55 protein-coding genes (1 of these 55 cut by a window edge) are annotated in these 56,674 nt (G+C 67.8%); 35 read left to right on the top strand and 20 right to left on the bottom strand.

What is annotated here, in order from left to right; all coding sequences use genetic code 11:
- The 9 genes from mycP (ACFY1E_RS22725) to ACFY1E_RS22685 all read left to right on the top strand — a co-directional run.
- Positions 1-630 carry the end of a type VII secretion-associated serine protease mycosin gene (gene mycP / locus ACFY1E_RS22725; RefSeq protein WP_389078783.1) on the top strand. 672 nt of this gene lie to the left of the window's left edge, so only the last 630 of its 1,302 coding nucleotides appear in the window; its start codon lies beyond the left edge, outside the window; the stop codon is at positions 628-630.
- A 92-nt stretch (positions 631-722) separates the two neighbouring features.
- Positions 723-1,091 carry a hypothetical protein gene (locus ACFY1E_RS22720; protein WP_389078781.1) on the top strand — a complete coding sequence of 123 codons (369 nt, stop codon included), beginning with the start codon at positions 723-725 and terminating at the stop codon, positions 1,089-1,091.
- A 37-nt stretch (positions 1,092-1,128) separates the two neighbouring features.
- On the top strand, positions 1,129-2,661 hold the full coding sequence (locus ACFY1E_RS22715; RefSeq protein WP_389078778.1) for a hypothetical protein: 1,533 nt from the start codon (positions 1,129-1,131) through the stop codon (positions 2,659-2,661).
- Between the two features lie 72 nt (positions 2,662-2,733).
- Positions 2,734-4,095, top strand: a complete 1,362-nt coding sequence (gene mycP / locus ACFY1E_RS22710) for a type VII secretion-associated serine protease mycosin (protein WP_389078776.1) — start codon at positions 2,734-2,736, stop codon at positions 4,093-4,095.
- 816 nt (positions 4,096-4,911) lie between these two features.
- Entirely contained in the window at positions 4,912-5,232 is a 321-nt protein-coding gene (locus tag ACFY1E_RS22705) for a hypothetical protein (protein WP_389078773.1), read from the top strand.
- Entirely contained in the window at positions 5,232-6,494 is a 1,263-nt protein-coding gene (locus tag ACFY1E_RS22700; RefSeq protein WP_389078771.1) for a hypothetical protein, read from the top strand. Before ACFY1E_RS22705 ends, ACFY1E_RS22700 begins: the two co-directional genes overlap by 1 nt.
- 23 nt (positions 6,495-6,517) lie before the next feature.
- Positions 6,518-7,228 (top strand): hypothetical protein, encoded by a 711-nt coding sequence (locus ACFY1E_RS22695; RefSeq protein ID WP_389078768.1) that lies wholly within the window; start codon positions 6,518-6,520, stop codon positions 7,226-7,228.
- Positions 7,229-7,243: 15 nt separating this feature from the next.
- Positions 7,244-7,870, top strand: a complete 627-nt coding sequence (locus ACFY1E_RS22690; protein ID WP_389078765.1) for a hypothetical protein — start codon at positions 7,244-7,246, stop codon at positions 7,868-7,870.
- The gene (locus ACFY1E_RS22685; protein WP_389078764.1) at positions 7,867-8,418 is read left to right on the top strand and encodes a hypothetical protein; all 552 of its coding nucleotides are present in this window, start codon (positions 7,867-7,869) and stop codon (positions 8,416-8,418) included. Before ACFY1E_RS22690 ends, ACFY1E_RS22685 begins: the two co-directional genes overlap by 4 nt.
- A gap of 66 nt (positions 8,419-8,484) precedes the next feature.
- On the opposite strand, the gene ACFY1E_RS22680 is transcribed toward ACFY1E_RS22685, so the two are convergent.
- Positions 8,485-8,892: an ATP-binding protein gene (locus tag ACFY1E_RS22680; RefSeq protein ID WP_389078761.1), complete on the bottom strand. Its 408-nt coding sequence runs from the start codon at positions 8,890-8,892 to the stop codon at positions 8,485-8,487.
- A 234-nt stretch (positions 8,893-9,126) separates the two neighbouring features.
- Here ACFY1E_RS22680 and ACFY1E_RS22675 point away from each other — a divergent pair, with 234 nt between their 5' ends.
- Both ACFY1E_RS22675 and ACFY1E_RS22670 read left to right on the top strand, forming a co-directional pair.
- Entirely contained in the window at positions 9,127-9,978 is an 852-nt protein-coding gene (locus ACFY1E_RS22675) for a helix-turn-helix domain-containing protein (protein ID WP_389078759.1), read from the top strand.
- 8 nt (positions 9,979-9,986) lie between these two features.
- On the top strand, positions 9,987-10,196 hold the full coding sequence (locus ACFY1E_RS22670; RefSeq protein WP_389079281.1) for a DUF397 domain-containing protein: 210 nt from the start codon (positions 9,987-9,989) through the stop codon (positions 10,194-10,196).
- A 51-nt stretch (positions 10,197-10,247) separates the two neighbouring features.
- Here ACFY1E_RS22670 and ACFY1E_RS22665 read toward each other — a convergent pair whose 3' ends face one another.
- Positions 10,248-10,778 (bottom strand): SUKH-4 family immunity protein, encoded by a 531-nt coding sequence (locus tag ACFY1E_RS22665; RefSeq protein WP_389078757.1) that lies wholly within the window; start codon positions 10,776-10,778, stop codon positions 10,248-10,250.
- Positions 10,779-11,486: 708 nt separating this feature from the next.
- Between ACFY1E_RS22665 and ACFY1E_RS22660 the strand changes: the two genes are divergently transcribed.
- From ACFY1E_RS22660 to ACFY1E_RS22615, 10 genes are all read left to right on the top strand, one after another.
- Entirely contained in the window at positions 11,487-12,191 is a 705-nt protein-coding gene (locus ACFY1E_RS22660) for a hypothetical protein (protein ID WP_389078755.1), read from the top strand.
- Entirely contained in the window at positions 12,188-13,390 is a 1,203-nt protein-coding gene (locus ACFY1E_RS22655) for a S8 family serine peptidase (RefSeq protein ID WP_389078751.1), read from the top strand. The genes ACFY1E_RS22660 and ACFY1E_RS22655 overlap by 4 nt, the downstream gene beginning before the upstream one ends.
- A 340-nt stretch (positions 13,391-13,730) precedes the next feature.
- On the top strand, positions 13,731-14,045 hold the full coding sequence (locus ACFY1E_RS22650; RefSeq protein ID WP_389078749.1) for a hypothetical protein: 315 nt from the start codon (positions 13,731-13,733) through the stop codon (positions 14,043-14,045).
- Entirely contained in the window at positions 14,042-15,067 is a 1,026-nt protein-coding gene (locus tag ACFY1E_RS22645) for a WXG100 family type VII secretion target (RefSeq protein ID WP_389078746.1), read from the top strand. Before ACFY1E_RS22650 ends, ACFY1E_RS22645 begins: the two co-directional genes overlap by 4 nt.
- Positions 15,068-15,146: 79 nt before the next feature.
- On the top strand, positions 15,147-15,851 hold the full coding sequence (locus ACFY1E_RS22640; RefSeq protein WP_389078744.1) for a hypothetical protein: 705 nt from the start codon (positions 15,147-15,149) through the stop codon (positions 15,849-15,851).
- A gap of 336 nt (positions 15,852-16,187) precedes the next feature.
- Positions 16,188-16,607, top strand: coding sequence for a WXG100 family type VII secretion target (locus ACFY1E_RS22635; RefSeq protein WP_389078741.1), 420 nt, complete (start codon positions 16,188-16,190; stop codon positions 16,605-16,607).
- A 149-nt stretch (positions 16,608-16,756) separates the two neighbouring features.
- On the top strand, positions 16,757-18,358 hold the full coding sequence (locus ACFY1E_RS22630) for a peptidoglycan-binding protein (RefSeq protein ID WP_389078739.1): 1,602 nt from the start codon (positions 16,757-16,759) through the stop codon (positions 18,356-18,358).
- 9 nt (positions 18,359-18,367) lie between these two features.
- On the top strand, positions 18,368-18,841 hold the full coding sequence (locus ACFY1E_RS22625; RefSeq protein WP_389078736.1) for a protease inhibitor I42 family protein: 474 nt from the start codon (positions 18,368-18,370) through the stop codon (positions 18,839-18,841).
- Positions 18,838-19,251, top strand: coding sequence for a hypothetical protein (locus tag ACFY1E_RS22620; protein ID WP_389078733.1), 414 nt, complete (start codon positions 18,838-18,840; stop codon positions 19,249-19,251). The genes ACFY1E_RS22625 and ACFY1E_RS22620 overlap by 4 nt, the downstream gene beginning before the upstream one ends.
- Before the next feature lie 270 nt (positions 19,252-19,521).
- The gene (locus ACFY1E_RS22615) at positions 19,522-20,283 is read left to right on the top strand and encodes a hypothetical protein (RefSeq protein WP_389078731.1); all 762 of its coding nucleotides are present in this window, start codon (positions 19,522-19,524) and stop codon (positions 20,281-20,283) included.
- A 77-nt stretch (positions 20,284-20,360) separates the two neighbouring features.
- On the opposite strand, the gene ACFY1E_RS22610 is transcribed toward ACFY1E_RS22615, so the two are convergent.
- From ACFY1E_RS22610 to ACFY1E_RS22590, 5 genes are all read right to left on the bottom strand, one after another.
- The gene (locus ACFY1E_RS22610; RefSeq protein WP_389078728.1) at positions 20,361-20,621 is read right to left on the bottom strand and encodes a hypothetical protein; all 261 of its coding nucleotides are present in this window, start codon (positions 20,619-20,621) and stop codon (positions 20,361-20,363) included.
- On the bottom strand, positions 20,618-21,745 hold the full coding sequence (locus ACFY1E_RS22605) for a hypothetical protein (RefSeq protein ID WP_389078726.1): 1,128 nt from the start codon (positions 21,743-21,745) through the stop codon (positions 20,618-20,620). Before ACFY1E_RS22605 ends, ACFY1E_RS22610 begins: the two co-directional genes overlap by 4 nt.
- 21 nt (positions 21,746-21,766) lie before the next feature.
- On the bottom strand, positions 21,767-22,243 hold the full coding sequence (locus ACFY1E_RS22600) for a hypothetical protein (RefSeq protein WP_389078723.1): 477 nt from the start codon (positions 22,241-22,243) through the stop codon (positions 21,767-21,769).
- A 130-nt stretch (positions 22,244-22,373) separates the two neighbouring features.
- Positions 22,374-22,961, bottom strand: a complete 588-nt coding sequence (locus ACFY1E_RS22595) for a hypothetical protein (RefSeq protein ID WP_389078721.1) — start codon at positions 22,959-22,961, stop codon at positions 22,374-22,376.
- A gap of 30 nt (positions 22,962-22,991) precedes the next feature.
- Positions 22,992-23,510, bottom strand: coding sequence for a hypothetical protein (locus tag ACFY1E_RS22590; RefSeq protein WP_389078718.1), 519 nt, complete (start codon positions 23,508-23,510; stop codon positions 22,992-22,994).
- Positions 23,511-23,696: 186 nt separating this feature from the next.
- Here ACFY1E_RS22590 and ACFY1E_RS22585 point away from each other — a divergent pair, with 186 nt between their 5' ends.
- Genes ACFY1E_RS22585 through ACFY1E_RS22575 form a run of 3 tightly spaced genes read left to right on the top strand, consistent with a single transcriptional unit; the run spans position 23,697 to position 25,622 of the window.
- Positions 23,697-24,023 carry a hypothetical protein gene (locus ACFY1E_RS22585; protein WP_389078715.1) on the top strand — a complete coding sequence of 109 codons (327 nt, stop codon included), beginning with the start codon at positions 23,697-23,699 and terminating at the stop codon, positions 24,021-24,023.
- Between the two features lie 20 nt (positions 24,024-24,043).
- Entirely contained in the window at positions 24,044-25,174 is a 1,131-nt protein-coding gene (locus ACFY1E_RS22580; RefSeq protein WP_389078712.1) for a PE-PGRS family protein, read from the top strand.
- A 58-nt stretch (positions 25,175-25,232) separates the two neighbouring features.
- A complete protein-coding gene (locus tag ACFY1E_RS22575) occupies positions 25,233-25,622 on the top strand; it encodes a hypothetical protein (RefSeq protein ID WP_389078710.1) in 390 nt (129 codons plus the stop codon).
- 108 nt (positions 25,623-25,730) lie between these two features.
- On the opposite strand, the gene ACFY1E_RS22570 is transcribed toward ACFY1E_RS22575, so the two are convergent.
- The 8 genes from ACFY1E_RS22570 to ACFY1E_RS22535 all read right to left on the bottom strand — a co-directional run bounded on the left by ACFY1E_RS22570 (position 25,731) and on the right by ACFY1E_RS22535 (position 37,168).
- The gene (locus tag ACFY1E_RS22570) at positions 25,731-26,342 is read right to left on the bottom strand and encodes a hypothetical protein (RefSeq protein WP_389078707.1); all 612 of its coding nucleotides are present in this window, start codon (positions 26,340-26,342) and stop codon (positions 25,731-25,733) included.
- A 34-nt stretch (positions 26,343-26,376) separates the two neighbouring features.
- Positions 26,377-27,084: a hypothetical protein gene (locus tag ACFY1E_RS22565; RefSeq protein ID WP_389078705.1), complete on the bottom strand. Its 708-nt coding sequence runs from the start codon at positions 27,082-27,084 to the stop codon at positions 26,377-26,379.
- 107 nt (positions 27,085-27,191) lie between these two features.
- On the bottom strand, positions 27,192-29,084 hold the full coding sequence (locus tag ACFY1E_RS22560) for an ATP-binding protein (protein ID WP_389078702.1): 1,893 nt from the start codon (positions 29,082-29,084) through the stop codon (positions 27,192-27,194).
- A gap of 40 nt (positions 29,085-29,124) precedes the next feature.
- Positions 29,125-29,451, bottom strand: coding sequence for a hypothetical protein (locus ACFY1E_RS22555; protein ID WP_389078700.1), 327 nt, complete (start codon positions 29,449-29,451; stop codon positions 29,125-29,127).
- Positions 29,452-29,498: 47 nt separating this feature from the next.
- Positions 29,499-30,314, bottom strand: coding sequence for an immunity 49 family protein (locus tag ACFY1E_RS22550; protein WP_389078697.1), 816 nt, complete (start codon positions 30,312-30,314; stop codon positions 29,499-29,501).
- A 112-nt stretch (positions 30,315-30,426) separates the two neighbouring features.
- Complete coding sequence (locus tag ACFY1E_RS22545; protein WP_389078695.1) at positions 30,427-31,185, bottom strand: immunity 49 family protein; 759 nt, start codon at positions 31,183-31,185, stop codon at positions 30,427-30,429.
- Between the two features lie 98 nt (positions 31,186-31,283).
- Positions 31,284-36,797, bottom strand: coding sequence for a toxin glutamine deamidase domain-containing protein (locus ACFY1E_RS22540; protein WP_389078692.1), 5,514 nt, complete (start codon positions 36,795-36,797; stop codon positions 31,284-31,286).
- A gap of 233 nt (positions 36,798-37,030) precedes the next feature.
- Positions 37,031-37,168, bottom strand: a complete 138-nt coding sequence (locus ACFY1E_RS22535) for a hypothetical protein (protein ID WP_389078690.1) — start codon at positions 37,166-37,168, stop codon at positions 37,031-37,033.
- A gap of 79 nt (positions 37,169-37,247) precedes the next feature.
- On the opposite strand from ACFY1E_RS22535, the gene ACFY1E_RS22530 reads away from it, so the two are divergent.
- A complete protein-coding gene (locus ACFY1E_RS22530) occupies positions 37,248-37,682 on the top strand; it encodes a hypothetical protein (RefSeq protein WP_389078688.1) in 435 nt (144 codons plus the stop codon).
- Between the two features lie 64 nt (positions 37,683-37,746).
- Here ACFY1E_RS22530 and ACFY1E_RS22525 read toward each other — a convergent pair whose 3' ends face one another.
- From ACFY1E_RS22525 to eccCa, 3 genes are all read right to left on the bottom strand, one after another.
- Positions 37,747-38,040: a DUF397 domain-containing protein gene (locus tag ACFY1E_RS22525; protein ID WP_389078686.1), complete on the bottom strand. Its 294-nt coding sequence runs from the start codon at positions 38,038-38,040 to the stop codon at positions 37,747-37,749.
- Positions 38,041-38,117: 77 nt separating this feature from the next.
- Entirely contained in the window at positions 38,118-38,504 is a 387-nt protein-coding gene (locus ACFY1E_RS22520) for a hypothetical protein (RefSeq protein WP_389078684.1), read from the bottom strand.
- Positions 38,505-38,653: 149 nt separating this feature from the next.
- Positions 38,654-42,598, bottom strand: a complete 3,945-nt coding sequence (eccCa, locus tag ACFY1E_RS22515) for a type VII secretion protein EccCa (protein WP_389078682.1) — start codon at positions 42,596-42,598, stop codon at positions 38,654-38,656.
- A 269-nt stretch (positions 42,599-42,867) separates the two neighbouring features.
- On the opposite strand from eccCa, the gene eccD reads away from it, so the two are divergent.
- The 7 genes from eccD (at position 42,868) to ACFY1E_RS22480 (ending at position 51,593) form a co-directional block, all read left to right on the top strand.
- On the top strand, positions 42,868-44,331 hold the full coding sequence (gene eccD / locus ACFY1E_RS22510) for a type VII secretion integral membrane protein EccD (RefSeq protein WP_389078680.1): 1,464 nt from the start codon (positions 42,868-42,870) through the stop codon (positions 44,329-44,331).
- A 126-nt stretch (positions 44,332-44,457) separates the two neighbouring features.
- On the top strand, positions 44,458-45,972 hold the full coding sequence (locus tag ACFY1E_RS22505) for a PQQ-binding-like beta-propeller repeat protein (protein WP_389078677.1): 1,515 nt from the start codon (positions 44,458-44,460) through the stop codon (positions 45,970-45,972).
- 185 nt (positions 45,973-46,157) lie between these two features.
- Positions 46,158-46,445, top strand: coding sequence for a 30S ribosomal protein S15 (rpsO, locus tag ACFY1E_RS22500; protein WP_030945091.1), 288 nt, complete (start codon positions 46,158-46,160; stop codon positions 46,443-46,445).
- A 314-nt stretch (positions 46,446-46,759) separates the two neighbouring features.
- The gene (locus ACFY1E_RS22495; protein ID WP_389078674.1) at positions 46,760-48,979 is read left to right on the top strand and encodes a polyribonucleotide nucleotidyltransferase; all 2,220 of its coding nucleotides are present in this window, start codon (positions 46,760-46,762) and stop codon (positions 48,977-48,979) included.
- Complete coding sequence (locus tag ACFY1E_RS22490; RefSeq protein WP_389078672.1) at positions 48,976-50,355, top strand: M16 family metallopeptidase; 1,380 nt, start codon at positions 48,976-48,978, stop codon at positions 50,353-50,355. Before ACFY1E_RS22495 ends, ACFY1E_RS22490 begins: the two co-directional genes overlap by 4 nt.
- 25 nt (positions 50,356-50,380) lie before the next feature.
- Positions 50,381-51,133, top strand: a complete 753-nt coding sequence (dapB, locus tag ACFY1E_RS22485; protein ID WP_389078669.1) for a 4-hydroxy-tetrahydrodipicolinate reductase — start codon at positions 50,381-50,383, stop codon at positions 51,131-51,133.
- Between the two features lie 7 nt (positions 51,134-51,140).
- Positions 51,141-51,593, top strand: a complete 453-nt coding sequence (locus ACFY1E_RS22480; RefSeq protein WP_389078667.1) for a hypothetical protein — start codon at positions 51,141-51,143, stop codon at positions 51,591-51,593.
- Positions 51,594-51,675: 82 nt separating this feature from the next.
- On the opposite strand, the gene ACFY1E_RS22475 is transcribed toward ACFY1E_RS22480, so the two are convergent.
- Together ACFY1E_RS22475 and ACFY1E_RS22470 are read right to left on the bottom strand one after the other, a co-directional pair.
- Positions 51,676-52,227, bottom strand: a complete 552-nt coding sequence (locus ACFY1E_RS22475) for a PH domain-containing protein (protein WP_389078665.1) — start codon at positions 52,225-52,227, stop codon at positions 51,676-51,678.
- Positions 52,228-52,316: 89 nt separating this feature from the next.
- Positions 52,317-52,553: a hypothetical protein gene (locus tag ACFY1E_RS22470; RefSeq protein ID WP_389078662.1), complete on the bottom strand. Its 237-nt coding sequence runs from the start codon at positions 52,551-52,553 to the stop codon at positions 52,317-52,319.
- 175 nt (positions 52,554-52,728) lie between these two features.
- Between ACFY1E_RS22470 and thyX the strand changes: the two genes are divergently transcribed.
- From thyX to ACFY1E_RS22455, 3 genes are all read left to right on the top strand, one after another.
- On the top strand, positions 52,729-53,469 hold the full coding sequence (gene thyX, locus ACFY1E_RS22465) for an FAD-dependent thymidylate synthase (protein ID WP_389078660.1): 741 nt from the start codon (positions 52,729-52,731) through the stop codon (positions 53,467-53,469).
- Between the two features lie 210 nt (positions 53,470-53,679).
- Positions 53,680-54,579 carry a 4-hydroxy-tetrahydrodipicolinate synthase gene (dapA, locus tag ACFY1E_RS22460; protein WP_389078657.1) on the top strand — a complete coding sequence of 300 codons (900 nt, stop codon included), beginning with the start codon at positions 53,680-53,682 and terminating at the stop codon, positions 54,577-54,579.
- A 144-nt stretch (positions 54,580-54,723) separates the two neighbouring features.
- Complete coding sequence (locus tag ACFY1E_RS22455; protein ID WP_389078655.1) at positions 54,724-56,409, top strand: ribonuclease J; 1,686 nt, start codon at positions 54,724-54,726, stop codon at positions 56,407-56,409.
- The last annotated feature ends 265 nt before the right edge of the window (positions 56,410-56,674 follow it).

Here is a 56,674-nt window from a genome sequence, read left to right as displayed (position 1 = left end):
TCGGGGGCCCTGGTCGTGGCGGCCGCCGGGAACGACGGAGCCGACGGCAAGTCCGCGAACACGTACCCGGCCGCGTACCCGGGAGTCCTGGCTGTCGCAGCCTCCGACCGCAACGACGAACGCGCCTACTTCTCACAGGCAGGCGACTTCGTTGACGTCGCGGCACCGGGCGTCGACATGGTCTCGACGGTCCCCAAGAAGGGCCAGTGCACGGCCGACGGCACAAGCTTCGCGGCGCCGTACGTCGCGGGCGTCGCGGCTCTGCTGAAGCAGAAGCACCCGGGCTGGACGGCGGACCAGATCGCCACCCGAATCGAGGAAACGGCCCAACGCCCGGGCCGCGGCCCCAACCGCTACATCGGCTGGGGCGTGATCGACCCGGTAGCGGCCCTGACGGACACCTCAAAACCGGCCTCGACGCCAACACCTGACCCGGCGGTGAAGGCCGGCTCCGGCGGGGTCGTCCCCATGGCGGTCACCATGGGCGAGAGCGAGGCGGAACGGGAACGCCGGACGGCCATCTATGTGGTGGGGGCGGGACTCGCGGCGGTGCTGGTGGTTGCGGGGAGTGGGGTGGCTGTGCGGGACTGGCGTAGCAGGCGGGTAGGAAGAGCTGGGCGGGTCGGGTAGGCGGCTCACCGGCCGAATCGGCCGATGTGGGCGATGACTTGGGCACCGAAAGGTGCTGACAACTTGAAGTACAGGGGAGAGGACAACGGGGTATGAGTGACGGGATGCGGGTTGATCTGAGCGCGCTGGATGAAGTCATCCGCAGGCTCTGGAGGTTGCTGGACGACATGGAGAAGGCCAGCACGACGTCGAAGTACGCCACGGAAATCCCGGTAAACGCCTTCGGTCAGGTTTCGGAGGACTCTTGCAAGTTCCATGAAGCCGCCGAGCTACACGGGGCTCATAGGGACATGAAGACCAAGATCGAGGGGATCATCGAGAAGCTCCACGGGTTGATCGACGACTTCAGCACGAAGACCTCGAAGGTCCGGGACAAGTACAACGACGAGGAGCACGAGATCAAACACAGCATGGGGGGCGGCTCGGGTGGCTCTGCCAAGGGCCAGTTGGCTTCTAGCTAGTCGAGTTCCGGAACAGCACTGACGAGGGGAGTAGGTCATGGGCGGTGTAGATGACAGCCGGCAGTTGAGGAAAAGCCAGGACGAGGCAAAGAAGGTAGAACAGCGGAACGAGCATGACCGTCTCGTTGAGTCCGATACGGTCAAACGCCATGGCAAGGCCATCGATCGCAAGGCCTTCAAGACGCAGTTCATGGAGTACTCGGTCAACGGCCTGCGCAAGATGATCCTGGACTCCGATCCTGGGACTATCTCGACGGTTGGAGATCACTGGAAGAGCGTCCATCAAATCCTTTCCGGCGGCGACGGCGACGGAAAGACCGGTGCTGTGGACACACAATCCGTCCCTGGCAGTATCGCCGGGGACCTTGAAAAAGCCGTCGATGACGTCCTGCAACATTGGGACGGCCAGGCGGCCGAAGCCTTTAAGCGCAGGGCTAGCGATATCGGCGTCCAGCTTCGGAATGGGGCTGCGTACGCCAACTTCACGGCGGAGCAACTTTTTGCGGTCAGTGCGGACCTCGAGCAGGCCAAGACCGAGATGAGGGGTATCCACGAGCCGTCCTCGCTCGAGAGCGGCTGGAGCAAAATGACTGATGGCGGCGATTACGATGATACCCAGGCGAAGAAGGACCTGGCTGCGGGTGTCAGTGCCAAAACTGTTGCCGAGGCGAACAAGGATAATCTGTCTCTGGGGATGGAGCGAAAGCTTCAGGCCATAGGCGTGATGGAGACCCTGGCGACCAACTACAAGGTTTATACGCAGAACCTCGATAAAAACAAGTGGATTAACGAAAGAGAGCATATCAGTCCGCCGGATAATAACGTGTCAATGCCTCCTCCAATCCCAGCGCCGAGTGCTGCGGCTGGGAGCCCGAGCGCTGGTCGAGTGGCCAACAAGCCGTGGAGCGCAGGTTCCACCTCGAGCATCAAGCCAGCCCCCGCAGCGCCCCGTGACCCGGGTATCACGGGCGGTTCGCAGCTTCCCACGGCCACGTCGGAGCTTCCGGCGGCCAGGACGAATGTGGACAGCATCTCTCCTGGCCTCTCTGGGACTGGTTCCGGCACAGGTGTTGGCGAAGCTGGCGTCGGTGGTGGCGGTGGCCTCGGTATCGGTGGAGCGCGGAGCGCAGGTCTCGGGGTGCCGGGCGGAGCTGCTGGCCTTGCGGAGGGTTCTGCTGGCGGCCTCGGCGCCCTAGCTGGTCGCGGCGGTTTGGCTGGCGCAGCAGCAGGCCGTGGTGCCGGAGGTCGGGCCGGCATGGGCGGGATGGGCGGCGGAGGCCTCGGTGCAGCTGGCCGAGGTGGTGCCAGCGCCGGCGGCCGTGGGGCCCTTGCGAGGACCCGTGGTGGTGTGGTCGGTTCAGCCAAGGGAGTCGGCAAGGGCGATGGTGGCGGTGCAGGCTTGCACGGCAGCCGGGGTGGAACGCAGGCCGGCGCAGCTGGGGCAGGTGGCAAGGACCGCCGCAAGAAGGAGAACAGCCAGGGCGACCGCCCCGACTACTTGGTCGAGGACGAAGAGACCTGGATCTCGGAAGATGACCGCAACCGGAACGTACCGCGGACGATCGAGTAAGCATGTGAGCGGGCGGGACGAAAATTCTTCGTCTGCCCATATATAGAGGCTGGCGCCCCCAGCCTCAGCTGAGTGAGGAGCAAGGAATTGGGTTTCAAGCGAGTCTGGTCCACGACAGGTGTTGTGGCATTGACAGGAGCCTTGCTCCTCACCTCGGCTCCCATTGCGTCAGCGGATTACATTCGAGACAAGCAATGGGCAATTGACGTCATCGACTTCAAGAAAGTCTGGTCAGAGTCGCAGGGGCAAGGTGTCACTGTCGCAGTCGTAGATAGCGGTGTGGACGGTAGTCACCCCGACCTGACAGGGCAGGTGTTGAAGGGCAAGGATTTCACGGGAGGTGGAAACGCCCAAGACGATAATGACGGTCATGGTACCGGCATGGCGAGTCTCATCGCTGGCCATGGACACGGAGCGAACAATTCTGCAGGCGTGATCGGGTTGGCGCCGAAGGCCAGGATTTTGCCGATTAAAGCTGGAAATGGCAATGCGGGGGAGCAGTGGCCATCTGGTGTACGCTATGCAGTCGATCACGGGGCATCGGTAATTAATCTGTCACTTGTTGATTCCTCTGCGGGTCCCGGTTCGGAGGCTGCGAAGGCTATCAAGTATGCCCAGCAGCGCGATGTTGTAGTCGTGGCCGGCACAGGAAATGACGGGAACGCTGGTATCGACTATCCAGCGAAGCTTCCTGGTGTGGTGGCTGTGGGTGCCGTCGACGAGTCACTTAAGATCTGGTCCAATTCTAATTTCGGTGAAGGTGTGACACTCGCGGCTCCGGGCGTGAGTATTGTGGCGGCGGATCCCAGCGAGACGAATGACTATTCCTCGGGGACTGGCACATCTGACGCAACTGCCTATGTGTCCGCAACCGCAGCCCTTATCCGCGCCAAGTATCCCGACCTCACCGCTGGCCAGGTCATCAACCGCCTGATTAAGTCAGCCACATTCCTCAATCATGACGTCAAGAAGGTACCCGACGAGGAATATGGCTACGGCATCATCCGACCGTACGCGGCTCTGACAAGGAATATTCCCAAGGGCCCCAAGCAAGGTCCGCTCGCCCAGGCATCACCGTCAACTTCCACGGAGTCCGGTGGTGCCTCCAAGGACTCCGGCAGCACGAGCCAGGCCAAGGACAAGAAGGACTCCTCGTCCGGCAGCATCCTCCTCATTGCCAGCATCGCAGGCGCAGTGGTCGTCATCGCAATCGTCTTCGCAGTAATCCGCAGCCGCCGAAACCGCGGCAGCGGCGGCGGCGGCAACGGTGGCGGAATGCCCCCGCAGGGCACGGGCTACCCGCCCCAGCCTCCGACGGGCTACCAGCAGCCGTACCCCAACACCCCTCCCAACCAGGGCTATCCCACCCCTCCGGGCCAGGCCCCGCAGCACCCAAACCCCTACGCTCAACAGCCCCCGCACCAGGGGCAGTAGGAGTCAACTCACCGTCCAGTGGTGGCGGGGATGATTGGTATCACAGTCCTCCGCGGCAATCACAACGGCGGCGCAGGGAGTCAGCCCGAGAAAAGATTGGAATGGAACCTCTTCAATGGGCGCCATCGTCCTTCTCATCGGCGTTATCGGTATCGGAGCCGTGATTGCCGCCGTCACCGTCTTCGCGATTTCCCGTAGCCGCCGCAAATCAGGTAACGCGGGGCCCATGAGCGGAACTTACCCACAGAACATGGGCTATTCGTCTCAGCAAGGGATGTACCCAACCGTTCAACAGCCCTACCCCACTGCGACACCCAACCAGAGGTACGGGTACCCCGCTCCTCCGGGACATTCGCAGCAGCACCCCAACCTCTATGCCCAACAGCCACCGCACCAGGGTCAGTAGAAGAGTCAGGTTCGCATGTGGGCGTGATATCGATTGATGCCTTCGTCCTGACGAGGTGCGCGAATGAGCGGCTGCGCACTTCATCGAGCGAGAACTGGCCCGTCTCATCGTTGCGATCACGACGATTAACACCTGGAACCGCTTCGTTGTGACGTGACACATGCCCCTGGGGCACTGCAAACCGGGTTGGTACAGCTGCGTCTCGGCGACGGCTTCCAGGTGTAGGCCCATGTCATACGCGGGCGACGGTCTCGTGGCGCTCATGTGGCGAATTTTTGAAGCGCTGAGGTGCCACCGGAACCCGGTACGGCACGCTTTGGCAGTGCATGTAAGGTGCTAGGAAGGCCTGGGTGATTAGTTGAGTTCTCTGGGCACAATGCGTCCAGAGCCGAGCGGGGAGAAAGCGGCCTATGGGGGACCACTTTAAGACAGACATCGGGCAACTCGAACAGTTCCTGATGGATCTGGAGAGATGCGTCAACGAGTTGAACGAGGCCCGGTCTGCCCTGGACCACGTGCGTGCCGACCAGATCGGCACTGCCCGGCTCGACGAGGCCTGTGACAAGTTCCAGGATGAGTGGAAGTACGGGGCTGACAAGACTAAGAAAATGATCGACGCGATTAAAGAGGGCGTGAAGTCCAACAAGAAGGGTTACGAAGAGGTCGAGGAGGCCTTGGAGAAGGTCCTGAAGCAGATCGCGAGCGAGAGCACCACAGGGGGCGGTAAGTAATGGCAACAAACCCGTACCCCAACATCGGATGGAACCCCGTGCCGGGCGTCCCCGAAGAGGTCACGAAGTTGCAGCAGAAGGTGGCTGCAGCCGCGACGGCGCTGGAGAACACGCATCGGCAGCTGACGAAGCTCACCGGCGAGAGTAGCTACTGGGAAGGCGACGCGGCGGAGAAGTTCCGCGAGTCCCTCGATGGCGACCTGCCGAAGTACATCAAGGATGCTGCCTCCTCCCTGCGCAGTGCCGCAACCCAACTGCACAAATGGGAAGGCCACCTCACCTCCAACCGAGAGTTGGCGAAGAAGTACGACGAAGCGGCGGCCGAGAAGAAGGCCGCGGCCGACAAGGCCAAGAGCGCGTACGACCAGGCGGCCCAGCACCCGGACCTGAAGCTCGCGGGCCAGACCTTCCCCTCGCAGGAGGAGGCCGACGCCGCGACCGCTCGGCTCCGCTCCGCGGAGCGGGAGTTGAACGCGGCGAGCACGGCCCTCACCAAGGCCAACAATGAGTACGAGTCGCTCAACCGCAAGGTCACTGAGCTGGAGACTGAGCACGCCAGCGATGCTGAAACCATCGCCAAGGCTTTGGAGGGCTCGGCGAAGAAGGCTCCGGACGAGCCGGGCTTCTGGGACAAGGTCGGCGACATCCTCCAGTCGGTCGGCGACTTCTTGCTGGAGAATGCCGGCACGATTGGGGCCATTGCCGGGCTGCTCGCTCTCTTTCCGACTCCGCTTGCCCCGCTGTTCGCTGGCATTGCGCTTGCCGCCAGCGCGGCGGACATGGCCAAAAACTTCTCTGATCGGGACTTCCGAGACGCTTTTCTCCCTTGGGGCGACAAGTTCGGCTGGAACAAGGACACTCTCTCCGCCTGGGCCTCCTTCGGTGGGGATGCCATTGGTCTTGTGCCGGGCGGTAGGGCGCTGAGCGGTGCGGCCCGAGGTATCCGCGGTGGGCTCGCTGACGCAGCAGAGATGGGCGTCAGCGTCACGAGCCGCGAGGTCGGCACCGAGTTCGTGCGGGAAGTGGGCCACGTGCTGCGCACGGCTCCGACAACCGCCGCGGCAGATGCGTGGCAGGCAGCTGGCGAGAGTGCCGCAGGCTCGGCAAAACTCATGACCGACCTCAGCGTTAATGGCCTCAGCGTCGCTGCGAACTTCATGCCTGACGAGGGCACGGCGGGCAATGTAGCCACTGGCATCAACGTCGGAGGCGGAGTCTGGGCCGGGCAGGACATCGTGCGATCCCTCCTGGCGGCAAGGTAGCTGAACCGAGAGGTGAACGAAGGATGACTACGACCGCCGCCCTATCGCGCTCGGCCGTGAGCGGTGCTGCAGAACCTGTTTTCTGGTACGGAATTCCGCACGGCTACGCGAAACTGGAACTCGAACCGCCGCGTGAGCGTATCGAGGAACTAGTCCGGGAACTGAACAAGCTGCCCCCAGAACAGCGGGCGCAAGCCTCGCAAGCCCTTCAGTTTTATGCGGGGATGGTCACCGCGCTCAATGCGCAGAACGTGCATATGTGCGCGGTCGGTTATCACCCAGATGACGACGGCACCATCGTGACGTCCACTCTCACAATCTCCACTGTCTCGACGTCGGGTCACAGCGCAAAGCTGGTGATCGCCGGTCTTGCTGGGACAGCCGCTGACGACCCGGGCTCCGGGATGCGCCCCCTTGAACTGCCATGCGGTCTTGGCTATCTCGCAGAGGAGAAGAAGCGCACCGTCGCGCCTGGCAGAGACCCCGACAGCCCTGAGGGTCCCTTGCGTGGCGACGTGTGGCAGGGAACGGTCGCTGTCGCCGGCTCGGGCACGCCCGACATCATCTTGGTTCAGCTGGTGACACCCGCTCTCCATCTTGCGGACGTGTACCGGGACATCCTTCTTGGGGTTGCCCGTACGTTGACGTTCACTGACCCGACAAAATCAGCGTCCGACCCCGACGAGCCGCGAGCGGGCTCAGCCGAGGCGGCCATGCGTAACGACTTCGGATAAGGACGGAGCCCGTTCATGGACAATCCGCCCAAGGTGCCCGATATTGCGCAGGTCCTCAAACACAACCGCACGCTCCTGTATCGGCACATCGCGACGCGCCTAGCGCTTGCCCTGGTCCTGTTTGCCGTCCCGTTGGTAGCTCATCTGGTCGGCTGGGACGCTGCTTTGCCTGTGTTCGGTGTCCCTGCTGGCGTGTTGGTGCTGATCTTCCTCGCTCTCCGACTGGGCCACGGGGCGCGAATCAAAGTGTGTGAGAAGGTGCTGCACACCTACCCCCTCGAGTACCGAACCCGGGTGTCCAAGAAGAACACGGAGTGGAAGTACCTCGGAGATGTGCACACGGTCCGGCTGTCGGTGCGCGGGCAGCACGGCGCTCCTTCTCTTCGTGCGATCAACGCCTCAACGGTGCGCCGCTGGCCGAAAGAGGCCGAGGAGGGCGGTGCCTGGTTCGCCGGTGACCTGGCCTTTGGCGGCGTCATGATCGTGCCGGGGAGCAACGACATGCTCTTCGTGCAGCCCGCGGACTGGGAGAAGTACGAGCAGGAGCGCGCCCAAGCCGACCCGCAGCGCAGGGCTCTTGCCGAACAGGCCGGTATCTCCAGGCTGTTGGAGAAGGAGCCGAGGATCTTGGTTCACGGATGATGCGCGTCTTCGGCTGGGTGTGCGGTGCCGTCCTCGCCCTGGTGACCGCGTTCTGGTGCGTCAACGCGACGGCCGACCTCGCCCTGTCCGTAGGAGCCTACGGCACCCCAGGCACGTACAAGGTGGACGACTGCGTCAACACCAGCAACAGCCGTAGGCACTCCAACTACGACTGCTACGGGCACTTCACGCCGGACGGCGGCACTGCTGGCGACGCCGTCTACGTGCACCTCAAAGACACCGGGCACGACTACCCGGACGGCACCAAGTTCGACGCACGGCAGGGAGTGGAGCCAGACACGATTCAGCGGGTCGGGTTCTGGGGCGTCGTGGGCGAGCTGTGGCAGGTCTCGATCTGCGTGGCCGTCCTTGGCTGCCTTGCGTACCAAGCGTTCAAGCCACGTGGAGCGTCCCGGCGCCGGGAATCCCATACCCGGCAGCGCTCGCGGCGCCAGCGGGCGGCCGACTGGATGGTCTACGTCGTCTCGGTCGCGATCCCCATGGGCATCCTGAGCTGGATCGCCATGCTCGCGGAGCCGACCCCGTAAAAGGTCGGCCACGTTGATCGTCTGCCCGGGCCGGATGGTTGGCTGCCACCAGCCTGGCCACGCGACTTACGCGGCGGCGACCTCGCACCACACGTATTTTCCTCGGTTGCCGTTTCTGGTCAGCGGCTGCCAGCCCCATACGTCGGAGCAGGCACGGACCAGTGCAAGGCCGCGGCCTCGCTCTGAGCCGACCAAGTCGCCCAGGTTCGACGGGGGTTCGGGCGGCTCGGGGTCGGCATCCCAGGCACCGACGCGTAGCACTCCGTTGCGCCACCGTAGGCGCAGGGCGGCCGGACCTTTGGTGTGTAGTACGGCGTTGGCGGTCAGCTCCGTCGCGAGAAGTTCGGCGATGTCTACGCAGTGGATCAAGCCGTGCATCGTGAGGATCAGTCGGACGGTGCGGCGGCAGACGGTGACGGCCCGTGGGTCGTTCGGGATGTACAGGGAGTACTCCCAGGGTTCGGTTTCGGGCATGCGGCAACTCCGGTTCGATGGTGGGGCTTTCGGAGATCTGCGGGTGGCGAGCGGTGGCATTGCCGCAGCCGTCATGGCAGGACGGAGCGGTGCGCTTCCGGCAGTCCCGGGTGCCGCAGAGTGTGCGTCGCGTCACCGACAGTAGGGTCCAATGTTGGAACACTGCAAGCCGTTGCCGTAATCTGAGCCCGAACGAGGCACTGGCCCCAGGCAGTTGGGGGCGAGGAGGAAGTGATGGCGCGCAGGAAGCAGCCCACCGCGCGGCAGGCACGGCTGGGTGCCGAACTGCTGAAACTGCGCGAGGCGGCAGGGCTCAAGGGCCGTGAGGCGGCCGCGTTGCTCGGAACCGACGCAGCTCGGCTAAGTCAGATCGAGTCTGGCGTCGGTGGAGTGAGTGAGGACACGGTGCGTCGCCTTGCGGCCAACTACTCCTGCTCTGACGTCGAGCTGATCGCTGCTCTGGTGGCCATGGCAACCGATAGGTCGCGAGGCTGGTGGGAGGAGTATCGAGGCAAGCTCCCCAACGCGTTCTTGGACCTTGCCGAGCTGGAAAACCATTGCACATATCGGTTGGATGTGGAGTTCTTGCACGTCCCCGGCCTTTTTCAGACAGAGGACTACGCCCGCGCCGTCTTCTCGTACCGAGTCCCCGAACTACCCGATGACGACCTTGAGCGGAGGGTGCGCCATCGGATGGCGCGCAAGGTGATTATCGAGGATCCGGCCCCTGTCCCGTACGAAGCCGTGATTCACGAAGCGGCTCTGCGCATCAGGGTCGGTGACCGCACCGCAGCACGGGCTCAACTCGCCCGCATCCTCGAACTGTCCGAAGCGGACCACATCACGGTGCGGGCCATCCCCTTCGACCTGGACGGCTTCGCCGGGGCCACAAACTCAATGATGTACGTGGGAGGCGTCGTACCGAAGCTGGATACGGCGGTACGCGACGCGCCTCAGGGCGCCGGCTTCATCGACTCTGAAGCTCAGCTCGGCGCTTTTCGAACGCTCTTCCGTAAGGTGGAGGCTGTGTCGCTTGACCCCGAGAGGTCGCGTGACTTCATCCACAGGCTGGCGAAGGAGCTGTGAGACGCGCTGTGACCACCCCCGACAACTGGCGGAAGTCGTCGTACTCAGGTAGCGGCGACGGCAACAACTGCGTAGAGATAGCGAACCTCCACCCCCGAGTCGCGATACGCGACTCAAAGGCCCCGACCTGGGGCACGCTCTCCTTCCCGGTCGGAGCCTTCACGGCGTTCATCAGCGACCTCAAAGCCAACCCCGGTCGTGACCTCCAAGGTCCGTAGCGTGCTGAGGACCGGGATTCCCGGCTGGCCGCCAGCCGATCCGCCCAGGGCTCAGCCGACCTGCTCGTAGACCATCGACCACCAGCTGTCCGGCTGCGCGAGCGCATACCGGTCGCGGGCACGGAGGCATTCCACGAGCTTATCGGTGTACGGGCCGCGGTCTTGTGGCGCGGCGTGCTCCAGGTGCTTGGTGCGCAGTGCGAAGCGGTACAGGAATTCGACGAGGTCGGCAATGGTCCGGTTAACGATCTCGGCCTGTGGTTCGTCCCCGAAGGACATGAGAATCACGTAGCCGCGCTCCATGTCGAGGCAGTACCGCATCGCGGGGTCGTCGGTGGGGCCGCCCAGCACGAGGATGCGTGTCTCCTCGCCACCGGCAGCCACCGGCACCACGGTGAAGGGATCAGGGCCTTCCTCGGCGGTGTCGAGGGTGAACAGGACGTCAACGTACTTGGGCACTCCGACGTCGCACAGCACCTCGGCGTCAGCCTCGGACAGCCCGCGCTCCTCGGCGGCGGAACTGTCCAGCGTTACCACGTGGCCAGCGCCGAACAGCTCCGTCATCTCGTCATGGGTGGCCATACGTCCTCTTGATCCCTTTCGTCATGCACTCGTCCGGCTCGGTCTGGCCATTTCCAGGGTGTGCCGGCGGTTCAGGGGGCGAGACCGGCTCGCCGTAGCAGTTTCAGCCAGTCGTCGTACTCCACCAGCTCGTCGTCGACTAGCGCGAGCCGCGCGTACTTCGGAGACGCTCAGCCGAGGCTTTCAATCAGATCGTTATCTGAGCTCCACAGGGCGGGAACGCCTTGCGTCTGCGAAGGCCATAAGCTGTCGTGAGATTCGCGGGGGCGCCGAAAGGTGCGCGAGTGGCTGTAGTTGTGCCTCGCAGCAACCTGGGGTGCGGGTCAGTGGAGGTGTGGGCTCTGCCACGAAAGGGCCGGACCAGCCATCGTGCTCCCTCGCAGATTGACCTGTGAGAGGGAACCCATGTCTTACCCCACGCCGCCGGGAAGCGGCAATCCGTACGGGCAGCCGCCCCCGCAGAGTGGTTGGCAGTCGCAACCACCCCCGCAACAGCTCCAGCATTGGCAGGGGCAGGCTCCTGTGCCGCCCATGCCGGCGGCACCGCCAGGGGCGGCTCCAGGCGCCGTTCCGTTCCAACCAGGGCCCCCTCAGTACGGTCAGCACGGTGCCTACCAATCGCCCGGCAGCCCCATGCCCCCGCCGCCTATGCCCCCGTCGGCCCCTTCCGGCGGAGGCCGCACCGCCCGAAAGGTCTTCGGGAGCCTGATGACGGTGTTCGGCCTGCTCGGCATGCTGGGCGGCGGCGCGCTCGCGGCTCACGCGTACAGCAACAGCCAACAGTCGATACCCAACTCCGCTTACGGCGCGGTGGTGTGGCGCAACGAGCCTGCCGAGAAGCTCTTCCCGGCGACTATCGGCGATCCGCCCAACTACACGTACAAGGCGTCGGACAAGAAGATCGCGCAGTGGAGTCGGATGGGTATCTCCCAGGACACCTCCTGTGCCAAGGGACTGAGCGGCAAGACCAAGGAGACCGCGAAACGGCTCGGCTGCCAGGCCGTACTGCGCGCCACGTACGTCGATCTCACCGGGGACATGGTCGCCACCGTCGCGATCATCGTGCTGCCCACCGGCACGACCGGTGCCCAGAAGATGGGCGAGTTTCTCGACGGCCAGGAGCATGAGGACGTCCCCGACGCCGCAGTGGTGCCGCTCGCGGTGCCGGGCACGCTCGCGGCGAAGTGGCAGGAAAACCGGCGCAACGGCATGGGCGGAGACGGGCTGGGAGACGACACTTTCCCGTACGCAGTCGCCGTCACGACCGGCGCGGTCGACGGCCGTACTTCGGGCAACCTGCCCGGTGACTTCGGCAGCTACGCCGCGGACGATGAGGACAAGATCCCGTGGATGGACGCGGCCCATGCCCTCAGCGAGATGGTCTACAACAACATCGGGAACCTGGAGAAGTGAGCCCTGCAGTGAAGTTCCGGATCCTACGCGCCACGTGCACCGCGGTCGCTCTCACCGGTCTGCTCTGCACGCTGGCCACTGCGCCGGCGCAGGCGGCCACGCCGGTCGGATGGGAAGGCACCGCCCTCGGCTTGTCCGCGGCACAACAGAGGAGCCAGGGCCAGGGAGTGACGGTCGCGGTCCTCGACAGTGGTGTCTATGCGAACCATCCCGCCCTGAAGGGCAAGGTCACCACCGGACCCGACTACCGCAAGGACGGGTTGAAGGAGGGCGACCCGAAGTGGGGCGGGCACGGGACCGCCATGGCCTCGGACGTCCTCAAGGTGGCCCCGAAGGCAAAGATCCTCTCGGTGCGCGTCATTGACGACAAGCATGAGGAGGAACGCAGCCAGAAGGAGCTGGAGGAGTCCCGAAAGGACAACCCGATCGCCGAGGGCATCGAGTATGCGGTCCAGCACGGCGCCAACGTGATCTCCATGTCGCTCGGCAGCGAGGACATGTTCGGCTCCTACGACAAGGACGAGGCCGCCGCCCTGGCTCATGCCGCTCGCGAGGGCGTGACGGTCCTCGCTTCGGCCGGCAATGCGGGCGACGTCCTCAACGGGGTGTCGTATCCGGCCGGTTACCCGGGTGTGATCGCGGTGGCCGCGACCCAGCAGAATGGCAGGCGCGCCGAGTTCTCCACCGTGCACACCTACAACGACGTGGCCGCGCCCGGTATCGCCATCATCGGCGCGTCGAACACCGGCGGCTACAAGCCGGTCGATGGCACTTCGCCGGCCTGCGCGCTCGCCGCCGGCGTCGTGGCGCTCATGTACGCGAAGAACCCGAAGCTGACCCCGGCCCAGGTGAACGACGTCCTGATCGCAACCACCCACCGTCCCGCGGGTGGCGGCAGCGCTGTGCTCGGCTACGGCCTGATCAACGCAGCCGCCGCTGTCAAGGCCGCCGCCTCGCCCCCCAAGGACATGACTGAGCCGGTGGCTTACAAGGGCAAGGAGCACCTGGCGACTCCAGACGGCACACCGAAGACCAAGCACGTGCCGTTGGAGCAGAGCCTGTGGATGACGGGCCTGGTCGCTGCCGGAGTGGGACTGGCGTTTCTGCTCGGCGGTGTACTCCTTGCCATGTCTGGTCGGCGCAAGATCTCGGCGGCAGCGGTCGGCATGGTGCAGCCTCAGGGGTCCTTCACAGGCTGATGCCTCGGCGGGTTGCAGAAAGCTCCTGTTTGGCCGGAAGGCACTTTCGCCTTCCGTTCAGCGGGGGCTTTCGCTTCCTTGACCGATGGGCCACCTGTGGTGCGCTCGGGTTGGCCGCAGACGCTGCAGGTGCTCAAGTCCGTTTGTCGTGCGGCGAATTCGGTGTCAGCACGAGCCGGGCTCGAAGGATCGTGCTTCCCTAACGGGCCGACAGACAGAGCTCGGTAAAGATCCGTTCGTCTCCTTCTGCGAATGGGAAGACGGCCAGGACCCGATGCCAACGGATGCTTCAGCGATCGCCAGTGAGATGATGTGCCGGTTCCGTGATCAGGGGGAAGCTGTGGGAGATGCAGGATTTCGGGTCCATCCGGACGCGCTGAAGTCGTACGACAAGGTCATCCAGGACCAGATTGAGCAGATCGCGCGGATCTGGCCGAAGCTGGCAGCGGTGCCGCTCTCGTCGGACGACTTCGGCAAGCTGCCGAATGCGCACAACCTTTACGAGGCGTACCACGAGCATGTGGAGGCCGAGCAGCACAATTTCGCCGACCTGCTGGAGATCCTTCGCCACACCGGGGACGGTCTCCAGACCTCAGCGACGAACTACGAGACCCAGGACCATCACATCGACGCTTCCTTCGGGGGCGGACAGTGAGCGGCGGCACTTTCCAGCAGGTCGGCGACGCGTACAAGTGGACGCGGGACTTCGTCGACGAGCCGTTGATCCCACTTCCGGAGATCAAGAATCCCGTTGCGGACGGCCTGGACGCAGGTCTGGACAGCGCCGTCAAGTGGGCGCTCGACTCCAGTGGGCTGATGGGCATGCTGGAGGAGGTCACCGGCAACCTCTCCGGACTCACTGCGGCTGCCCACGAGTGGCAGACCCAGGCTAAGGCGATGCGGGCGGTCAGCGCCGCGCTGCGTGAGGGTGGCGGCACACTCGCCGGGCAGTGGGAAGGCGCGGCGTCGAACGCGTTCGGCCGGCACATGGGCCAGGTGGTCGAGGCGATCGACGGCACCGCCAAGGATATGGACGAGATCGCACAGATCATCAGCCAGGCGGCTGCGGCCTGTCAGCTCGCCGAGAACATGATCATCGAGATCATCCGGGAGGCGATCGAGGCGCTGCTCGCCTCGCTCGCCGCGATGGTCGCGGTCGACATTCTGACCCTCGGCCTTGCGACCGTTGCCGACGCCCTCGTGGCGGATGCCGAGATCACCTTGTTCATCGAACGGGTGGGAGAGGTTTCCGCCACCCTCGAGGGGAAGCTGAAGGAGCTGATGGAGGCTGTCCGCAAGATCAAGAATGCGGAGAAGTCCTACAGCGAGATCAAGAAGACCCTCAAGGGCGGCCTGGAGGCGGCCAAGGCCGTGCGGAAGTTCGGCGGCATCGCCAACAGGGCTGGGAGCCTCCGGGCCCTGGTCAGCTCTCCGTCGATGGAGAACCTCGGGGAGTTCGCCGCCACCATGGGTACCAAGGCCGTAATCGGCGCCGAGAAGGGCTTCATCGCAGGCGGCGTCGGAGCGGTGATCGGCGCCGACGGCCCGATGAGCCCGGTCACGGACGGGCTGAGCAAGGACCCTGCCGTCGATGCCGTGGCCGGTCAGCTCGACGGTCGTAAGAACGAGACTCCGTACCGTGTGCCGAAGACTCGGATCGAAGAGGACTTCGGCTGACCGTCGGCCAGTACGGCCGACACAGCCGCAAGGCGCGGCCCCGCAACTCGGCGGCGGCCTCGACGGATAGGCTCCGGTCATGGGCATAATCCGCAGGCTGCTGGGCGTGACGACTGACGACATCGAACGGCTGCGTGCGCAGCGTCTCGCCGAGCACGCAGCCCGCGTCTCGGCGTTCCTCGCACCCGGCGAAACCCTCATCGGCACCGCCCAGGCCAACCTGGTCGCCGCCCCCACACCCCCGGACCGGCTCATCCCCCGCCTGCCGCCGCCCGGAGTCGCGCCGGCCGAGCAGGCCGGGGCATCGGGTCTGGGCCGTGTCGCGGGCTGGGCGTACGTGGCCGCGCATCCATTCGAGGCAGCCGGCGAGGTCCTCACGGACGCGCTCTCGGATGCCCTGTGGTACGTGCCTGGCAAGGTCATCGACCACCTGGCTGTCGAACGGCGCATCGACTGGTCGACCACAGCCGCCCGGCTGATCCTGTTGACCCATGCGGTGCAGCAACTGGACGGTTACAGCAGCGGCTTCGTCGTAGCAGCGACGGACCGCAGGTTTCTGCTCCTTGGCCATGCATACAACAGTCGTGATCCGCTGTATCCGCTGCTCCAGTACGCACCCGGTGAGATCGTGTCCGTGCGCATCGTCCCCACCGCGAAAAGCGCAAAGGGCAAGGCGGAGCCGCACGTCGCCCTGGTCTTCCATGACGGGTCGTCAGTCACTGCTGCCCCGGACGCCATCGCGGGTACGCGTTTCGCTGAGTTGCTGTCGCGTCCGATGGACTGAGAGGGACAGCACCTGTGAGTGAATGGCAGCTGCCTGAGATGTTCCGCAGCAGATCAGGCAGTGTCCGCTCGGGCAGCCTCGGACACCCTGGCCAGGATCCAGTCGTGCTCCTTCACGGCACAGCCTTCTCCTCGTATGTCTGGCCCGCCGTCGAGCCCGCTGTGTGAATCTCTGACGCCGACTCAGGCTGTCGTGGCTGAGCCCATCGACCTCTGACGGTTTTTCACAGCACCTGAGGCTGCGTGCTCATGACACGGGATCCCGGTATCATCACTGGTCAGAAGGCCTGGACCGCCACGGGGTGTCCGGTCGTTCAGATCAGAGGGGCGGGGGAGCATGTCCGGTGCGGGTTCGGACGGCTACAGGGTCGACGCGAGCGGCATGGACGGTGAGGCCGGAAAGCTCGACCAGGCGGGCGACGACGTCGGCGCCATACGCAAGGCCGTGGAAGACCACATGTGCTACGCACCGGACGCTCTCGGTGGCTCTGACTCCGGCCCCGCGTACGACAACTTCTCCGCCGCCTGGCAGTCCGAGGCGAAGACCTTGGAAGCGGCGCTGCACGAGCTCGCGGACAAGGTCAGCATCTCCCAGCGCAACTATGAGAATGCCGACCACGAAACCATCCTCGCGCTGCACTCCGCGGGTGCGGGCGACGGCCTGACAACCATGCCCGCACCGGCCGCTGCCCGCCCAGGGACGACCACTGGCCTTACCCCGGGCACGCCTCCGGCGAGCCTCGCCGACTTCGACTGACGGACCGGCACACGCCACACGGTCGATACACGCGTCGGCCGTGCGCGCCCGGCCGACGCGTGTGCTTCCACCTGACCTCCGACACCTGACATCTGACACCCGACACCTGACACCTGACACCTGAGCAAGGACAACGGGGCTCTCACCACATGGCCGACGCAGGCGAATCCACCACCGACCGCAAGGAAAAGATCGACCGTTACACGGGAGACCTCGCGACGGCCGACAGCAAGAACGAGGTCCTGGAGGCCATCGGCAACCTCCTCGGCGTCTCCGCGCCGGTCGGTTCCCCGAGCACCTTGGACGCCATCGCCCAGCGCTACAAGAGCCAGGCCGACGACGCCGCGGACGTACAGCAGCGGGTCGAGAAGGTCGCCGCGTCAGGGCTTCCGTCGGTGTGGGTGGGCAGCACCGGTGCCAAGGCGGCCGAGGTGGTGGCTGCGGCCGGCCGTTCCGCCGAGCAGATGGCCGAGGCGTTCCGTAAGGCGTCCAAGGCCCTCTACGACCTCTCCGACGCCCTGACCTCCGCCCAGTCCAAGGACGACAACGGCCGAGAGCAGCTGCTGAAGGCCCGCGCGATGCTCGGCGGCGAGGACGGCTTCTTCGACGACATGGTCGAGACGGACGACGAGGAAGCCGACCGCAAGCGGGCCCAGGACCTAGCGGGTACAGGGGCCAACCTGCTCTACGCCGCCGCGCAAGAGGCTGACGACGCGGCGCGGGCGGCGGCACGGGAGCTGAACAAGTACGCGGCCGAGGCCCGTGCCGGGCACATGCACACCGACAACATCTCCGCCGCCGACCGTCTCGTCCTCGCCGATGTCGGCGTGTTCGGGGGCCCGCAGGAGCAGAACGAACTCCTCACTGCCGACGACCTCGAACGTTCCGGCCGTTTCATGGAGAAGATGAACGCGCAGGACGAGGCCCGATTCGAGCGGATGCTCGCGGATGCCAAGACGCCGCAGGAGCGGGCGTATCTCGTCAAGGCGCTGGCTGCGGGCTACGACGTGGACCAGGTCGGCCAGTTCCGCGACAAGATCCACGGCAAGGACCCGTACTGGCTTCAGCAGCACCTCAGCCCGATCGTCACGGCCGGCGACAGCAAGGTGGACGAGGGGCTCAATCCTGACGGGTCGAACCGGAACACCGACTACCAGTGGTTCGGCGACGAGAAGTGGTCCCAGGAGGGCAACACCTGTGTGCCGTCCAGCACGGTGACCGCCCGCGCCATGGTCGATCCCCTCTACGCACTGGAGTTGACCGGCGGACCGTCCGGGCAGGAGAACGACCCCGATGCCTTCCGCCACCGTCTCCACGACGAACAGCTGCGCCTGCACGAGGAGGGCGATGGCGACTACCTGCACTGGTGGTCCGACGTCCCGGATGGAATGGACAGCGACGGGCAGAACGAGATCGCCAACGACGAGATCAGCCCGCACACCGGCAGTAAGTACGAGTACCAGCAGGTTCGCGGTGCGGACGAGCGCCGCGACGTGCTGCCGGACATCGAGAAGTCCGTTGCCGAGGGCAAACCCGTCCCCTTCGAAGTGGAGGGGCACGAGAAGGACGGCAGTCGGGTCGGTCACCAGATGATGGTGATCGGCCAGGAGGGCGACATGCTGCAGATCTACAACCCGTGGGGCCAGACGACCTGGGTCAGCGAGGACGACTTCGTCAACGGCCATATGGACAAGGCCTCCGACTCCCGCATGCCCGACGCGTACGCCGTCCACCTGCCCGCCGACCGATAAGTGAGCGTCATGACCAGCGCCCTGCGTCGACTTTCCTCTGCTGCCCTGCTGATGACCGTGCTCGCGGGTTGCAGCAACACCGGGCCGGACACCTACGAGCTGGGTGAGAAGCACATAGAGGTGGATGCGGGGGAGGAGTTCAGGCTGTCCGTTCCGGTCGACACCGCGATGGGGGAGTGGTGGTACCTGACATCGCCGGAGCCGAACCGTGACGTCGTCCGGAGGACGGACAAGCGGGAGGAGATCGAGGCCGACGACGATGCCGTCGGCAGCGGGAGCGGAACGGACCTGTTCGGTTTCAAGGCCGTCGGTCCGGGCACGACGGAGATCCGGCTCATCCAGTGCCCGCGCGGTGCCTGCGCAGGCGGCGGTGACGCAGGCGGTCCCGTCACCCCGTCCCCGGTCCCGAGTGGCAGCCCCACGCCTCAAAAGAAGTACCGGGCCACCATCCACACCTACACCGTCACCGTGAGGAAGCCATGACCTCCGAGCCGCAGACCTCGCGCCCGGGTCGGACCGACGACGAGTTGGCGCATTCGGACATCCCGGCGATGCTGCGTTACGGCCTCTCCTTCGCCGGACCGCACCGCACCGCCCTCTTCGGAGACGGCGCGGTGGGCGCTGCCGTCCTGCTGGACCGGCTCGGCATCCAGCCGCGGGCGGTGGCCTTCCTGGCCAAGGTGGTACGCAGTGGGGGCGTCCGGTACGCGGCCGAGCTGCGGGAGCCGGTGCCGGGCGAGGAAGCTGTGTCCATGGTGCGTGCGTGGCTGGAGGCTGCGGCAACCGCCGCCGACGGGATCGACCGCGACGAGGAGACCGCCCGCTGGCTGGAGGCCGTCGCCGAACTGCTCAGCCTCCGACGCGTTCACCGCTCTCGGGCAGCCGGGGAGTGAGCTGCAGATCTCCGGATCATGGGAGCACCCGGGCGAGTGCGTCCAGGTGGAGTTCCTCTGCCGTATCCCCGAAGCACTGGCGGAGCGCGGAGCGCGGAGTGCGCCCGTGCGGCCGGTGCAGCGCACCCCCCGAATGAGGTCAAGGCGTGAAGGCCCAGAGGGGATTTTGCCGACAAGTCGCCTGACGTGGCGCTTAGTTGGAGTTCCTGGACATGCCTTTGCTTGGATGATCAAGCACGTTTGCACGCAATCAATCATCACGGGGTATTCATGCACACGCGTGTCCTGACCGTCCGACGCGCCACCGCCGCGCTCGTCTGTGCCGCGGCCATGGTGTCGCTCGCGGCCTGCAAGAGCGGCACCGGTGCCGCGGGGTCCGCAGGTGGGTCCACGCCGTCGAAGTCCACAGAGGCCAGTCCTGCCGCCGAGCCGAACGGCATCGAGAAGCTCTCCGCCAAGGAGATCTACGACTCGGGTCACAAGGCCAACGCCGCCGCCGGCTCCTTTCGGGAGCGGATGACGCGCGGGGACACCAAGACCGACATGCTGCTGTCCGCCACGGAATGCGTCGGCACCGTCAAGATGTCGAAGGGCACCTTCCAGGTCGTTCGCAAGGGCAACGACGTCTGGGCCAAGCCGGATTCAGCGATCGTCAAGGAGTTCAACTCCGAACTCGGCGCCAACACGCTCACTGCCGACAAGTGGCTGCACGGTACGCCGAGCAACCCCCTGATGAAGGGCTTCGCCAGCTGGTGCCACCAGGAGCAGTTCACCGCACCCGACACGCTCGACGCCGGCAACAAGGTGACGAAGGGGAAGGTCGCCACGGTGGACGGGCGGCAGGCGGTGCCGGTGGTCATGACGGCGAAGGGCGACTCGGTCACCTGGTACGTGGCGACCACGGGCAAGCCGTACTACTTCAAGCAGGCCAGCAGCCGTGAGGACATGCAGAACCTGGTGTACTCCGACTTCGGCAAGCCGGTGGGCGCGCAGGCGCCCTCCGGTCCGGTCGAAGAGGCACCGAAGCAGTAATCCGGTAACCCCGTAACACCTGGTCGCAGTCGTCAGCCCGGCGGGCAGTTGTCCGCCGGGCCGCGTCCCGTCCGGGCTCAGGGCCCGCAGGTTCCCGACTCGGCCGCGCACTGCCACCCGGAGAATCCGTCCTCGGGATGGTCGACGGCATGGTTGAACTGGATGAACCCGTAGACCACGACGAGGGTGAAAGCGACGGCGGCCAGCGCCGCCAGCCACAGTGCGATCCGTCGTACGACCCGCGGTACGCCCCGCGGCGGCGTCCGGCGACGGGCGGGCTCCCGGTGCCGGGGCGGTCGCGGCCCGGTGTTGCGCGGTGTGTGCCAGCCGGTCGTCATGCGCAGGACGTTATTTCGTCGGAGGTGCCGACCACGCCGAAGTCACGCCCCAGGCCCACGGTGTTGAGGTGGGCGATGTCGGCCTGCTCCAGGTTCATGCTGGCCGGGCCCCAGCCTCCGGTGGCGTTGGCCCGGTGTTCGCTGGGGACGCCCCAGTCGTAGCGCTTCTGGACCTCGACCCGGTAGGTGACCTCGCCGTCGTGGACGTAGCCGGTGAGCCGGTACTGGAAGTGGTTGAGCGCGTAGTACCACTCCGAACTGCTGTCGCCGTCCGCGGGGTTGGGCGCGGTGGACTTCCAGTCGGTGGTGAACGGGCCGTCCGGGCGGCCGTGGACGTCCTTGCGCAGGGTCTCGTCGACGCCCGACCGGAAGGCCGGGATCTGGTCCATCATGGTCTGCGGCTCGACCTCCACCGTCTTGCCGCTGCCGTCGAGGTAGTGCTGGACCAGCCCGGCCGCCGTGGGCCAGTCCTTGACCGTGGCGAAGTACGCGGCGACGTTGTTCAGCTGGTTGCGGACCTTGTGGTCCTCGGCGTCGGGCTTGTCGATGTTGAACCTGCGGTTCTCGCTCTCGAAGTTGTGGGCCGTGCCGAACACCACCTTCAGGCTCTTGGCCAGCCACTCGTCCTCTTCGGCCGCCTGGCCGAGCACCTGGTTCAGCCGCTCCTGGAGGCTGTCGGCGGTGTGCTGGTGCTGCTCGTAGTTCTCGTGCACCTCGGGGTCGTCGGGGTTGTCGACCACGCACATCTCGATCTGTCCGTCCGCGCTGATCGTCATGCCGTTCTCCAGCGCCTCCTGCTGGAGCTGCCGCGCCTTGCGCTGGAGCTCCTTCAGGCCCTTGGTCCCGCTGGTGCCCTTCGCACCGTCGGCCTCCTGGTCGAGGAAGTCGCGCAACCCCCTGACCTCCTGGTCCAGGGCGTCGATGTCCAGCTGCACGCGGTCGCAGTAGGCCTGTGCGCGCTCGCCCGCCTCGCCCTGCCAGTGGTCCTGGTGCAGCTTCAGGACCACGCCGTCGTGGAACTCCGTACGGGCGTCCTTGATCTTGCGGTGGATGGCGTTCCAGCTGTCGGCGAACGTCTCCAGCGCGTGGGCGTCCAGCTCGATGAGCTGGTGGAAGGTGACCATGGTGCTGCTGCTTCCTCCGGCTCAGCGGGACGGGTTCGGGGTGTGCGGGTCGGCGAACTGCGAGGCGGTCGACACCTCGTTGCCGTCGTACGCGTCCGCGCTGTCGCGGAAGTTCCGCGCGGCCGTGTCCAGGCGGTCCGTGACGACCTTGAGCAGGTCCTCCCAGCGGTGCTGCATGGCGTCGATGCTGTCGACGAACGACCAGCCGGGCGCCGCCTTCGCCAGATCGCGGAAGGAGTCCTCGGCCGGGCCGCCGGTCTTGCGGAGCAACCCGGAGGCGGTGTCGCAGTCGTCGGCCCTGGCCCGAAGGAACGACGAGCTGACTCCCACGTCCGGGTCGCCGCCCCAGACCGGCGGCGCGGGCGGCGGAGGCGTGGGCGCAGGGCCCGGTGAGGGCGACGGCTCGGGTTGCGCGACCGTGGTCATGGCTGGTGCCGCGGTGGTCGCTGGCGCCGAGACCTGGGCATACGCCAGCCTCGGATCGACTGCATGGCTCATCGCCGTCTCCTCCAGAGCCGGTTGCCGGCTCTCACCCCGTACAGAAGGAACGTTCTTGATCAGCGTAGGGCAGCCGTCACTTGATGTGCCACCGTCATCCCCGTGCGCCCACCGGGGCCGGGGTCCGCCGTCACGTGAAGAACACCACCAACAGACTGACCACGAGGCCGAGTACGCCCACCGCGACCGTCACCAGGGCGGTGCGGAACAGGCCCCGGCTCTCGCCCTGGCCGTAGGGGAAGCCGGTGACGGCGCAGAAGAGGCCGACGGCCAGGGCGATCAGGGCGCCGAACCCCCAGGCGCAGCCGACGGCGATGGCGCGGGCCCAGCCGTGGTCCTGCTGATACGAGGTGTCGCTCGTCCGGCGGGCCTCGATGACGTGCCCGCGGGTGTACAGGGCGTCGCTCTTGAGCTCGGCGTTGAGATCCTTGACCGTGCCGTCGTCGGAGGTGAAGGTGCCGTAGCACCATCTGGTCCTCGTCTTCTTCCGCGAGCTCGAACTGCTCGACGAGCTGCGGTACTTGTACTCGACGGTGCAGGTCTGGACGGTGAGCTTGCCCGGGGTGGAGGTGGCGTAGGTGTAGGGGCCGAGGTAGGCGCCGAGAGCCAGGGCGACGAGGCCCACGAGGATCAGGCCTGCGCCGATGAGGCGGCCGAGGCCCGTGCGATCTCCGGGTGCGGCGGCGTTCGTCGCGGCGTTCCCGTGTACTTGTGTCATGGGGGTCCTCAGGAGGGATACGGGCGGGCGTTACAGGGCGAGTGCGCAGACGAGTGCCGCCAGGGCGCCCAGGGCGAATACGCCGCCCAGGACGGGCCCGGTGACGCGCGAGGCCGGCAGACGCTGCCAGGACTCCGAGAGGGCGGGGCCGTTGCGGGCCCCGAAACCGGTGAGAAGGCAGAAAATGCCGAAAGCCACCAGGGAGAGGCAGAACGCGAGAAGTGCCGCGTCTTTTCCTGGCGCCCGGTCCTCGGGAAGTTCGAAGGTGTCGTCCGCTTGTACGACGGGGATTTTCGCGCCCGCCTCGAAACGCGAGGACGTGTTCACCACGACGTCCTGGTAACTGGTCTTGCCGTCCTGTGCGGTCCAGTTTCCTGTGCAGCTGAACTCGAGCTGTGTCGTACGCCTGTGCGTGCCGTAGTGGGTCCTCGTGTGTGTTTCACATGAAGAAACCGTGAGGGTTCCTTCGGTGCCATCACCGGCAAGTTCACTGCGCAGTTCCGGAATGGTCACCGCGGCGATGGCCACGGCCACGAGGAGCAGCCCCAAACCGACGAGTCTTCCCACCCAAAGGCTGCCTGTACTGCCGTAACGCGGCTGTGTTGTCACCACTGTTGGTCGTCCCCCTGGGAAACTTTACGATCTTGACCGACGGTTTGCCGGGCCGTGCGCGAGGAGTCTAAGGTATCCGTCTGTCGTCCTATATGAATGCGCCAAGCGGTACGGGGGAGAGTTATGGCGTTCGACGCCTTTGATGTGGACACCGACGTACTCCGCAAGCAGGGAGTGAACTTCGCCGAACTCGGAGGCGATTTCACGAAGGCCTCCAAGCGGCTCCAGGACACCCTTGAAGGGCTGGGGGAACCGTGGGCGGACGCGGATTTCGGGGAGATCTTCGGGCAGGTCTACACGCCGGTTCGTGACGGAATCTTCACATCGATGGACAGCCTGGGGAAGCGGCTGGAGAAGATCGGTCACAACCTGCAGGACATGGCACATAACTATGACGAATCGGAATCGTCGAACTATGTTCTGATGGACGGGATCTCGGGCCGACTCTAATTAAATTCGGGGATATTGGCATGTCGCTCACACTGCCCAGCGAGCTCGTCTGGGTGCTCGATCTCCTCGGCTACAGCTGGCCCGAGGCCGACGAACAGGCACTGCACGATGTCGCCGAGGCCTGGCGGGCCTTCGGCAAGGACCTCGAAACGATCCAGACGGACGGCGACGGGTTCGCCCGCACCATCCTGGCGAGCAACGCCGGTACGGCCGTCGACGAATTCACCAAGGGCTGGGGCGCCTATACCGGCGCGGGCGGCCAGGACAGCTACATCCCGGACGCGAAGACCGCGTGCGAGGTGATCGCCCTCGCCTTCGACGCGGCCGCGATCGCTGTCCTCACGGCGAAGCTGGCCGTGATCGCGCAACTCGTCGCCCTGGCCGTGGAGATCATCGCGGCGCAGGCGGCGGCCCCCTTCACCTTCGGACTGTCCGAGGTCGGCGCGCTGGGTGCGACCCAGGCGGCGCGGGTGATCGTCCGGGAGCTGCTCAACAAGCTCAGGACTGAGGTCATGCAGGCGATCACCAAGGCCATGGAGCACGCCACCATGGACGCCCTCAAGAAGATCGCCAAGGAGCAGCTCGAGAAGGTCACCAAGGAGAAGGTCAAGCAGTTCGCCAAGGACAAGATCAAGGAAGAGGCGAAGCAGTTCGTCCAGGAGAAGGTGGTGGACGCGGCCAAGGAGAAGGCCAAGGAAGCCGCCGTCGGAATGGCGCAGAACATCGCCCAGCAGAGCATCGAGACCCACTTCGACGAGCGGTCCGGGATCAACCTCGGAGAGACCACGGACGTCGCCAAGAAGGCGGGCGGCGAATACCTGGACAACCTCGAGAACGAGGTCAGGGGCGGCGAGGGATCGACCCTCGCGGGCTACACGGACGTGCAGGGGCACGTGGACAACGCCGTGGACCAGGCGACGGAGAAGGCCACCGGGGCGGTCGGGAATCGCGTACAGCACGGTGTCGCTGCGCTGTCCGGACGCGGGGGCGGCAGTGGAGAGCCGTCCGAGGGGTCTGCGGACAACTCCTCCGAGGCAGGTGCGAGTTCGGCCGCCGGCCACAGGACCCCGGTCTCCGCCGGTACGGCGCGCTCGGGCTCCTCGCACGGCTCGGGAGGCGCGCAGGACTGGGCTCGCAGCGAGTTCGGGTGACGCCCCATACCGGTAGCGAACGACAAGACACGACACGACAGGAAGGACGGCCGGACCCATGACCGCGGACCGGGAGATCCAGGACGAGGAACTCATGGGGATCGCCCAGGACCCCGAACAGGCCCTGCGGCTGCGCCGTTCCCTGCGTACCATCGCGGGCGCGACCTCGCTCGACCCGGCCCTGCGCGAGATGGCGAGTGAGGTGCTGAGCGGTCGCGTCGACGTCAAGGACGCCTTTCAGGACCCCCGCTACACCGAGGCCGTGTACCAGCGGCTCCACGAGATGCGCCGGGCGGCCGACGACCAGACGTATGCCGAACGCCAGCAGGCCAAGGGCCAATTCGCGGACTGGGACGCACGGCAGCAGGCCGAACTCGACCGGGAACGCGCCGAGCGGGACGCGCCCGTGCACGGTTCCGTCGGGGTGAAGCGGTCGGGTCGGCGCTGAGGCGCCGGCGGGCGGCGTGGCGCAAGGCAGCCGCCGGCGCGGCGCCGCTCGTCAGCGTGACGCTGAGGGAGCCGGCGAGGAGCCGTGTCGCCGGAGGGAAGCCGGACGTCAGCGCGAGAATCCGCGCGTGCGCTCCCGGTGCCCCTTGCGATCCGGAACACCCAGGTAGCCGGCCTCACGCTCGGTCTCGCCGAGCCACAGCTCGGGGACCTGCCGCTGGATCGCGGTGGCCAGCGGCACCCGGGAACTCGCCGGAACGGGGAGGCGGTAACGCAGCCGCGGGAGGGTCGGAAGCATCGGCTCCTCGTCGCGGACAAGGGGCCACAGCACCGGGTCGTCGCGGTCGATGGGAGCGTTGGGGCACAGCTCGATCGAGTACACCTTCACCCCGCCTCTGCCCGTCCTGCTCCAGTGGAGGCCGACTCCGGCGAGGCTCTGCCAGGGGATGACGTTCTGTGCGCTGCCGTTGCTCACCCACAGCCCCTGATGGTCGACGCTCACGCTGGAGTGCCGGCCCGACCGGGCGGTGACCAGGTTGGCGACGCCGATGAAGCCCAGGAACAGCCCCATGGCGATTCCCCCGATTCCCTTGGGGTTCGGCTCACCGTCCCCGAGGCCGGCGGTCATCACCACACCGCCGAACAGAACGAGGGCACTGATCGCCGTGAGCGCGATGCCGAGGGGCACCATGCGCCGGGCGGAACGCCGCCCGGTGGGCACGACGGTGGCGGTGGGGAAGGGGAGGGGGAGAGACTCATGCGGGACGGCGCCTGCTGCCGACGAGGTACGCGACGCCCCAGGCGGCGCCTGCGGCGAGTACGAGGCTGAGCAGGGAGAACCAGTCGACTCCACCGGTGGCATCGCTGTGCCACCAGGCCTTGGCCGGGAGGAACGGGTTGTACTCCAGCATGTCCTTGAGCGCCATGAACGACTGTTCCTTGGCGATGATGAGCGGGAGGGCGTTGGCGTCGCCGAAGAAGGCGCCGAGCGCGGCGACGACGGCTCCGCCGATCCGGGCACCGTTGCTGCCGCGCCCCACCTTGCCGACCAGTGCGCCGACCAGCGCGCCATTGAGAAGCGCATGGCCCAAGGAGAGGGTGTTGGCCACGGTGGTGGACGTGATGTCCTTGTAGGTCGCCAGGATCAGGCCGGTGTAGAGCGCCGACACGACGAAGGAGACCAACAACCCGAGGAACACCGCGCCGACGGCATTACCGCCCGCATTGGGCCGCTGCCCGAAGGGCGGCGCCTGGAACGGCGGTGTCGGCTGCATCGGGTACATCGGCGGCTGCCCCTGAGGGACGGGCTGCGGTCCGGCGTACATCGGGGGCTGCCCGGGCGGAGGAGCCGGCGGCCCGAACCCCGGCTGCTGCAGCGGGGGGACGGGCTGGGCGTAGGGGTTCGGGTGGGTCTGCGGCGGCTGAGGTGGCTGCGGCGGCGGCTGGAAGGGCGGCTGGCTCATGGTTCCCTGTGGACTCAATGGAGTTGACTGGCAGAAGCAGCAAATTATCAGTGAGATCAGGAGGGGGACGGTGGAGCAGGAGCGGGCTGCGTGAAGGATGTGGGCTGTCAGACGGACGGGATGCCGCCGAGCGGCTGTCCGGTGATGTGCAGAGCCTTCGCACCGCGCTCGGTTGCGACGACGAGGATGCCCTCGGGGGAGAGGTCGGCCGCGATGACGGGTGTGTCGGAGACCAGCGCGGCCACGACGTCCTCCGTCGCCCGGTCCCAGACCCGGACGTAGTCGGCGCCGCGGCTCAGCACCAGCGGAGCGGCGGCCCGCGCCTCCTCGGAGAGGGGCAGGACCTGTGTGGGGTCGATCTCGCCCGGATCTTCCGGTTCTACGAGGCTGTGGATGAGCGTGCCCGTCGGTACGGCGAGCACGGCGACGGGAGCGGCCGGTCCTTCCGGACGGGGCAGACAGCCGACGCTCACCGCGCTGACGCCGGGGACGGGCAGGCTCCACAGGGTGCGCCAGGGCAGGTCGAGGCCGAGCCGACCGTGGATGGCGTCGGCGTACTCGAGCAGGCCGTCCTCCACGAAGGCCGTCTCCAGCAGGGCGGCACGCTGCAGCGCAGGCACCTGGGTGCGGGTGAGCAGGGCCGCCGTACGCAGGTACGTCCGGGCCGGTGCACCCAGTTCCTCGGCCGGTACTGCCTCGACGGCGGCCCGCAGCGGCACCGGAGCGGCGTGGACGAACAGCCCGGGATCCGTGAGGAGTTGGGGCAGCAGGCCCGCCTCCAGGGTGTGGCCCGCGATGTGGTCCCGTACATACGGGTCGGCCTTGCTCCAGTCCTGGTCCGGCACGGCCTCAAGCAGCGTCATCGCGATCTGCGTCTGGGCGGCACGGACGCTCGGCAGGCCGGCGCGGAGCTCCTCGCCGATGGCCGGGTGCAGCAGCCGTAGCAACGTCCGCGTACTGCCGCCCCCGTCCCGGTCCCGCCGGACCGACTCGACGAACGGGCCGGCCAGCGCGCCGCTGTCCGCGAGGACGCCGCTCATGTCCTTGCCCGCAAGGGCGTTGACGAGCCGTATCCACAGGTCGACGGGCAGACCGTCGCCCTCCGCGAGGGCCAGCGGCGCCAGGAGCTGACGCAGAGCCGGCGGGTCCGCTCCGAGGCGGCGGGCGTGCAGGTCGAGTGCCTGGCCAAGGGACGAGGGCAGGAGGGTCTCGTCGTACGGGGCGGCCGAGCCCGGACTCATCAGGAGGCTCCGGACGGCGAGCTGCACGGTGAGGGGGCTCGTTCCGGCCCGGCGTCCGATCGCCTCGGCCAGGGTCCGCCTCGCCGCAGCATCCGAGGCGAAGGGCGGCTCCGGGGCGCCGGACTCCGGTCTGAGCAGCGCGTACGCCTGCAGCACCAGACCGCGCGGGTCGGCCCACTGCGGGTCGTCGAGATCGATGATCTGCACCGTGCCGGGCGGGAGTTCACCTTCGAGGTCGGTGGCGAGCTCGCGCGGTACCTCCGCGAGCAGCCGCACGTTCGCGGTGACGGCGAGCGGCCTCAGCACCTCCCGTACGACGCGGGCCGGCTCGCCCGCCGTACGCACCGGACCCGCCCGGTCGACATCGGGCACAACCACCGTCTCGGTCCGGCCGAGGGCGCCGAGCGCGGCGTAGACCTCTTCGAGGCGGTCGGCCTGGATGCCGTAGTGGTCCGCGATGAGCCAGCCGAGCTGCGCCGCGGTCAGCCCCGCCGCGCTCGGCACGGCCGGGGCGGGGAGGTCGGGCGGCACGGTCGACGGGTCGAGGTCCGACAGCGGCAGCCGTCCGCGGAACTCCGGGTCGCACAGCATCAGGAAGCCGGTCAGCAGGTGCGAACGCCCACTGCCCGGGCTGCCGGTGAGGACGATCACCCGGGGTGCACCTGGCCGGCCCGACCGCCAGGCGGCGAGCGCACGCAGTACGGCGGTGCGTCCGCCCAGGTAGGGATGGGGTGCGTAGCCGTTGGTCGGGGCGGTCATCGGTGGGGGACCTCGCGGGTGCCGGAGTGGTGGACGAAGGCTAGGAGTTGCGACCGAGGTTCTGCCGGTACAGCGCGATCGCCTGCTCGGTCGGGAAGTTGGGGACGGTCACGCTCTCGCCGGTCTCCTTCGAGACCACGATCTTGGCTCCGCCGGGCGGGGCGGGCCGGGGCCGGCCGGCCGCGTCGGTGGTGGGCGGGAAGACCGCGTACACCAGGTAGCCGATGTCGAACTCGTGGACCCGCAGCTCGGCGGGGGTGCCGTCGGGCAGCTTGGGCTCGGCGTAACGCGAGCGGACGATCTCGAGGGCCTGGTCCGGGGTGGTGGGCGGGGTCTGTGGGGCCGGGGGCGGGGTGTCCGAGGTCATGGGCTTCCTTCGTCTGGCGCCCGGGGGCGGGGCGGAGGCGGCTGCGGTCAGGTGGGGAACTCGTTGATCCATGCACCTTCGAGGAGATGTTTCGGCAGGTACTCGGACTCGACGGTGATGGTGAAGCCGGCCTGGACGGCGAGGCAGGACACGGCCAGCGGGCCCAGGGCGATGAGGCCACGGGTGTCCAGGGCACGGTCCTCGTCGTGGGTCCAGTAGTCCTTGTGCCGTTCAAGGGCCTTGGCCAGTTCGGCGTTGATTTTGTCCTGGTCGCCGCGGGCCAGCTGGGTGAGGAGATTCATCGGCGGACAAATGATCTGGAGGACGCCGTCGCGTGGGGCATTGCGCAGCTCGGCGGGGTCCGTTCCCTCCACTGCGGCGACCAGTTTGTCGCCGAATTCGGGGCGGCCCAGCCAGTAGGCCTGCAGTGCGTCCACCCAGTCGTAGATGTACTCGTCGAAGACTCCGTCGGCCTGGCGCATCCGCGCGCTGGGGAACTGGCACAGCTCGGTCATGCGCTTCTTCTCGCGGCAGACGGCGGCGAGCCAGAAGGCACTGAGCCAATTGCCGGCGTGAGCCCGGGGCAGGGCACCGGTGCGGATGGTGTGCAGGTCATGGCCGATGCGGTACTCGAAGGTACCGGTGGTGGGCCGGGCCGCTGCGAACAGGGCGGAGCCGACCTGCATGGCGGTGACGCAGGCTTCCCAGGTTTCGAGCCTGTCGGCCTCCGGGTCCACGACGCAGTGCCGGCCGAGGAGCCCGATGGCGTCGGCCAGAACGTTCGAGAACCACGAGGGTTCCTTCTGCAGCCCGTCGACGTCTTCCCAGAAGTCGGCGGTGAGGGCCGGGAGGATCCTCGCCATGTTTCGCGTCGGGAATTCATGTCGCGGGATCTGCAACGCCGCCTTCTCTTCTTTCGTCCTGATGCCGAACTGCTTCGTTTCGTAGCCCTGGTGCTCCCCCTGGGGGACTTCCTCAGGTCGGGAAGTCGCCGACTCGGCCGCGTTCCAACAGGTACTTGGGGATGTAGCCGGACTCCACGTCGATGGAGAGCCCCGCGTCGTAGGCGAGGCAGGCCATGGCCAGTGGTCCCAGTGCGACGAGGCCGCTGACCTGGGCGGCCGTGGACTCCTCCGCGGTCCAGTACTCCTTGTGCCACTCCAGGGCCTTCACCAGTTCGACGTCGAATTGCTCGCTGCTGTCGCCTCTGACCAGGCGGTAGAACAGGTTGAGCGGGGGATACAGGATGCGCAGCATCAGGCTGCGGTCGGCGACCTGCAGGACCTCCGGATCCGTGCCGTTGATCGCGGCCACCAGCTTGTCGCCGACGCCGTGGCCCTGTTTCCAGTACGTCTGAAGCGTGTCGACCCAGTCGTAGATGTACTCGTCGAACACCGCTCCGGACTCGCGCAGCAGCGAGACGGGGACGTTGCTCAGTTCTGTGAGCCGTTCGCGCTCGCGGCAGACGAGCGCCAGGTAGAAGGCGGTGAGCCAGTTGCCCGCGTTGGCGGGAGGGTGTGGGCCGGTGGAGCGGATCGTGCGCGGCTTGCCCGAGATCAGGCACTCCACGGTGGGTTCCGGTGAGGTGGCGGACCGGAACAGGGCGGAGCCGATCTGCATGGCCGCCACCCAGGCTTCCCAGGTCTCGATCCGGGCGGCGCGGGGATCAAGGGCGCAATGGCTCTTGGCGTTCACGAGCGCCCTGTTCAGACCAGTGTTGAAAGTGCTGGGCATGGTTTCGAGCTTCCGGACCCGCGCCTCGGTGTCGTCGACGAGTGCTTGGACGCTGGATACGCGGTCGGCAGGCACTTCGTGACGCGTCACTTGTGTAGTCATTCCTGCCTGTCCTCCGGCTTTCGAATGTCGAAGTACTCCATCGTGACCCCACCGTACCTCTTGCGTTCGCGAGGTCCTTCCCCGCCGACGTAACCACCCTCGGTGTTCCCGTTGTTGGCTGCCTCGTTCGCTTCGGGATCGGTTTCGACCTTGGATTGCACCAAAACGTACTGAACGTTCCCCAGCTCGTAAGCCGCCTCCAGCTTGTCGGCAATTTCCTTTTGTTCCGGGGTTCCTTCCTGCATGACCATGGTGATGGTTTCGAAGTACTCCCTGGTGCCCTGCATCACCTTCTGGCCGGTATGGCCGGTGCGCGGACCGAGCTGGCCAGTGGGGGCCTTGGCTTCGACCACGATGTAATGACCGGGATTGTTCGGGTCTTCATAGATCTGGTCGAACTGATCGCTGCCGTTACCTGTCCGCGGTACGTCGACCAGTACGTACTCAGGGTGCTGGGTGGCCATCGCATGATGAAGCGCTGCCATCTCGCCATGGCTCTCACCGATGTCCCGCACCGCGGAATGCGTATCCGCGTAGACGCGCTTGGCGGCCTTGTATTCCTCCGAATCCTCGCCGTGATCCTCTTTTGCCCGCACCTTTTCGGCCTCGCTGATCCGGTCGGCCTGGAGGGTCCATTCGCGGTTGTTGGTCTCCCTGTCGAGGGCGGCAAGATTCTCAGGAGTGATAGTGCCCTCACCGCGGCCCAGATTGAGGGGCGGATGAGTTTCTTCAGGCATGTAGTCGGGTTGTACCGGAGGCGGGACATCGCTTGCCGCTATGAATTTGTCGGGGTCGTCGGGGTAATCGGGGTCCCGCTTGAGCTGCGGAAGCTCCCGGCCGTCGACCCTGTCGTCAAGGCGCAGACGTTGGCCGTCCTTGCGCCAGTACTTCTGGCGGTTCTCCCTGCTCTCATTGGCGAAGTCGACCATCCTGCGGATGAACGCCTTCTTGTCCTCATTGTTGTGAGCTCCGGGTTCGACGGGCCCGTGTGGCGGGGAGGCGGCATCCGCATCGGATCGGGTGGTGTCCGCAGCGGCCCGCTCATCCGCGATGTCGCCGTACAGCGGCCTCTTCCCGTTGACGGAATCCTTGACGTAGTGGGCCGCATCGGCGTTCCTGCCGTCCGGCGGGCTCTCGCGCGGGGGAACCGCGGAGTCCTTGGTCATGTTGCCGGGGCGGTCGCGGTGGTCGTCGGCGGGGGACCGGTCCGGGCCGTCGGGACGAGCCGGGTCCGAGTTCTCGGTCCGGTCCTCCTTCGCCGGCCGCGGGTCTTCGGCGTGATCGGGGTGTTGCCGGTCCGGCGTCGGCTCGTTGTCCGGGCGCCGTCCGTGGGACCGCTCGTCGGCCTCCGGGCTCTTCCGCGGCGAGGTGTCCCGCTGCGTGTCCGAGGTGCGCGGGTCCTGAGCGCGGGGATCGGACGTACGTGGGTCGGACGTACGTGGGTCGGACGTACGTGGGTCGGACGTACGTGGGTCGTGCGCGCGGGGATCCGGGTTGTGGGGGGCGGACGTACGTGGATCCGGGGTGCGCGGATCGGTGGTGCGCGGGTCCGCAGGCGCGGTGGTCTGCTGAGGTGTGTGCCGGTCCGTGGTGGGATCGCTCGGGGGATGCGCCTCGGTCCGGGCGGGGGTGGCGGTCTTGTCCGGGGTGCCGTTGTCGGTGGCGTCGGACGTGGTGTGCGCGGGTGGCCCCTGCTGCTCAGCCGAGTCGGACCGGGGCGGAGCTTCGGTCGTCGCGGTCGGCTGCTCTTCGTCCTCGCGGGGAGTGTGGTCCCGCTCGTCAGGACGCGCCGCCTCGCCTGGGTGCGCCTGCTGGTCCCGGATGCTCGGTGTCTCGCTCCGGGGGCGGCCGTTCTCGTCGCCGGGCTCGCTGTTCGTCGGTTTCGACGACGAGGTGTTCGGGTCGGCGGTCGACGGCTGGGCAGGGTCGGCGTCGGTCGAGGAGTCCTGGTCCGTCGGCACGGGAGCGTCGGTTCCCGTGTCGGTGTCGTCCTCCTGCTTCGGGGGGTCGGCCGAGACCTCGTTCTGCGGGTCCTGGCCGTTTTCCTGCTGCTCGTCGTTCTGGGCGTTGTCCGGCTGGGAGCCGTCGCCGTTCTCGTTCTGCGACTCGCCGCTCTGGCTCTCCGAGCCGTTCGTCTGCGGCTGGCTGGTGTCGATCGGGTTGCGGTCGGCGTCCAGCGGGATGTGCCACACGTGCGCCGCCTGGTCGATGTGCAGGGGCTGGCTGCTGACCTGGCCGCTCTGGGTGTCGACCCAGACGATGTTGCCGTTGTGGTTGACCACGTTGAAGGCGTGGCCGCCCCCGCCGGGCCAGTCGACCTGGACGATGGCTGCCGAGCCGGGGCCCGCCTGCTGGAGGGTGTTCGCGATGTTGTCGGCGGTTGCGGGGTCGCCGCCGGGACCGGCGTAGGTGTGGGCGGCGCCGGTCCAGCGGATCTGGTTGTCGTTCGCGTCGTCCTCGGGGGACCAGTGGTCCGGCTTGCCGTTCGCGTCGGTGTCCAGGGTGCGCGGCGCCGAGACCTGCGGGTTGCCGTACCAGGTCTCCAGGAACGAACGGGAGCAGTCGGCGCAGTTGTTGCTGCGTCCGGGGACGTTGACGCCGCCGTCGTTCTGGAGCTGGGACCAGTTGCCCTCGAAGGGGTCGGGGAAGCGCTGCGGGGTGCCGTCCTCGTTGTGCGGCACCGCGTCGACCAGCGCCTGCTGATCGGCGGGGTCGGGATCGGTCAGGCCGCCCGGGTAGTGGTCCAGGTCGGCACGGATGTCCTGGAGGCTGTCCTGCTGCGGGTGCTGCTGGTGGTTCGGGTTTCCCGGGGTTGCCTGCGGCGAACCCGGCGCCTGGGGCGAGGCGGAGCCCGCCGTGTGCGACGGCGACGCGGCGGCACCCGGGGTCCGGATGACGGTGTGGACCGGGACCGGGGTCACTTGCTGCTGGTGCCGCTGTTGCTGCGGATTGCCGGGTGGGGTGTTCTGCGTCGGTGCGTTGGACTGCGCGGCCGGCTGCTGCGGACCGTTGGGCGAGCCGCCCGACGGCTCCTGCGGCGGTCTGCCGGGAGGAGTCGTGCCGGTGCTGCCGGGCGTGCCCTGCGCGGCGGGGCCGGGCAGGTTGGAGTTCGAGGAGTTGGGGGTACGGCTGCCCGACGCCGAGGGGTTCGAGCCGGTGCCGGAACCGGAGTCGGAGTGGGAACCGGATCCGGAACCCGTGCCGGTCGAGGCGGAGGGTGCCGTGGTGGAGGTGCCGGTGGACGTCGACGAGGTCCTGGGGGACGACGACGGTGATGAGCTCGGGTTCGAGGCGCTCGTGCCCGGCGTCTGCCCCGGGGTGTTGGTACGAGTGCTGCCGGTCGGGTCCGTGGTGCCGCGGGGCACGGTGCCGTCACCCGGTGTCGTGCTGCGAGTGGCGCCGTCGCCCGGGGTGCTGCCCCGAGGCGGGACGCCGTCCCCCGGCCTGGTACCGGGCGTCTGGCGGGGCGTCGTACCGTCACCGGGGTTGTTGCGGGACGTGGTGCCGTCGCCCGGCCTTGTACCGTCCCCCGGCCTTGTACCGTCCCCCGGCCTCGTACCGTCACCCGGCGTCGTACTCCCGGGCGTGCGCTGTCCCGGTATCCGCCCGTCCGGGGTGCCGGAGGTACGACCGTCCGGGGTGCCGGACGCACGCCCGTCCCCGGCAGTCGGGACTCCGGCACTCGCCGTGCCGGAGACACGGCCGTTCGCCGGGCCCGAAAGCCCGACACCCGCCGTACCGGCCCCCCGACCGTCCGCCGAAGCCGTGGGCGTGGGTGCGGGCGTGGACGCCGGAGCGCTCCGAGGCGCCGTCGACGGAGTGGGGCTCGGCGCGGATGCGGGCCCCGACCCCGTGGGTGAGGCAGTGCCGGCCGAACCGCTCCTTGCCCCACCGGAGTTGGGCGCCGGGCTGCTCGGGCTCGACCCGGACGGGCCGGCGCCGCCGGACGACGACGTACCTCCGCCCTGATGCGAACCACCCGTACTGCCTCCCACAGAAGGCGCCACGGGCGAGGTCGGCATGCCCGCCGGTCCACCGTCCGCACGGCCGCCACCGGCGCCCCCCGACGACGTATCGCCCGTCGAAGGTGCAGAAGTGGGCGCCGCGTTGGTGTGCGTGGGCGCGGTCGCGGCCAAGCTGTCGATCGACGTTCCGATCGAGCCGTGGCCGCCCGTCGACGCCGGCGTTCCCCCGGGCGAAGCGGAGGCCGACACGGTGTGCACCGACGGCGACGACAGGCCGGAGACGGAGGAGCCGCCGGAGTGGGACGGGCCGCCGGTGGAAACCGGACTGTCGGACGACCCCCCGGTGTCGGAGCCACCGGAGTGCGCCCCGCCGGGCGACGGGTCGTCGAAGTCGGACAGGGTCGGACCCGAGTGGGAGAGCGTCGGGCCCGCGCCCTGCGGGCCGGGCCCCGAATCGGACCCGGCCCCGGAGTCCGATCCCGAGTCGGAGCCCGGGCCGGCACCCACATCCAGCCCGCCGATGTTGTTGCCGCCGGTGTCGGCGGATATCCCGCCACCTATGTTCGAGCCCACATCGCTGCTCGCATGCGTCGACGTGGAGGAGCCCGCCACCGAGGAGTCGGAGCCGTCGGAGTTCGAGCCGGAGTCGGAACCCGAACCGGAACCGGAGCCGGAAGACGAGTCCGAGTCCCCCTCACTGCCGGCAGCGTCTGAGGTGTCTGAACTACCCGAGTTCTCCGACGAGTTGGAGCCCCCGCCCTCCTCCCCGTGCCCGCCGTCGCTCCCCGACGACCCATGCCCGTCGATCCGGCTGTCGATCGCATGGTGGGCCCGGTGCCCCGCCTTCTCGCCCAGGCTGTCCCGCACACCCTCGGCAAGAGTCTGCGGGGTCTGCTTGATGGCGTCCCAGCCGGCGTCGGCGCCCTGCTTGGCGGTGGTGGCGAGGTCGTAGCCCTCCTGGGCGCCGAAGCCGACGTTCACCGTCTGGCGGATCAGGTCGGTGATGATCGCCTCGATCATCGAGATCGCGGGCTCCTTCATCGCCTCGACGATCGCCTCGAGCAGCGCGTCCTTGAGCTCCTTGAGGAGCCGGCGCACGATCAGCCGGGCGGCCTGGGTCGCGCCCAGCGCGCCGACCTCGGACAGGCCGAAGGTGAAGGGCGCGGCGGCCTGGGCCGCGGCGATCTCGATGGCCAGGGCGATGAGTTGGGCGATGACCGCCCATTTCGCGAACTCGACGAGGTAGGCGCACGCCTCCAGTACGGTCGCGATGATGTACGCGGCCTGGGCGGCGTTCTGGAGGTACCCGCCACCGCCCCCGCCGTCGAACTTGGCGTACGTCTTGGTGAACGCGTCGATCGACTCACCGGCGTTGTGGGCCACCACCTGGCGGGCGCTGGTGTTCGCCTTGGTGTGCAGTTCGGTGACGTCGTCGCCGAACTTCCGCCACAGCTTCGCGCAGTCCTTGAGCTTGTCCTCGTCTGCCGTCGGCCAGTTGTAGCCGAGCATCTCGAGAACCCATTCGAGCTCGTTCGGCAGCATCATGGACACAGCAGAAAGTCCCCCCGTCAGATGACACGGCCGTACAACTCCCTCATCGGTCAAGGGATGTCACACAGAAGTACAGCCGTTGGCAAAGCTTACGGAATCACCCGTGGACAACTTCAGAGGACTGCTGTCACAAATCCGTCGCAGGTCCTGCGCAGATCCTGACGATGTGTTCGGCGCGTGACGGCTTCGGTGGACCTGGATCCCGTAGACGTACTTGGAGTCGCATTTCAGGTCGTGCCGAGCGGTGTGCGGGCCGTCTTGTACTCGGCCTCAGGGGAGTTGCGGTCGCCGATGTCCGGGTCGTGCGTCGCGTCCTGGGAGCCTGCGCGGACGCCGCGGCCGGCGTGGTCCCACGCCGCCCGCATGACACTCGCGCGTGACGCGAGATACTGCCGGTGTCCGAGGACGTCCGAGAGACGACGCCGGCGAGAGAAGCGGAGCGACATGACCAGGCGAACCGAGAACTCACCGACCCCGTCCGGCTCTTCGCCGGAGCGAGGCGTGCTGGACGAGGCGCTCGAACCGGAGCAGATACGTTCCCTGAACTCCGCGCTGCGCAAGCTGTCCGAGAACGACGGCGTCGGAAAGGATCTCCAGGACGCGGCGAAGAAGCTGCTCTCCGGCCGCCTGCCCCTGCGCGACGCCCTCGACGACCCCGCGGTGGCCCGCGCCCTGGGCGGTGGCATGGCGTCCCTGCGCGGCCAGTGGGAGTCGCTCTCCGAGGAGGAACGCGACCAGGTCAGGCACGGTGAGCCGCTGGCCGGCGCAAGCCGGCCCGGCGACCCGTCCGAGCCGAGGAGGCCGGAGGCGGAGGGCCAGTCGTCACCCACCGGCAAGAAGAACCAGGGCCGCCACAGCGGCGGTTTCTCGCTGTACTGATCACCGCATGCTCCGGCGGTGCCGTGCTCGGCCCCGCCCCTTCGGGGATGCGGGGCCGTAGTGTCTAGTCGGCCGAAACCCCGCCGTTGTGCGGGGCGGGCTCCAGGTCGAACTCCCCGTCCCGCGCGCCCAGCACGAACGCCCGCCACTCCGCCTCGGTGTACCGCAGCACCGTGTCGGGATCGAGGGACGACCGCATGGCCACGGCGCCCTCGGGCAGGTACGCGATCTCGACCCGCTCCTCGTGCTCCTCGGTACCGGGCGCGCTGTGCCACTCCACGCCGGAAATGTCGAGGGCGTACAGCTCGTCCCGCTCCCGCTCCTTGCGCGCCTTGATCTGTTCTGCCGTCTCCGCCATCGTGCGGGGCCTCTTCCTGACATGTGAACCACGTACGCGTCTCACCCTACGTGCGGGCACCACGCATCCGCCGTGGATCAGGTGTTTTGCGCCTTGACGACCATGGTCTGTGATACGCCGGGCGGCAGCTTCACCTGACCGTCGAACTCCGCGGTCGTCTTCCGCCAGATGTCGACCTGCTCGGCCTCGTTCTGTTCGTGGGCCACGCCCATCTTGGTGAAGGCGACGCCCATGCCCGCCAGCCGCTCCGCCAGGCTGCCCATCGACTGGTACATGCCGTCGCGCAGCCCCTCGTAGGCGACACCGAACTTCTCGCCGATGTCGTCGTCGCCCCACGGCGGGGTGTCGCCCTGTTCCAGTGCGGTCAGTCCGTTCTGCAGCGCGGTCACGGCCTTCGAGAAGTCCTGGCCGACCGAGTACATGGTGAAGCCCTCGGCCTTGAGGACTTCGGGATCGGAATCCATGTGGTCCGACGGCACAACTGCCCCCCGTGGCTCGTCCGTTCATGTTCTCTCCTGCAACGCCACCATAGCGGCCTGCACTGACAACGCAGGAGGGGGCGGTACCCGCGCGGGTACCGCCCCCTCCTGCAGACACGGCTGCAACCGGGGCCTCAGAACCGGGCCGGCAGCCAGCCCGTCTGAATCAGCTGTCCACCGCGTCGCCGCGTGTGGAAGTACCCGCGGCCGGGCGGCAGTTGGGATGCCGTGATGTTGCCGAGCAGTGCACCCTCCGACCGGTCGCCGGAGAGCACCAGGCCCTGGGCGCCGAGTTCGCGCATCCGCTGCATCACCGGCTCGTACAGCGACCTGCTGGCACCGCCCGAGGAGCGCGCGATGATGATGCGCAGACCGATGTCACGGGCGAACGGCAGGTACTCCAGGAGCGGGGCCAGCGGGTTCACGCCGGTCGCCACCAGGTCGTAGTCGTCGACGATGACGAACGCGTCCGGGCTGCTGTACCAGGAGCGGTTGCGCAGCTGCTCGGGCGTGACGTCCGGGCCGGGCATACGCCGGTGCATCGAGCCGGCGAGGCCCTCCAGCGTCTCCGTCAGGGCCGGCGCCGAGGCGCAGTACCGCGACAGGTGCGTGTCGGGCACACCCTCCAGGTGCGCACGCCGGTAGTCGCCCATGACGATCTTCGCCTGGTCCGGTGTGTAGCGCTCGGTGATCTGCTTGACGAGCAGCCGCAGCATCGCGGACTTACCGGACTCGCTCTCACCGAACACGATGAACAGCGGGTCCGTCTCGAAGTCGACGAAGACCGGCGCGAGCGAGGACTCGTCGATACCGATGGCGACACCGCGGTCCGGGTGCTCGAACCCCTTGGGCAGCCGGTCCGACGGCAGCATGGTGGGCAGCAGCCGTACGGCCGGGGCGTGGTTGCCCTGCCAGTTGTCGTTGATGCCGCGGATGAGGATCGACGTGGCCTCGGAGAGGTCCTCGGTCGCCGAGGAGCCGTCGACCCGGGGCAGCGCGGTCATGAAGTGCAGCTTTTCCTGCGTCAGACCACGGCCCGGCACCGCGGCCGGGACGTTCTGCGCGATCTTGCGGTCGACCTCGGACTCCGTCGGGTCACCGAGCCTGAGCTCGATGCGGTTCTGCAGCATGTCCTTGAGCGCGGGCCGCACCTCGGTGTAGCGGCTCGCGGTCAGGATCACGTGCACACCGAAGCCGAGACCGCGCGTCGCGATCTCCGTGACGGTGGACTCCAGCAGTTCGTAGTCCGTCTTGAAGGTGGCCCAGCCGTCGATGACGAGGAAGACGTCGCCCCAGATCTGGTCGGGCAGATGGCCCGCGGCCCGGCGCTGGCGGTAGGTCTGGATCGAGTCGACGTTGTTCGCGCGGAAGTACTCCTCGCGCGCGTTGAGGATCCCCTCGACCTCGCTGACCGTACGGCGCACCTTCTCCGCGTCGAGACGGTTCGCGACACCGCCGACGTGCGCCAGCTCCTCCATCGCGATCAGCGTGCCACCGCCGAAGTCCAGGCAGTAGAACTGCACTTCGGACGGAGTGTGGGTGAGGGCGAACGAGGAGATCAGCGAACGCAGCAGCGTCGACTTGCCGGACTGCGGGCCGCCCACGAACAGACCGTGGCCCGCACCGCCGGAGAAGTCCCGGTACAGCACGTCGCGCCGCTGCTCGAACGGCTTGTCCACCAGGCCGACCGGCACATTGAGCCGGCCCAGCGCCGTGTAGTCGGGCGCGGTCAGGCCGCGCTCCGGGTGGACGGCGAGCTGGGGGAGGAGCTGCTCCAGCGAGGGCGCCTCCTCCAGCGGGGGCAGCCACACCTGGTGGGCGGGCGGTCCCTGGTTGACCATCCGGCTGACGAGGACGTCCAGGACGGTGTCGGCGAGCGCGTCGTCCACCCGGTTGTCGGGCTCCGGCTCCTCGATCACCGGCTGCGGGGGCAGCGCCACGTGCTCCGCCGTGAACAGCGCGGGCCGCAGCTGCGTCGAGCGGTGCACCCGGGAGGGGCCCTCGCCGTGGTACGGCCCCGACACGTACGCCGCCTTGAAGCGGACCATGGTGTCGGTGTCGTAGCGCAGATAACCGGAACCGGGGATCGACGGCAGGTGGTAGGCGTCCGGGACACCGATCGCCGTACGCGACTCGGCGGCGGAGAAGGTCCGCAGGCCGATCCGGTACGAGAGGTAGGTGTCCAGTCCGCGCAGCTTGCCCTCTTCGAGGCGCTGCGAGGCGAGGAGCAGGTGGATGCCCAGCGAACGGCCGATCCGGCCGATCTGGATGAACATGTCGATGAAGTCGGGCTTGGCGGTGAGGAGTTCGGAGAACTCGTCGAGCACGATCACCAGCGACGCCATCGGTTCGAGGGCGGCGCCGGCGGCCCGGGCCTTCTCGTAGTCGTGCAAGTTGGCGTAGTTGCCCGCCGAGCGCAGCAGCTCCTGGCGGCGCTGCGTCTCACCCATGATCGAGTCGCGCATGCGGTCGACGAGGGTGAGGTCGTCGGCGAGGTTGGTGATGACGGCGGCGGTGTGCGGCATGTCCGCCATGCCGGCGAAGGTCGCGCCGCCCTTGAAGTCCGCGAGGATGAAGTTCAGCGTCTCCGAGGAGTGCGTCACCGCGAGGCCGAGCACCAGCGTACGCAGCACCTCGGACTTGCCGGAGCCGGTCGCGCCGACGCACAGGCCGTGCGGGCCCATGCCCTCCTGCGAGGCCTCCTTGAGGTCCAGCATGACCGGCTCGCCGTTCTCGCCGACACCGATCGGCACCCGCAGCCGCTCATGCAGCGTGCGCGGCCGCCAGGTGCGGGAGACGTCGACGGTCCCCGCGTCGCCGATGCCCATGAGGTCGGTGAAGTCCAGGTTGGAGAGCAGGGGTTCGCCCTCCTCCGCGGAACCGACCCGGAAGGGCGCCAGCTGTCGGGCCAGGGATTCGGCCTGCTCCGGGCTGAGCACATCGGGCTTGCCGGTGTACGCCGACTCGTGGCCGACGAACAGCTGCATCCGCTCCGGCTTCACGTACGCCGTCAGACCGGCGCGCAGCTCCTCCTCCAGCTCGCCAGGGGCGATCTCCAGGAAGGTGACGCCCTGGAGCCCTTCGGAACTGGCGAGTTCGGAGTCCGGCGGCACGGTGCCGCCGTCGAGGACCACGATCAGATGCGGCTGGTCGTAGACAGGCGTCGCTTCACGGTTCCAACGGGGCCGGTCGTCCAACTGGCCCGCCAGCGCCTCCTCCAGCTCCCCCAGGTCGTCGAAGAGGAGCCGGGCCGAGCCCGCTCCGTCCTTGGCCTTCGGGTGCTGGCTGTGCGGCAGCCACTTGATCCAGTCCCAGTCCGCCGCCGCCGAGGGGTGCGCCACCACGGCGATCATCAGGTCTTCCGGCGAGTGCAGCGTCGCCAACTGGGAAAGGGCCGCACGGGCGTTGCCGTAGACCGTGTCCGTGTCGCCGCAGATCGTCACGTGGTAGAAGGCGCGCAGCGAGATCGAGACCGGCAGGTCGTGCAGGCTGCCGTGGGCGTCGAGGAACGCCTTCATGGCCGCCGCGGTCAGCGGCTCCAGCTCCTCCTTGGGCGCCGTGTCCGGAGCCACCAGCGGCGTGTTCAGCTGCTGGACGCCGCGGCCGATCCGTACGGAGGCGAAGTCCGCGTCGGTCGGGCGCCGCTCCCACAGCCGCTTGCCGTCGGCCGCGACGGCCCACAGCTGCTCCGGGTCCGGGTGCTGGAAGAGCTGGCTGCGCCGCTGCAGTTCGGCCGTCTTGTGCACGTCCTTGCGGACCTGCTCCAGATAGCGGAAGTAGTCACGACGGTCCTGCGCCATCCCCGCGCCGCCGCCCTGCCGGGACTTGGCGAACTGCGCGATGGCCATGGCCAGCGTCGAGGCGAGCATCAGCCCGCCGACCACCCTCATGTAAGGGGGGAGGTTGGGCATGAAGAAGAAGCCGACGGAACCCAGCATGCCCATCATGGGCAGCAGGTTCATCAGCATGCTCTCGTCGCCCTCACGAGGGATCTCGGGGGGCGTCTCCAGTTTGACCTCGCCGTCCGGCACCACCGGGGGTGGTATCCGCGGTGGCCGTTTGATGATGACGACGCTCACCGATGCACTCATCCTTCGTGATTGAAACGTCCTGGCATCGACGCCCCCGTGTACCGCGACGTGTTCCCGTTCGCGTAGGCGTCGTTCGCGTTGGCGTCGATCCTACTGATGCCCCAGGTCCGCAGGAGAGCCAGGAGGATGGAGATGCGGAGGGGGTACGGGGAGAATTGAGGGAGGCAGCCCCAACCCCCCGTAGGGCAAGGGATAGGGTGGCGCTTCGCGTCGTACGAACTGCATGAAGCAGCCTTGTCCAACAGGGGGAACACCAGGTGAGCACGGGGACTTCGACAGGTTTCTGCCGAATCACCATCGCAGCGCCGGACAGCCGAGTCGATGTCGCGCTGCCGGAGGACCTGCCGATCCAGGACCTCTTTCCTGAGATCATCAGGCTCTCGGGCCTGGTCCAGTCGGACACCAGTCTTGCCGGTTATCACCTGGTGACACGCGAGGGTCAGGTGCTCGACGCGAGCCGTTCGTTGCTGGAGCACCGGGTCAGGGACGGCGAGGTGCTGCTGCTGCGGACCTTCGCCGACTCGCTGCCGCCCGCCGTCCACGACGACGTCGTGGACGCCATCGCCGCCGCGGTCAAGCAGGACATCCGCAGCTGGAACGACAACCTGATGCGGGTGGCCGGTCTCGTCGCCGGTTCGCTGCTGCTGGTCATGCTCGGCTTCGTCTTCTGGTTCGCGGACCCGATCCGGCACGACATGCACGGCCTGCAGGGCATCCTCGCGGGCGTGACCGCACTCGGCCTGACGGCTCTCGCCGGTGTACGGGCCCGGGTGTACGAGGACCGGGGCTCCGCCGTCGCGCTCGGCATCTCGGCGCTGCCGCACGCGCTCATCGCGGGCTCCGGCGTCCTCGCACAGGGCGCGCACGAAGGCCCCGGAAGGCTCCAGTTCCTCGTCGGCTGCGTCGCCGTGCTGCTGTTCTCCGTCGTGCTGATCATGCTGTTGCCGCAGGGCGACGCCCCGTTCGTGGCCGCCGCGCTGGCCTCCGGGATCGGCACGCTCGCCGTGTTCTGCGGTGTGCTCACCGACGCGGCGCCGCGGGAGATCGCCGCGGGCACCTCGGTGGTCGCCCTGGCGGTGGTCGGTTTCCTGCCCGGCTGGTCGGCCCGGTTCGCCAAGCTGCCGATCGGCTTCCGCAACCCCGAGGACCTCGCCCGGGCCCGCCGCGAGGGCCGCGAGGGCGACCTCGAGGCCGTCGACGTCCAGCGCATCGTCGCCCAGACCAGCCGCGGTCACGAACTGCTGCTCGGCCTGGTGGGCGGCTGCGCCGCCGTCATCGTCGGCGCGGGCGGCGCGGTGCTCGGCTTCAGCGACAGCGGCTGGGCCCAGCTGCTGGCCCTGTGCACCGGCCTCGCCGCGATGCTCCGGGCGCGTCTGTTCCGCTACACCGCCCAGGTCACCTGCCTGTTCGTGGCCGGTGTCATCACGCTCGGCCTGCTGGTCCTCGGCCTTGCGATCTCGCCACCGGCCGACATCATCATCCAGCTGCTCCAGAACAACCACGGCCCGGTCGACGTACGGACCCTGTGGCTCGGCGCCTCGGTCGCGGCCGGTGTGCTGCTCCTGATCGCGATCGCCCTGATCGTGCCGCAGAAGGGCCTCTCCCCGTTCTGGGGCCGCATGCTCGACCTCGCGGACTCGCTGGTCCTGCTCTCCCTGGTCCCCGTCTGCCTGGCGGTCCTCGACGTCTACGGCAAGGTCCGCGGCGGCATCGGGAACTGAGACCCGTCCGGCGACAGACCTCGACGCCCCACACCCTGCACGCAGGGCGTGGGGCGTCGGCGTGAGCACGGCAACGGAATCCGCACCCCCGGTCACAGGAAAACTCCACAGGGAAAGGACCCGCGCGTGAGCTTCGGCCCGCCCCCTCCCATGTACGCCCAGCCCGCCCAGCCCGCGCAGCCGCCACGGCAGAGGCACCGACCGAAGTGGCCCCTGGCGCTGCTCGCACTCGTGCTGGCCGCGGCGCTCGGCACCGGCGGCTGGCTGCTGTGGGGCGCCGGCACCAAGACGTCGAACAAGCAGGCGGCCACCCGCCAAGGCCCCCTCGACATCCGGGAGACCGTCGAGAAGAAGCCCGCGAGCCCCACCGGAAAGATGGCCTTCCGTTTCTCCGTGGACGACCTCAGCCCGGGCGAGCACTACCAGATGCCCGGCATGTGGGCCACGGACAAGATCCTCGCCAAGGGCATCAACAAGACCGTCGTCGGCCTGCGCATAGGCACCGACGCCTCCCCGGGCGACGAGAAGTGGAAGCTCCCCCTCGACGGCCCGATCTGCGGCTACACCCGCCACGTGACCAACGACCACCGCACGGCCGTCCTGTTCCGCGCCAACGACCGCGGCAACGCCTTCTGCAACCACGTGGCCTTCTTCGACCTCGACGACGGCCGTGAGGTCTGGGACGCCGACTTCCCCGTCTCCGAACTGGGCGACGGCCACGGCATGGCCACGGGCGGCGACTCCCAGGACACCCCGAGCGTGACCCTGGTGCACGGCACGGTCGTCGTCACCTGGGGCGGCGGCACGGACGCGTACCGCATGAAGGACGGCACGCGCGCGTGGGAGACGATTTCCGCCGGCTCCTGCCAGGACATGGGCGCAGCGGGCGGAGGTGCCCTGCTGGTGCGCCAGCAGTGCTGGAACGACAAGGCCCCCGCCGACTCCACGGACGCCACCACCTACAAGGCACGCAAGGTGGACCCGGCAACCGGCAAGGCCCTGTGGACGTACTCCGCCGCGAAGGGCATCCGCGACCTCAACATCCCCTCCGCCGAGCCGCCCGTCCTCGCCGTCCAGGCCGGCGGGATCGGCATCTCCGAGATGCTCTCCCTGGACACCTCGGGCAAGACCCGCGCCGTGATCCGCCTCCAGAACGGCACCTACGTCGGCGAGTGCTCGTACGACGACTTCCTCACCGCCGACGACTGCCCGACCATCGCCGTCGGCGACGGCCAGGTCTTCCTGCGCAGCAAGGACTCGGGCGAGCTGATCAACTCCAACTGGATCATCGGCTTCGACCTCGCGACCGGAAAGACCACCAAGAAGTACGACTCCGGCCCCGGCTCCCTGCTGTACCCGGTCCGGGTGAGCGGCGGCAGACTCCTCGCCGTACGCGTGACCGACCAGCACGTCATGCCCTCGGGGCTGGTCAGCCTGGACCCGCGGACCGGCACGGAGACCCCGTACCTCTACTTCGACCTCCCTCAGGAGGCCGATCTGATGACGATGACGGACTACAACGACATCGTTGTCCAGGACGGCCGCATCTTCTTCGGCGTCAAGAAGGTCGACGGACCCGCCAAGGGGCAGCCCAGATGGGTGTATCTCGTCCTGGGCATCGAGAGCATGGCCGTGAAGTAGCGACCCCACCGGCTGGTACCCTGTGTGACGGCCGTTTGTGTACGCACCCCCGGAACCCCGGCAGGTTCACCTGCAGGACCTGGAGGCCGCGCCCAGCGGATCCCCGCCTCCCGAGTAACGGAAGCTCCCCCGAGACAAAGACCGGGGGCACTCGGTGGCAACTTTGAAGACTACGAGGAGTACGAGTGTCGCTCGACGCCGCTACGAAGAAGCAGATCATCACCGAGTTCGGCCAGAAGGAGGGCGACACCGGCTCCCCCGAGGTCCAGGTCGCCATGCTCTCGCGCCGGATCTCGGACCTGACCGAGCACCTCAAGACCCACAAGCACGACCACCACTCCCGTCGTGGTCTGCTGATCCTGGTCGGTCAGCGCCGTCGCCTGCTGCAGTACCTCGCCAAGAAGGACATCCAGCGCTTCCGTGCGCTGGTCGACCGCCTCGGCATCCGCCGTGGTGCGGCGGGCGCCAAGTAAGACGCCGTGCAGGGGGAGCGGTTCCCGAAGGGTCGGGACCGCTCCCTTTGCCGTACGTGCGGAAACGTCCGTACGCACGGAAACATGCGGAGTGTCACTGCCCCTTTGTAGTGTGGTAGCACAACGCAATACGTACGACACAGCGAGAAGCGCACCTCGCCGCCGCCGGTCCTCGGTAGTGGCCCCCGGGGGAAGTGAGCCCCGGGTGCTTCGATCGAAGACCGGCCCGCACCAGTGGAGCGCTTCTCCGTGACGGTCCTCCTGCCACACGGGCAGACAAGGACAAAAGACGAAAAGTATCGGAGAAAACGCTAGTGGAGAACGAGACCCACTACGCCGAGGCCGTCATCGACAACGGCTCCTTCGGCACCCGCACCATCCGCTTCGAGACGGGCCGTCTGGCCAAGCAGGCCGCCGGCTCCGCCGTGGCGTACCTGGACGACGACACCATGGTGCTGTCGGCCACCACCGCCTCCAAGAACCCCAAGGACCAGCTCGACTTCTTCCCCCTGACGGTGGACGTCGAGGAGCGGATGTACGCCGCCGGCAAGATCCCCGGCAGCTTCTTCCGCCGTGAGGGCCGCCCCTCCGAGGACGCGATCCTCACCTGCCGCCTCATCGACCGCCCGCTGCGCCCGTCCTTCAAGAAGGGCCTGCGCAACGAGATCCAGGTCGTCGCCACGATCATGGCCCTCAACCCCGACCACCTGTACGACGTCGTGGCGATCAACGCCGCGTCCGCGTCCACGCAGCTGGCCGGTCTGCCCTTCTCCGGCCCGATCGGCGGCGTCCGCGTCGCGCTGATCAACAACCAGTGGGTCGCGTTCCCGACGCACTCCGAGCTCGAGGACGCCGTCTTCGACATGGTCGTCGCCGGTCGCGTCCTGGAGGACGGCGACGTCGCGATCATGATGGTCGAGGCCGAGGCCACCGAGAAGACCATCCAGCTGGTCAAGGGCGGCGCCGAGGCGCCGACCGAGGAGGTCGTCGCCGCCGGTCTGGACGCCGCGAAGCCCTTCATCAAGGTGCTCTGCAAGGCCCAGGCCGACCTCGCCGCGAAGGCCGCCAAGCCGACCGCCGAGTTCCCGATCTTCCTGGACTACCAGGACGACGTCCTCGAGGCCCTGACCGCCGCCGTCAAGCCGGAGCTCGCCTCCGCGCTGACCATCGCCGGCAAGCAGGAGCGCGAGGCCGAGCTGGACCGCGTCAAGGCGCTCGCCGCCGAGAAGCTCCTGCCGGAGTTCGAGGGCCGCGAGAAGGAGATCTCCGCCGCGTACCGCTCGCTGACCAAGACCCTGGTCCGTGAGCGCGTCATCAAGGAGAAGAAGCGCATCGACGGCCGCGGTGTCACCGACATCCGCACCCTGGCCGCCGAGGTCGAGGCCATCCCGCGCGTGCACGGTTCCGCGCTGTTCGAGCGTGGCGAGACCCAGATCCTGGGCGTCACCACCCTCAACATGCTCCGCATGGAGCAGCAGCTGGACACCCTCTCCCCGGTGACCCGCAAGCGCTACATGCACAACTACAACTTCCCGCCGTACTCCACCGGTGAGACCGGCCGCGTCGGCTCCCCGAAGCGCCGCGAGATCGGCCACGGCGCCCTCGCCGAGCGCGCCCTCGTGCCGGTCCTGCCGACGCGCGAGGAGTTCCCGTACGCGATCCGTCAGGTCTCCGAGGCCCTCGGCTCCAACGGCTCGACCTCCATGGGCTCGGTCTGCGCCTCCACCATGTCGCTGCTGAACGCCGGTGTGCCGCTGAAGGCCCCCGTCGCCGGTATCGCCATGGGCCTCATCTCCCAGGAGATCGAGGGCGAGACGCACTACGTCACCCTCACCGACATCCTCGGTGCTGAGGACGCCTTCGGCGACATGGACTTCAAGGTCGCCGGCACCAAGGAGTTCGTGACCGCGCTCCAGCTCGACACCAAGCTGGACGGCATCCCGGCCTCCGTCCTGGCCGCCGCCCTCAAGCAGGCCCGTGACGCCCGCCTCCACATCCTCGACGTGATGATGGAAGCGATCGACACGCCGGACGAGATGTCCCCGAACGCCCCGCGGATCATCACCGTCAAGATCCCCGTGGACAAGATCGGTGAGGTCATCGGCCCCAAGGGCAAGATGATCAACCAGATCCAGGAGGACACCGGCGCCGAGATCACGATCGAGGACGACGGCACCATCTACATCGGTGCCGCCGACGGCCCGGCCGCCGAGGCCGCCCGCGCCACGATCAACGGCATCGCCAACCCGACCATGCCGGAGGTCGGCGAGCGCTACCTGGGCACCGTCGTGAAGACGACCACCTTCGGTGCGTTCGTGTCGCTGCTCCCGGGCAAGGACGGTCTGCTGCACATCTCGCAGATCCGCAAGCTCGCGGGCGGCAAGCGCGTGGAGAACGTCGAGGACGTCGTCGGCGTGGGCCAGAAGGTCCAGGTCGAGATCGCCGAGATCGACTCCCGCGGCAAGCTCTCCCTGATCCCGGTCATCGAGGGCGAAGAAGGCGACGACGACAAGAAGGACGACGGCGACAAGTGACGCCCCGTGGCTTCGAGGCGACGGCCCGCACCTCCTCGGAGGCGCGGGCCGTCGCCCGTACCCAAACCCTGATCAAGGGCGAGAACGGCATCGGCACGGTCCGCAAGACCACCCTCCCGGGCGGTCTGCGCATCGTCACCGAGACCCTGCCCTCGGTCCGCTCCGCGACCTTCGGCATCTGGGCGCACGTCGGCTCCCGCGACGAGACCCCGGCCCTGAACGGCGCCACGCACTACCTGGAGCACCTGCTCTTCAAGGGCACCTCCCGCCGCAGTGCGATGGACATCTCCTCCGCCATCGACGCGGTCGGCGGCGAGATGAACGCGTTCACGGCGAAGGAGTACACGTGCTACTACGCGCGCGTGCTCGACACCGACCTGCCGCTCGCCATCGACGTCGTCTGCGACATGCTCACGGGCTCGCTGATACTCGAGGAGGACGTCAACGTCGAACGCGGCGCGATCCTCGAAGAGATCGCGATGACCGAGGACGACCCGGGCGACTGTGTGCACGACCTGTTCGCGCACACGATGTTCGGCGACAACCCCCTCGGCCGACCCGTACTCGGCACGGTCGACACCGTCAACGCCCTCACCGCGGACCGCATCCGCCGCTTCTACAAGAAGCACTACGACCCCACCCACCTGGTCGTGGCGGCCGCCGGCAACATCGACCACAACAAGGTCGTACGACAGGTCCGCGCGGCCTTCGAGAAGGCGGGCGCCTTCAAGAACGACGCGGCGGCCCCCATCGGCCCGCGCGAAGGCAGCCGCACCATCCGCACCGCGGGCCGCGTCGAACTGCTCGGCCGCAAGACCGAACAGGCACACGTCGTGCTCGGCATGCCGGGCCTCGCCCGCACCGACGAGCGCCGTTGGGCCCTCGGCGTGCTGAACACGGCCCTCGGCGGCGGCATGTCGTCCCGCCTGTTCCAGGAGGTCCGCGAGAAGCGCGGCCTGGCCTACAGCGTGTACTCGTACACCTCGGGCTTCGCCGACTGCGGCCTGTTCGGCGTGTACGCCGGCTGCCGGCCCTCGCAGGTCCATGACGTGCTGAAGATCTGCCGCGACGAACTCGACCACGTCGCCGAGCACGGCCTGTCCGACGACGAGATCGGCCGCGCCATCGGCCAGCTCCGGGGCTCGACGGTCCTGGGCCTGGAGGACACGGGCGCGCTGATGAACCGTATCGGCAAGAGCGAGCTGTGCTGGGGCGAGCAGATGTCCGTGGACGACATGCTGGCCCGGATAGCCTCGGTCACCCCCGACGACGTCCGCTCGGTCGCGCGCGACATCCTGGGACAGCGGCCTTCGCTGTCGGTCATCGGCCCGCTGAAGGACAAGCAGGCGTCCCGTCTGAACGAAGCGGTCGCGTAAGTCCTCTCCTGAAGGAAGCAAGAAGATGAGCAAGCTGCGCGTGGCGGTCCTCGGTGCCAAGGGCCGGATCGGCTCGGAGGCGGTACGGGCCGTCGAGGCGGCCGGGGACATGGAGCTGGTGGCCGCCCTCGGCCGCGGCGACAAGCTGGAGACGCTGGCGGAGACCGGCGCCCAGGTCGCCGTCGAACTGACCACGCCGGCCTCGGTGATGGACAACCTCGAGTACTGCGTGAGTCACGGCATCCACGCGGTCGTCGGTACGACGGGCTGGACCGACGAGCGCCTCACGCAGCTGGGCGGCTGGCTGGCCGCCTCCCCGGAGACGGGCGTGCTGATCGCGCCGAACTTCTCCATCGGCGCCGTACTGACGATGAAGTTCGCGCAGATCGCCGCGCCCTACTTCGAGTCCGTCGAGGTCATCGAGCTGCACCACCCGAAGAAGGTCGACGCCCCCTCCGGGACCGCCACGCGCACGGCCCAGCTCATCGCCGAGGCGCGCCGCGCCGCCGGCACGGCACCGGCGCCGGACGCCACGGAGACGGCACTGGACGGCGCTCGCGGCGCGACGGTCGACGGGATCCCCGTGCACGCCGTCCGCCTGCGTGGTCTGCTGGCCCACCAGGAGGTCATGCTCGGCGGTGAGGGCGAGACGCTGACCGTCCGGCACGACTCGCTCCACCACAGCAGCTTCATGCCGGGCATCCTGCTCGGCGCCCGCCGCGTGGTGACCACCCCGGGCCTGACCTTCGGCCTGGAACACTTCCTGGACCTGGGCTGACACCGTCATGCGAGCCAAGCTGTCCTACGCCGTAACGGCCGCCGTCCTGGTCTTCTACTTCGTCCTGGTCGGCAGCCGCGGCGTCATGCTCATCCAGTCCGGCACGGTCCTCACCGTCACCTTCGGCGTGGCGGTGCTGATCCTGCCGGTCATCGGGCTGTGGTTCCTGTGGAAGAACACCCAGTTCGTCCGCAAGGCCAACGCCCTCGCCGCCGAACTCGACGCCGAGGGCGGCCTGCCCATCGACGAGCTCAAGCGCACACCCGGCGGCCGTATCGACCGCGACTCGGCCGACGAGGTCTTCGCCAAGCGCAAGGCCGAGACCGAAGCGGCCCCCGACGACTGGCGCAGCTGGTTCCGCCTCGCCGTCGCCTACCACGACGCCCGCGACACCCCACGCGCCCGCAAGGCCATGCAACGCGCCATCGCCCTGCACGAAGGCAGAACGGTCGAGGCCTGAGGCCCACGGCCACACCTCAGCCGTACGCCGAAGGGGCCGGCCCGCGCTCACCGCGGACCGGCCCCTTCGTGCGAGCGCAGGGTCAGCCGCGCCTGTTCTCCGCCGCCCACGCCTCGATCGTGTCCGCGGCCCGGTCGAAGGACCCGGCCCGTGCCAGGAAGTCGACACTGTGCGTGGTCAGCAGCACCGGCCCGTCCTGCTCCGGACGGTCACGTCGTACGAGGATCAGCGCCTGCCCCTGCACCGTCCGCGGCAGCCCGAGCCAGCGCACCGGCTGCTGCACCGTCCGCAGGGCGGCGACCCGCTCCCACGGCGTCGTACGCGTACCGAAGAAGCCCACCTGGCGCAGCCCGCGCGCACTCACCCACACGCCCACGCGCAGCAGCCTGAGGGAACCCGCGATGACGGCCAGCGCGACACCGAAGACCACACCGGCCTCGGAAGCCGAAGCGGTGAACGCGATGATGACCGCGGCGAACAGCACGAAGGAGGCGAGCAGCAGCCACAGGGCCGCCACACCCACGCGCCACGGCCCGGGGCGGTAGGGCCGCCGCCAGCGGTCGCGGTCGTCGAAGGGCAGCGCATCGTCCGCCGGCTCATAGGCACGGTCGGCCGTCAGGAAGGGCAGGGGCACGGCTGGTCCTCACTCAATCCATGCATGGGCTGTGCCGGTGAGGTTATCCGTCTGTGTTCCTGCCCACCACTCGTGGGGTCCGGATGGAGTCAGTGCCCCTGGGAGGCCTGTGACTGCTGAGCCGGCGTGGCAGCAGGACTGGACAGCGCGGGCATACCGAGAACCAGCGAGCCCACCAGTCCGGCGACGATGGTGAGTCCCAGCAGCCAGCGCCCGGCTATCTGACCAGCGGACGCCCGCTGACGGGGCGGGGGAGCGACATTGCTGCGGAACCTGTCGGCTTCGGCGACGAAGGCGAACGGGACGGGTTCACGCCGACGGAACATGAGGGGAGCTTCTCCTCTCGGGATCGAACGAGTGACTGTCATCTACACAGACGGTCGAGTGCCCCAAAAGGTGCCCGGTTTCGCCAACTTCCTTCGGTCACGACAGCGAACGTCCTGTTTGGTGGGCCGTAGAGTGGCGTCGCCAAGAGACAAGATGGGAAGGACCCCCCGAACCGTGACCTCCACCCCCGACGACGATTTCAAGATCGACTTGCGCAGCGATGTCACCGTCGAACTGGTCAAACACAGCGCGGCTGACTCCGATGTGCTGTTCGCGGCCCGGGTGTCGACCGTCGGGGAACAGTCCCTGGACGAGTTGAACAAGGACCCGGAGCGCTCCAAAGGCCTGATCAACTACCTCATGCGGGACCGGCACGGCAGTCCGTTCGAGCACAACTCGATGACCTTCTTCATCAGCGCCCCGATCTTCGTCTTCCGCGAGTTCATGCGGCACCGGGTCGGCTGGTCGTACAACGAGGAGTCTGGCCGCTACCGGGAGCTGCAGCCCGTCTTCTACGTCCCGGACAGCTCTCGGAAGCTGGTCCAGCAGGGCCGCCCGGGCAAGTACGTGTTCGTGGAGGGCTCCCCCGAGCAGCACCAACTCGTGGGGCAGGCCATGGAGGAGTCCTACCGGCAGGCGTACCGGACCTACCAGCAGATGCTCGCGCAGGGCGTCGCCCGCGAGGTCGCCCGTGCGGTCCTCCCGGTCGGCCTGTTCTCCTCGATGTACGCCACCTGCAACGCCCGCTCGCTGATGCACTTCCTCGGCCTGCGCACCCAGCACGAGCTGGCGAAGGTTCCGTCCTTCCCGCAGCGGGAGATCGAGATGGTCGGCGAGAAGATGGAGGCCGAGTGGGCCAGGCTCATGCCGCTCACCTACGCCGCCTTCAACGCGAACGGCCGTGTGGCGCCGTAGCGCACCGCCATCCATCGGTCAGGCAGGGCGGTACGGTCAGCCTCGTGAAGTGTCCGTATTGCGGCATTTGGAGAAGTTCATCTAGCCTGATCAAACGGACCCGGTACTGCTTGAACCCCCGAGCAGGCAGTACCGGGCTCCGCATTTGTCCGGACTTATCCCGCACCCCAAGGGCAGACCACGCATTGAGCACCGAGTAGCGTGTTACCCATGGCTCCGACCTCGACTCCGCAGACCCCCTTCGGGCGGGTCCTCACCGCCATGGTCACGCCCTTCACGGCGGACGGCGCACTCGACCTCGACGGCGCGCAGCGGCTCGCCGCCCACCTGGTGGACGCAGGCAACGACGGCCTGATCGTCAACGGCACCACCGGCGAGTCCCCCACCACCAGCGACGCGGAGAAATCGGAGCTCGTACGGGCCGTACTGGAGGCGGTCGGCGACCGCGCCCACGTCGTGGCCGGCGTCGGCACCAACGACACCCACCACAGCATCGAGCTGGCCCGGGCCGCCGAGAAGGCGGGCGCACACGGCCTCCTGATCGTGACGCCGTACTACAACAAGCCCCCGCAGGAGGGCCTGTACCGGCACTTCACGGCCGTCGCCGACGCCGCCGAGCTGCCGGTCATGCTCTACGACATCCCCGGGCGCAGCGGCGTCCCGATCAACACCGAGACGCTGGTCCGGCTCGCGGAGCACCCGCGCATCGTCGCCAACAAGGACGCCAAGGGCGACCTCGGCCGGGCGAGCTGGGCCATCGCCCGCTCCGGGCTCGCCTGGTACTCCGGCGACGACATGCTGAACCTGCCGCTGCTCTCGGTGGGCGCGGTCGGCTTCGTGTCGGTCGTGGGCCACGTGGTCACTCCGGACCTGCGCGCCCTGGTCGAGGCGTTCGTCTCCGGCGACGTCCAGAAGGCCACCGAGATCCACCAGAAGCTGCTCCCGGTCTACACGGGCATGTTCCGCACCCAGGGCGTCATGACCACGAAGGCCGCCCTCGCCCTCCAGGGCCTGCCGGCGGGACCCCTGCGCGCACCCATGGTGGAGTGCACGCCCGAAGAGATCGCACAGCTCAAGATCGATCTTGCTGCGGGCGGGGTACAGCTCTAACACCAGACTTTGGCACCACCACAGACTTCACAACTGAATAGCGGGCCACCGGTGCCCGCACCCCACAACGACAACTGCTCATGCACGAACGTCACGCGCGCCACGTGCCCACCGGTACGTGGCGCGCGTGGTGAGGAGAGTCTTTTGAGTCATCCGCATCCTGAACTCGGCCCGCCGCCGCCGCTCCCCGAAGGCGGCCTGCGGGTCACCCCGCTCGGCGGTCTCGGCGAGATCGGCCGAAACATGACGGTCTTCGAGTACGGCGGCCGTCTTCTGATTGTCGACTGCGGCGTGCTCTTCCCCGAGGAGGAGCAGCCCGGGATCGACCTGATCCTGCCGGACTTCTCGTCCGTACGGGACCGCCTCGACGACATCGAGGGCATCGTGCTCACGCACGGCCACGAGGACCACATCGGTGGCGTCCCCTACCTCCTGCGCGAGAAGCCCGACATCCCGCTGATCGGCTCCAAGCTGACCCTCGCCCTCATCGAGGCGAAGCTCCAGGAGCACCGCATCCGCCCGTACACCCTCGAGGTGGCGGAGGGGAACCGCGAACGTGTCGGCCCCTTCGACTGCGAGTTCGTCGCGGTCAACCACTCCATCCCGGACGCCCTCGCCGTGGCCATCCGCACGCCCGCGGGCATGGTGGTCCACACCGGCGACTTCAAGATGGACCAGCTCCCGCTGGACGGCCGCCTGACAGACCTCCACGCTTTCGCACGACTGAGCGAGGAGGGCATCGATCTCCTCCTCGCCGACTCGACGAACGCGGAGGTCCCCGGCTTCGTCCCGCCCGAGCGCGACATCTCCAACGTCCTGCGCCAGGTCTTCGCAAGCGCCCGCAAGCGGATCATCGTGGCGAGCTTCGCCAGCCACGTCCACCGCATCCAGCAGATCCTGGACGCGGCTCATGAGTACGGCCGCCGGGTCGCCTTCGTCGGCCGCTCGATGGTCCGCAACATGGGCATCGCCCGGGACCTCGGCTACCTGAAGGTCCCGCCGGGTCTGGTCGTCGACGTGAAGACACTCGACGACCTCCCCGACAGCGAGGTCGTGCTGGTCTGCACGGGCTCGCAGGGCGAGCCCATGGCGGCCCTCTCCCGCATGGCCAACCGTGACCACCAGATCCGCATCGTCGACGGCGACACGGTGATCCTGGCGTCGTCGCTGATCCCCGGCAACGAGAACGCGGTCTACCGCGTGATCAACGGCCTGACCCGCTGGGGCGCGAACGTGGTCCACAAGGGCAACGCGAAGGTCCATGTCTCGGGTCACGCGTCCGCGGGCGAACTCCTGTACTTCTACAACATCTGCCGCCCGAAGAACCTGATGCCGGTCCACGGCGAATGGCGCCACCTGCGCGCCAACGCCGAACTGGGCGCCATGACCGGCGTCCCGCACGACCGCATCGTCATCGCCGAGGACGGCGTGGTCGTCGACCTCGTCGAGGGCAAGGCCAAGATCTCGGGCAAGGTCCAGGCGGGTTACGTCTACGTCGACGGGCTCTCGGTCGGTGATGTGGGCGAGCCGGCGCTGAAGGACCGCAAGATCCTCGGCGACGAGGGCATCATCTCGGTCTTCCTCGTGGTCGACTCGTCCACCGGCAAGATCACGGGCGGCCCGCACATCCAGGCCCGCGGCTCGGGCATCGAGGACACGGCCTTCGGCGACGTGATCCCGAAGATCACCGAGGTGCTCGAACGCTCGGCCCAGGACGGGGTGGTGGAGCCGCACCAGCTGCAGCAACTCATCCGCCGCACCCTCGGCAAGTGGGTCTCCGACACGTATCGGCGCAGGCCAATGATCCTCCCGGTCGTGGTGGAGGTCTGACGGGCGTACGACCCCTCGTACGTATGAACCCGGAGCGGGGCGCCTCGATTTGCATCGGGGCGCCCCGCTCCAGTACGTTTACGGCTCCGCCAGAACGGGAACCCGGCCGCCTCGTGCGCCGGAACCAGTCCCCGATCGGGGCGGGAAATCCGACTCAGAATCTCTGATAAAGTCGGAACCGCCGGAAAGGGAAACGCGAAAGCGGGAACCTGGAAAGCACCGAGGAAATCGGAACCGGAAACGGTCTGATAGAGTCGGAAACGCA

The organism is Streptomyces sp. NPDC001604 (assembly GCF_042893475.1).
GTDB lineage: Bacteria > Actinomycetota > Actinomycetes > Streptomycetales > Streptomycetaceae > Streptomyces.
This window is presented reverse-complemented; position numbering and strand designations above follow the sequence as displayed.

Coding starts and splice junctions, on each gene's coding strand:
- ACFY1E_RS22720 (WP_389078781.1), top strand. CDS start 723: ATGAGTGACGGGATGCGGGTTGATCTGAGCGCGCTGGATGAAGTCATC.
- ACFY1E_RS22715 (WP_389078778.1), top strand. CDS start 1,129: ATGGGCGGTGTAGATGACAGCCGGCAGTTGAGGAAAAGCCAGGACGAG.
- ACFY1E_RS22705 (WP_389078773.1), top strand. CDS start 4,912: ATGGGGGACCACTTTAAGACAGACATCGGGCAACTCGAACAGTTCCTG.
- ACFY1E_RS22700 (WP_389078771.1), top strand. CDS start 5,232: ATGGCAACAAACCCGTACCCCAACATCGGATGGAACCCCGTGCCGGGC.
- ACFY1E_RS22695 (WP_389078768.1), top strand. CDS start 6,518: ATGACTACGACCGCCGCCCTATCGCGCTCGGCCGTGAGCGGTGCTGCA.
- ACFY1E_RS22690 (WP_389078765.1), top strand. CDS start 7,244: ATGGACAATCCGCCCAAGGTGCCCGATATTGCGCAGGTCCTCAAACAC.
- ACFY1E_RS22685 (WP_389078764.1), top strand. CDS start 7,867: ATGATGCGCGTCTTCGGCTGGGTGTGCGGTGCCGTCCTCGCCCTGGTG.
- ACFY1E_RS22680 (WP_389078761.1), bottom strand. CDS start 8,892: ATGCCCGAAACCGAACCCTGGGAGTACTCCCTGTACATCCCGAACGAC.
- ACFY1E_RS22675 (WP_389078759.1), top strand. CDS start 9,127: ATGGCGCGCAGGAAGCAGCCCACCGCGCGGCAGGCACGGCTGGGTGCC.
- ACFY1E_RS22665 (WP_389078757.1), bottom strand. CDS start 10,778: ATGGCCACCCATGACGAGATGACGGAGCTGTTCGGCGCTGGCCACGTG.
- ACFY1E_RS22660 (WP_389078755.1), top strand. CDS start 11,487: ATGACGGTGTTCGGCCTGCTCGGCATGCTGGGCGGCGGCGCGCTCGCG.
- ACFY1E_RS22640 (WP_389078744.1), top strand. CDS start 15,147: ATGGGCATAATCCGCAGGCTGCTGGGCGTGACGACTGACGACATCGAA.
- ACFY1E_RS22635 (WP_389078741.1), top strand. CDS start 16,188: ATGTCCGGTGCGGGTTCGGACGGCTACAGGGTCGACGCGAGCGGCATG.
- ACFY1E_RS22630 (WP_389078739.1), top strand. CDS start 16,757: ATGGCCGACGCAGGCGAATCCACCACCGACCGCAAGGAAAAGATCGAC.
- ACFY1E_RS22625 (WP_389078736.1), top strand. CDS start 18,368: ATGACCAGCGCCCTGCGTCGACTTTCCTCTGCTGCCCTGCTGATGACC.
- ACFY1E_RS22620 (WP_389078733.1), top strand. CDS start 18,838: ATGACCTCCGAGCCGCAGACCTCGCGCCCGGGTCGGACCGACGACGAG.
- ACFY1E_RS22615 (WP_389078731.1), top strand. CDS start 19,522: ATGCACACGCGTGTCCTGACCGTCCGACGCGCCACCGCCGCGCTCGTC.
- ACFY1E_RS22610 (WP_389078728.1), bottom strand. CDS start 20,621: ATGACGACCGGCTGGCACACACCGCGCAACACCGGGCCGCGACCGCCC.
- ACFY1E_RS22605 (WP_389078726.1), bottom strand. CDS start 21,745: ATGGTCACCTTCCACCAGCTCATCGAGCTGGACGCCCACGCGCTGGAG.
- ACFY1E_RS22600 (WP_389078723.1), bottom strand. CDS start 22,243: ATGAGCCATGCAGTCGATCCGAGGCTGGCGTATGCCCAGGTCTCGGCG.
- ACFY1E_RS22595 (WP_389078721.1), bottom strand. CDS start 22,961: ATGACACAAGTACACGGGAACGCCGCGACGAACGCCGCCGCACCCGGA.
- ACFY1E_RS22585 (WP_389078715.1), top strand. CDS start 23,697: ATGGCGTTCGACGCCTTTGATGTGGACACCGACGTACTCCGCAAGCAG.
- ACFY1E_RS22580 (WP_389078712.1), top strand. CDS start 24,044: ATGTCGCTCACACTGCCCAGCGAGCTCGTCTGGGTGCTCGATCTCCTC.
- ACFY1E_RS22575 (WP_389078710.1), top strand. CDS start 25,233: ATGACCGCGGACCGGGAGATCCAGGACGAGGAACTCATGGGGATCGCC.
- ACFY1E_RS22565 (WP_389078705.1), bottom strand. CDS start 27,084: ATGAGCCAGCCGCCCTTCCAGCCGCCGCCGCAGCCACCTCAGCCGCCG.
- ACFY1E_RS22560 (WP_389078702.1), bottom strand. CDS start 29,084: ATGACCGCCCCGACCAACGGCTACGCACCCCATCCCTACCTGGGCGGA.
- ACFY1E_RS22555 (WP_389078700.1), bottom strand. CDS start 29,451: ATGACCTCGGACACCCCGCCCCCGGCCCCACAGACCCCGCCCACCACC.
- ACFY1E_RS22550 (WP_389078697.1), bottom strand. CDS start 30,314: ATGGCGAGGATCCTCCCGGCCCTCACCGCCGACTTCTGGGAAGACGTC.
- ACFY1E_RS22545 (WP_389078695.1), bottom strand. CDS start 31,185: ATGCCCAGCACTTTCAACACTGGTCTGAACAGGGCGCTCGTGAACGCC.
- ACFY1E_RS22540 (WP_389078692.1), bottom strand. CDS start 36,797: ATGATGCTGCCGAACGAGCTCGAATGGGTTCTCGAGATGCTCGGCTAC.
- ACFY1E_RS22535 (WP_389078690.1), bottom strand. CDS start 37,168: ATGCGGGCGGCGTGGGACCACGCCGGCCGCGGCGTCCGCGCAGGCTCC.
- ACFY1E_RS22530 (WP_389078688.1), top strand. CDS start 37,248: ATGACCAGGCGAACCGAGAACTCACCGACCCCGTCCGGCTCTTCGCCG.
- ACFY1E_RS22525 (WP_389078686.1), bottom strand. CDS start 38,040: ATGGCGGAGACGGCAGAACAGATCAAGGCGCGCAAGGAGCGGGAGCGG.
- ACFY1E_RS22520 (WP_389078684.1), bottom strand. CDS start 38,504: ATGGATTCCGATCCCGAAGTCCTCAAGGCCGAGGGCTTCACCATGTAC.
- dapB (WP_389078669.1), top strand. CDS start 50,381: ATGAGCAAGCTGCGCGTGGCGGTCCTCGGTGCCAAGGGCCGGATCGGC.
- ACFY1E_RS22480 (WP_389078667.1), top strand. CDS start 51,141: ATGCGAGCCAAGCTGTCCTACGCCGTAACGGCCGCCGTCCTGGTCTTC.
- ACFY1E_RS22470 (WP_389078662.1), bottom strand. CDS start 52,553: ATGTTCCGTCGGCGTGAACCCGTCCCGTTCGCCTTCGTCGCCGAAGCC.
- dapA (WP_389078657.1), top strand. CDS start 53,680: ATGGCTCCGACCTCGACTCCGCAGACCCCCTTCGGGCGGGTCCTCACC.